Source organism: Thiomonas delicata, from assembly GCF_900088825.1.
Lineage (GTDB): Bacteria > Pseudomonadota > Gammaproteobacteria > Burkholderiales > Burkholderiaceae_C > Thiomonas_A > Thiomonas_A delicata.
On record NZ_LT592170.1, the window covers coordinates 1,202,001 to 1,256,293 of the forward strand.

The 54,293-nt window shown below is 63.1% G+C and carries 60 protein-coding genes and 1 pseudogene (2 of these 61 cut by a window edge); 36 read left to right on the forward strand and 25 right to left on the reverse strand.

The features are described from left to right. The 6 genes from THIARS_RS05695 to THIARS_RS05720 form a co-directional block, all read right to left on the reverse strand. Positions 1-71: the 5' portion of a helix-turn-helix transcriptional regulator gene (locus THIARS_RS05695; RefSeq protein ID WP_245845549.1), read on the reverse strand. Its footprint begins 301 nt before the window's first position; 71 of the gene's 372 nt are visible here — the first part of the coding sequence; its start codon is at positions 69-71; its stop codon lies beyond the left edge, outside the window. A gap of 260 nt (positions 72-331) precedes the next feature. Further along, positions 332-1,111, reverse strand: coding sequence for an IS21-like element helper ATPase IstB (istB, locus tag THIARS_RS05700; RefSeq protein WP_094158947.1), 780 nt, complete (start codon positions 1,109-1,111; stop codon positions 332-334). A 26-nt stretch (positions 1,112-1,137) separates the two neighbouring features. Beyond that, positions 1,138-2,682 carry an IS21 family transposase gene (gene istA / locus THIARS_RS05705; protein ID WP_094158946.1) on the reverse strand — a complete coding sequence of 515 codons (1,545 nt, stop codon included), beginning with the start codon at positions 2,680-2,682 and terminating at the stop codon, positions 1,138-1,140. Between the two features lie 147 nt (positions 2,683-2,829). Next, positions 2,830-3,417 (reverse strand): AraC family transcriptional regulator ligand-binding domain-containing protein, encoded by a 588-nt coding sequence (locus tag THIARS_RS05710; RefSeq protein WP_222423033.1) that lies wholly within the window; start codon positions 3,415-3,417, stop codon positions 2,830-2,832. 57 nt (positions 3,418-3,474) lie between these two features. Further along, on the reverse strand, positions 3,475-4,299 hold the full coding sequence (locus THIARS_RS05715) for an SDR family oxidoreductase (RefSeq protein ID WP_094160648.1): 825 nt from the start codon (positions 4,297-4,299) through the stop codon (positions 3,475-3,477). A 380-nt stretch (positions 4,300-4,679) separates the two neighbouring features. Next, on the reverse strand, positions 4,680-5,414 hold the full coding sequence (locus THIARS_RS05720; protein WP_094159823.1) for an SDR family oxidoreductase: 735 nt from the start codon (positions 5,412-5,414) through the stop codon (positions 4,680-4,682). A gap of 142 nt (positions 5,415-5,556) precedes the next feature. Here THIARS_RS05720 and THIARS_RS05725 point away from each other — a divergent pair, with 142 nt between their 5' ends. After that, positions 5,557-6,123 (forward strand): TetR/AcrR family transcriptional regulator, encoded by a 567-nt coding sequence (locus THIARS_RS05725; RefSeq protein ID WP_245845550.1) that lies wholly within the window; start codon positions 5,557-5,559, stop codon positions 6,121-6,123. 297 nt (positions 6,124-6,420) lie between these two features. Here THIARS_RS05725 and THIARS_RS05730 read toward each other — a convergent pair whose 3' ends face one another. Next, positions 6,421-7,302, reverse strand: coding sequence for an aldo/keto reductase family oxidoreductase (locus THIARS_RS05730; RefSeq protein WP_094159825.1), 882 nt, complete (start codon positions 7,300-7,302; stop codon positions 6,421-6,423). Positions 7,303-7,414: 112 nt separating this feature from the next. On the opposite strand from THIARS_RS05730, the gene THIARS_RS05735 reads away from it, so the two are divergent. Next, positions 7,415-8,323 (forward strand): LysR family transcriptional regulator, encoded by a 909-nt coding sequence (locus tag THIARS_RS05735; protein ID WP_094159826.1) that lies wholly within the window; start codon positions 7,415-7,417, stop codon positions 8,321-8,323. 280 nt (positions 8,324-8,603) lie between these two features. On the opposite strand, the gene THIARS_RS05740 is transcribed toward THIARS_RS05735, so the two are convergent. Next, on the reverse strand, positions 8,604-8,987 hold the full coding sequence (locus THIARS_RS05740) for a nuclear transport factor 2 family protein (protein ID WP_094159827.1): 384 nt from the start codon (positions 8,985-8,987) through the stop codon (positions 8,604-8,606). Positions 8,988-9,357: 370 nt separating this feature from the next. Between THIARS_RS05740 and THIARS_RS05750 the strand changes: the two genes are divergently transcribed. Further along, positions 9,358-10,395 (forward strand): IS630 family transposase, encoded by a 1,038-nt coding sequence (locus tag THIARS_RS05750; RefSeq protein WP_094159828.1) that lies wholly within the window; start codon positions 9,358-9,360, stop codon positions 10,393-10,395. On the opposite strand, the gene THIARS_RS05755 is transcribed toward THIARS_RS05750, so the two are convergent. The 4 genes from THIARS_RS05755 to THIARS_RS05770 form a co-directional block, all read right to left on the reverse strand. Continuing rightward, on the reverse strand, positions 10,379-10,705 hold the full coding sequence (locus THIARS_RS05755) for a GFA family protein (protein ID WP_342747734.1): 327 nt from the start codon (positions 10,703-10,705) through the stop codon (positions 10,379-10,381). The two genes, THIARS_RS05750 and THIARS_RS05755, sit on opposite strands and share 17 nt — an antisense overlap. A 68-nt stretch (positions 10,706-10,773) precedes the next feature. Further along, positions 10,774-11,241 carry a DsrE family protein gene (locus THIARS_RS05760; RefSeq protein WP_094159829.1) on the reverse strand — a complete coding sequence of 156 codons (468 nt, stop codon included), beginning with the start codon at positions 11,239-11,241 and terminating at the stop codon, positions 10,774-10,776. An 84-nt stretch (positions 11,242-11,325) separates the two neighbouring features. Then, complete coding sequence (locus THIARS_RS05765) at positions 11,326-12,303, reverse strand: sulfurtransferase (protein WP_094159830.1); 978 nt, start codon at positions 12,301-12,303, stop codon at positions 11,326-11,328. A 147-nt stretch (positions 12,304-12,450) separates the two neighbouring features. After that, positions 12,451-12,924, reverse strand: a complete 474-nt coding sequence (locus THIARS_RS05770) for a DsrE family protein (RefSeq protein WP_094159831.1) — start codon at positions 12,922-12,924, stop codon at positions 12,451-12,453. Between the two features lie 182 nt (positions 12,925-13,106). Between THIARS_RS05770 and THIARS_RS05775 the strand changes: the two genes are divergently transcribed. After that, complete coding sequence (locus THIARS_RS05775; protein ID WP_094159832.1) at positions 13,107-14,036, forward strand: LysR family transcriptional regulator; 930 nt, start codon at positions 13,107-13,109, stop codon at positions 14,034-14,036. Between the two features lie 178 nt (positions 14,037-14,214). Here THIARS_RS05775 and THIARS_RS05780 read toward each other — a convergent pair whose 3' ends face one another. Further along, entirely contained in the window at positions 14,215-14,844 is a 630-nt protein-coding gene (locus tag THIARS_RS05780; RefSeq protein WP_094160649.1) for a tyrosine-type recombinase/integrase, read from the reverse strand. Positions 14,845-15,249: 405 nt separating this feature from the next. On the opposite strand from THIARS_RS05780, the gene THIARS_RS05785 reads away from it, so the two are divergent. After that, positions 15,250-15,681: a GtrA family protein gene (locus THIARS_RS05785; protein ID WP_094159833.1), complete on the forward strand. Its 432-nt coding sequence runs from the start codon at positions 15,250-15,252 to the stop codon at positions 15,679-15,681. A gap of 373 nt (positions 15,682-16,054) precedes the next feature. On the opposite strand, the gene THIARS_RS05790 is transcribed toward THIARS_RS05785, so the two are convergent. The 3 genes from THIARS_RS05790 to THIARS_RS05800 all read right to left on the reverse strand — a co-directional run bounded on the left by THIARS_RS05790 (position 16,055) and on the right by THIARS_RS05800 (position 19,436). Further along, positions 16,055-16,699, reverse strand: coding sequence for an ABC transporter ATP-binding protein (locus THIARS_RS05790; protein WP_094159834.1), 645 nt, complete (start codon positions 16,697-16,699; stop codon positions 16,055-16,057). 9 nt (positions 16,700-16,708) lie between these two features. Further along, on the reverse strand, positions 16,709-17,917 hold the full coding sequence (locus THIARS_RS05795) for a hypothetical protein (RefSeq protein ID WP_094159835.1): 1,209 nt from the start codon (positions 17,915-17,917) through the stop codon (positions 16,709-16,711). Positions 17,918-18,110: 193 nt separating this feature from the next. After that, a complete protein-coding gene (locus THIARS_RS05800) occupies positions 18,111-19,436 on the reverse strand; it encodes an aminotransferase-like domain-containing protein (protein ID WP_094159836.1) in 1,326 nt (441 codons plus the stop codon). Positions 19,437-19,520: 84 nt separating this feature from the next. Between THIARS_RS05800 and THIARS_RS05805 the strand changes: the two genes are divergently transcribed. The 3 genes from THIARS_RS05805 (at position 19,521) to trbB (ending at position 21,730) form a co-directional block, all read left to right on the forward strand. Continuing rightward, on the forward strand, positions 19,521-20,153 hold the full coding sequence (locus THIARS_RS05805; protein ID WP_094159837.1) for a LysE family translocator: 633 nt from the start codon (positions 19,521-19,523) through the stop codon (positions 20,151-20,153). 390 nt (positions 20,154-20,543) lie between these two features. Beyond that, on the forward strand, positions 20,544-20,783 hold the full coding sequence (locus THIARS_RS05810) for a hypothetical protein (RefSeq protein ID WP_094159838.1): 240 nt from the start codon (positions 20,544-20,546) through the stop codon (positions 20,781-20,783). Beyond that, a complete protein-coding gene (gene trbB / locus THIARS_RS05815; RefSeq protein WP_094159839.1) occupies positions 20,780-21,730 on the forward strand; it encodes a P-type conjugative transfer ATPase TrbB in 951 nt (316 codons plus the stop codon). The genes THIARS_RS05810 and trbB overlap by 4 nt, the downstream gene beginning before the upstream one ends. A gap of 4 nt (positions 21,731-21,734) precedes the next feature. Here trbB and THIARS_RS05820 read toward each other — a convergent pair whose 3' ends face one another. Beyond that, complete coding sequence (locus THIARS_RS05820) at positions 21,735-22,424, reverse strand: TetR/AcrR family transcriptional regulator (protein ID WP_245845552.1); 690 nt, start codon at positions 22,422-22,424, stop codon at positions 21,735-21,737. Positions 22,425-22,550: 126 nt separating this feature from the next. Here THIARS_RS05820 and THIARS_RS19255 point away from each other — a divergent pair. Together THIARS_RS19255 and THIARS_RS05825 are read left to right on the forward strand one after the other, a co-directional pair. Continuing rightward, a pseudogene (locus THIARS_RS19255) lies at positions 22,551-22,640 on the forward strand (hypothetical protein); the annotation flags it as partial. 2 nt (positions 22,641-22,642) lie between these two features. Continuing rightward, positions 22,643-23,602 (forward strand): DMT family transporter, encoded by a 960-nt coding sequence (locus THIARS_RS05825; protein WP_013123572.1) that lies wholly within the window; start codon positions 22,643-22,645, stop codon positions 23,600-23,602. Positions 23,603-23,656: 54 nt separating this feature from the next. Here THIARS_RS05825 and soxR read toward each other — a convergent pair whose 3' ends face one another. Next, the gene (soxR, locus tag THIARS_RS05830; RefSeq protein WP_094159840.1) at positions 23,657-24,142 is read right to left on the reverse strand and encodes a redox-sensitive transcriptional activator SoxR; all 486 of its coding nucleotides are present in this window, start codon (positions 24,140-24,142) and stop codon (positions 23,657-23,659) included. A 96-nt stretch (positions 24,143-24,238) separates the two neighbouring features. On the opposite strand from soxR, the gene THIARS_RS05835 reads away from it, so the two are divergent. Then, positions 24,239-25,426, forward strand: a complete 1,188-nt coding sequence (locus THIARS_RS05835; RefSeq protein WP_013123570.1) for an MFS transporter — start codon at positions 24,239-24,241, stop codon at positions 25,424-25,426. 80 nt (positions 25,427-25,506) lie between these two features. On the opposite strand, the gene THIARS_RS05840 is transcribed toward THIARS_RS05835, so the two are convergent. Then, positions 25,507-25,815 (reverse strand): ATP-binding protein, encoded by a 309-nt coding sequence (locus THIARS_RS05840; RefSeq protein WP_041608432.1) that lies wholly within the window; start codon positions 25,813-25,815, stop codon positions 25,507-25,509. Between the two features lie 88 nt (positions 25,816-25,903). On the opposite strand from THIARS_RS05840, the gene THIARS_RS05845 reads away from it, so the two are divergent. The 18 genes from THIARS_RS05845 (at position 25,904) to THIARS_RS05925 (ending at position 45,771) form a co-directional block, all read left to right on the forward strand. After that, complete coding sequence (locus THIARS_RS05845; RefSeq protein WP_196794180.1) at positions 25,904-27,094, forward strand: M55 family metallopeptidase; 1,191 nt, start codon at positions 25,904-25,906, stop codon at positions 27,092-27,094. A gap of 51 nt (positions 27,095-27,145) precedes the next feature. Beyond that, on the forward strand, positions 27,146-28,141 hold the full coding sequence (locus THIARS_RS05850; protein WP_013123568.1) for a threo-3-hydroxy-L-aspartate ammonia-lyase: 996 nt from the start codon (positions 27,146-27,148) through the stop codon (positions 28,139-28,141). Positions 28,142-28,523: 382 nt separating this feature from the next. After that, entirely contained in the window at positions 28,524-31,064 is a 2,541-nt protein-coding gene (locus THIARS_RS05855) for an LPD7 domain-containing protein (RefSeq protein WP_094159841.1), read from the forward strand. A 77-nt stretch (positions 31,065-31,141) separates the two neighbouring features. Then, the gene (locus THIARS_RS18555) at positions 31,142-31,312 is read left to right on the forward strand and encodes a hypothetical protein (RefSeq protein WP_186436578.1); all 171 of its coding nucleotides are present in this window, start codon (positions 31,142-31,144) and stop codon (positions 31,310-31,312) included. Beyond that, complete coding sequence (locus THIARS_RS18890) at positions 31,305-33,929, forward strand: ArdC family protein (RefSeq protein ID WP_013123564.1); 2,625 nt, start codon at positions 31,305-31,307, stop codon at positions 33,927-33,929. The genes THIARS_RS18555 and THIARS_RS18890 overlap by 8 nt, the downstream gene beginning before the upstream one ends. Before the next feature lie 145 nt (positions 33,930-34,074). Then, the gene (locus THIARS_RS05865; protein ID WP_013123563.1) at positions 34,075-36,006 is read left to right on the forward strand and encodes a type IV secretory system conjugative DNA transfer family protein; all 1,932 of its coding nucleotides are present in this window, start codon (positions 34,075-34,077) and stop codon (positions 36,004-36,006) included. Between the two features lie 49 nt (positions 36,007-36,055). Continuing rightward, entirely contained in the window at positions 36,056-36,343 is a 288-nt protein-coding gene (locus THIARS_RS05870; RefSeq protein ID WP_232054279.1) for a helix-turn-helix transcriptional regulator, read from the forward strand. Beyond that, the gene (locus THIARS_RS05875) at positions 36,321-37,679 is read left to right on the forward strand and encodes a type II toxin-antitoxin system HipA family toxin (RefSeq protein ID WP_013123561.1); all 1,359 of its coding nucleotides are present in this window, start codon (positions 36,321-36,323) and stop codon (positions 37,677-37,679) included. The genes THIARS_RS05870 and THIARS_RS05875 overlap by 23 nt, the downstream gene beginning before the upstream one ends. Positions 37,680-37,745: 66 nt before the next feature. Further along, positions 37,746-38,327: a S26 family signal peptidase gene (locus THIARS_RS05880; RefSeq protein WP_094159842.1), complete on the forward strand. Its 582-nt coding sequence runs from the start codon at positions 37,746-37,748 to the stop codon at positions 38,325-38,327. A gap of 80 nt (positions 38,328-38,407) precedes the next feature. Beyond that, complete coding sequence (locus THIARS_RS05885) at positions 38,408-38,761, forward strand: TrbC/VirB2 family type IV secretion system protein (protein ID WP_013123559.1); 354 nt, start codon at positions 38,408-38,410, stop codon at positions 38,759-38,761. A gap of 2 nt (positions 38,762-38,763) precedes the next feature. Next, positions 38,764-38,958 (forward strand): hypothetical protein, encoded by a 195-nt coding sequence (locus THIARS_RS05890; RefSeq protein ID WP_013123558.1) that lies wholly within the window; start codon positions 38,764-38,766, stop codon positions 38,956-38,958. Then, on the forward strand, positions 38,955-39,254 hold the full coding sequence (gene trbD / locus THIARS_RS05895) for a conjugal transfer protein TrbD (RefSeq protein WP_094159843.1): 300 nt from the start codon (positions 38,955-38,957) through the stop codon (positions 39,252-39,254). Before THIARS_RS05890 ends, trbD begins: the two co-directional genes overlap by 4 nt. After that, entirely contained in the window at positions 39,251-41,701 is a 2,451-nt protein-coding gene (locus THIARS_RS05900; protein WP_094159844.1) for a VirB4 family type IV secretion/conjugal transfer ATPase, read from the forward strand. The genes trbD and THIARS_RS05900 overlap by 4 nt, the downstream gene beginning before the upstream one ends. Beyond that, a complete protein-coding gene (locus THIARS_RS05905) occupies positions 41,698-42,756 on the forward strand; it encodes a hypothetical protein (RefSeq protein WP_094159845.1) in 1,059 nt (352 codons plus the stop codon). The genes THIARS_RS05900 and THIARS_RS05905 overlap by 4 nt, the downstream gene beginning before the upstream one ends. Then, positions 42,744-43,076, forward strand: a complete 333-nt coding sequence (locus THIARS_RS05910) for a hypothetical protein (protein ID WP_094159846.1) — start codon at positions 42,744-42,746, stop codon at positions 43,074-43,076. The genes THIARS_RS05905 and THIARS_RS05910 overlap by 13 nt, the downstream gene beginning before the upstream one ends. A gap of 21 nt (positions 43,077-43,097) precedes the next feature. Further along, complete coding sequence (gene trbJ, locus THIARS_RS05915) at positions 43,098-43,799, forward strand: P-type conjugative transfer protein TrbJ (protein WP_186436579.1); 702 nt, start codon at positions 43,098-43,100, stop codon at positions 43,797-43,799. A gap of 165 nt (positions 43,800-43,964) precedes the next feature. Continuing rightward, a complete protein-coding gene (gene trbL / locus THIARS_RS05920) occupies positions 43,965-45,527 on the forward strand; it encodes a P-type conjugative transfer protein TrbL (protein WP_186436580.1) in 1,563 nt (520 codons plus the stop codon). Between the two features lies 1 nt (position 45,528). Next, positions 45,529-45,771 (forward strand): hypothetical protein, encoded by a 243-nt coding sequence (locus THIARS_RS05925; protein WP_013123552.1) that lies wholly within the window; start codon positions 45,529-45,531, stop codon positions 45,769-45,771. A 41-nt stretch (positions 45,772-45,812) separates the two neighbouring features. Here the strand turns inward: THIARS_RS05925 and THIARS_RS05930 are convergent, their stop codons facing one another. The 5 genes from THIARS_RS05930 to THIARS_RS05945 all read right to left on the reverse strand — a co-directional run bounded on the left by THIARS_RS05930 (position 45,813) and on the right by THIARS_RS05945 (position 47,213). Then, a complete protein-coding gene (locus THIARS_RS05930) occupies positions 45,813-46,148 on the reverse strand; it encodes a BrnA antitoxin family protein (protein WP_013123551.1) in 336 nt (111 codons plus the stop codon). Further along, positions 46,135-46,401: a BrnT family toxin gene (locus tag THIARS_RS05935; protein WP_013123550.1), complete on the reverse strand. Its 267-nt coding sequence runs from the start codon at positions 46,399-46,401 to the stop codon at positions 46,135-46,137. Before THIARS_RS05935 ends, THIARS_RS05930 begins: the two co-directional genes overlap by 14 nt. A 188-nt stretch (positions 46,402-46,589) precedes the next feature. Beyond that, positions 46,590-46,958 carry a helix-turn-helix domain-containing protein gene (locus THIARS_RS05940; protein WP_094159849.1) on the reverse strand — a complete coding sequence of 123 codons (369 nt, stop codon included), beginning with the start codon at positions 46,956-46,958 and terminating at the stop codon, positions 46,590-46,592. Then, a complete protein-coding gene (locus tag THIARS_RS18895; RefSeq protein ID WP_245845762.1) occupies positions 46,955-47,032 on the reverse strand; it encodes a hypothetical protein in 78 nt (25 codons plus the stop codon). The genes THIARS_RS05940 and THIARS_RS18895 overlap by 4 nt, the downstream gene beginning before the upstream one ends. Continuing rightward, positions 47,013-47,213, reverse strand: coding sequence for a type II toxin-antitoxin system RelE family toxin (locus tag THIARS_RS05945; protein ID WP_013123548.1), 201 nt, complete (start codon positions 47,211-47,213; stop codon positions 47,013-47,015). Before THIARS_RS05945 ends, THIARS_RS18895 begins: the two co-directional genes overlap by 20 nt. 257 nt (positions 47,214-47,470) lie before the next feature. Here THIARS_RS05945 and THIARS_RS05950 point away from each other — a divergent pair, with 257 nt between their 5' ends. The 4 genes from THIARS_RS05950 to THIARS_RS05965 are packed head-to-tail and all read left to right on the forward strand — an operon-like array spanning position 47,471 to position 50,764. After that, a complete protein-coding gene (locus THIARS_RS05950; RefSeq protein ID WP_013123547.1) occupies positions 47,471-48,121 on the forward strand; it encodes a VirB8/TrbF family protein in 651 nt (216 codons plus the stop codon). Then, positions 48,118-48,390 carry a hypothetical protein gene (locus THIARS_RS05955; protein ID WP_013123546.1) on the forward strand — a complete coding sequence of 91 codons (273 nt, stop codon included), beginning with the start codon at positions 48,118-48,120 and terminating at the stop codon, positions 48,388-48,390. The genes THIARS_RS05950 and THIARS_RS05955 overlap by 4 nt, the downstream gene beginning before the upstream one ends. Next, positions 48,387-49,370 carry a TrbG/VirB9 family P-type conjugative transfer protein gene (locus tag THIARS_RS05960; protein ID WP_094159850.1) on the forward strand — a complete coding sequence of 328 codons (984 nt, stop codon included), beginning with the start codon at positions 48,387-48,389 and terminating at the stop codon, positions 49,368-49,370. The genes THIARS_RS05955 and THIARS_RS05960 overlap by 4 nt, the downstream gene beginning before the upstream one ends. 11 nt (positions 49,371-49,381) lie before the next feature. Beyond that, positions 49,382-50,764 (forward strand): TraB/TrbI/VirB10 family type IV secretion system protein, encoded by a 1,383-nt coding sequence (locus THIARS_RS05965; protein WP_013123544.1) that lies wholly within the window; start codon positions 49,382-49,384, stop codon positions 50,762-50,764. A gap of 187 nt (positions 50,765-50,951) precedes the next feature. Here THIARS_RS05965 and THIARS_RS05970 read toward each other — a convergent pair whose 3' ends face one another. Continuing rightward, the gene (locus THIARS_RS05970; protein WP_013123543.1) at positions 50,952-51,773 is read right to left on the reverse strand and encodes a TrmB family transcriptional regulator; all 822 of its coding nucleotides are present in this window, start codon (positions 51,771-51,773) and stop codon (positions 50,952-50,954) included. Positions 51,774-51,903: 130 nt separating this feature from the next. On the opposite strand from THIARS_RS05970, the gene THIARS_RS05975 reads away from it, so the two are divergent. From THIARS_RS05975 to istA (THIARS_RS05985), 3 genes are all read left to right on the forward strand, one after another. After that, positions 51,904-52,269: a RidA family protein gene (locus tag THIARS_RS05975; protein WP_013123542.1), complete on the forward strand. Its 366-nt coding sequence runs from the start codon at positions 51,904-51,906 to the stop codon at positions 52,267-52,269. A 150-nt stretch (positions 52,270-52,419) separates the two neighbouring features. After that, a complete protein-coding gene (locus THIARS_RS05980) occupies positions 52,420-53,598 on the forward strand; it encodes an MFS transporter (protein WP_094159851.1) in 1,179 nt (392 codons plus the stop codon). 110 nt (positions 53,599-53,708) lie between these two features. Beyond that, positions 53,709-54,293, forward strand: partial view of an IS21 family transposase gene (gene istA / locus THIARS_RS05985; RefSeq protein ID WP_094158946.1) — the 5' portion only. Its footprint extends 960 nt past the window's final position; the window shows 585 of its 1,545 coding nt (coding positions 1-585); the start codon lies at positions 53,709-53,711; the stop codon falls past the right edge of the window.

The window sequence follows — 54,293 nt, forward strand, 5'->3', positions numbered from 1 at the left end:
TGCACCCTGGCGGCGGTCGTCACCGCAGCGCCCAAGTCGGCCAGGCGCAGACGCAGCTCTGGCTCAAACACGGCCCATATGGCGGCATTCGAGGTCAGAAACGGCCTGTGGGCATCTGAGGTGCGTATTCCGGCGAACGTGACCGCTGATTCCGGTCATCGTGACCGATGGTGGTGTTGCGCGGCTTGATTTTAGGTTTGGCTTGCTTTGAGGGTTGGCTTTCCTTTCTCAAATTGTTGTTGAAACGGTTTCGTCAGGCCCCCGCCAGGCCGCCGGAGGCACCCCCCGATCGGGCATGTATGCATGATCCCGCTCGACAGGCATCAGAGAATCAATCGGTATCTTTGCTTGCGGGCGCCTGCGAGCCCGCCTTGCCTTTGGCCGGCACCTTCTTGCGCAACGACTCTCCGGTGAGCGTGAGTCGGTGATGGCTTTGCATCAGCCGATCCAGCATCGCGTCGGCCATCGTGGCGTCACCAATCCATTCGTGCCAATGCTCAATGGGCAACTGGCTGGTGATGATCGTGGCGCGGCTGGCCGCCCGGTCATCAATGATCTCCAGCAAATCGGCCCGCGTTTGCGCATCCATGGCCGTCATCCCCCAGTCATCGAGCAGCAACACGTCCGTGTTCTTGAGCGTGTCCAACCAACGCGTGAAGGTGCCATTGGCGTGCCGTATGCGCAGCTCCTCGCCCAGGCGGGGCACGCGTTGGTAGATGGCGCTGTGGCCACGCCTGCAAGCGTGCTGCGCCAAGGCGCACCCCAACCACGATTTGCCCGCCCCGGTGGGGCCGGTAATCAGCACCGCATGCCCGGCCTGCACCCAATCGCCCAGGGCCAGGCTCATCACCGCGCTGCGCTCAATGCCGCGCGTGCTGCGGCTGTCCAAGTCCTCAATGGCGGCCTGTGGGTATTTGAGCTTGGCCAACTTGAGCAGGCGCGCGCAGCGCCGGTCCTGCCGGCCATGCACTTCGCGGTCCACCAGCAGGGCGAGCCGCTCCTCAAAGCTCATGGCGGCCATGCCGCCGGTGCGCAGTTGCTGCTCCAGGGCCTGGGCCATGGTCTCCAGCCGCAAGCCGCGCAGCTGATTCAGGGTCGTGTTCATCATCATGGTCGTCTCGTTCTCGTGTGGGATGTTCATTGGTAGTAATCCGCGCCGCGCACATGCGCGTGCGACGGGCTCGTCCACTCGGGCGTGGTGCTGGCTTGCAGCAGGTCGCGCCGGTTCACCAAGATGTCGCGGATGTGCGTGTACTTGGAGGTGCCCAACGCGCACGCCAACACGCAGGCCGCCTCCAGGCGTGCGTCGCCGTAGCGTTTGCTCAAGGACAACAACCCCAGGCACGCTCGGTACGCGTGCTCGGGATGCCGCTGCCGCTCCAGCATCCGGCGCACCGTGAGGGCGCAGGCCACGCCGACACGCTCGCCCCAATGGATGAGCCGCTCGGGCGTCCACTGGGCCTGGGCTTGGTGCCGATCGGGCAGGTGTTCAGCCACGGTGGTGAAGCCCCCCGGGTGCGCACAGCGCCTGTGGCTGGCCACGCGTTGCCCGCGGTGCACCACCTCCACGGCACTGGCCGTGATGCGCAGCTCCAGCGCCATGCCCACCAGGGCGTGGGGCACGCTGTAGCGGTGGGCTTCGAACTCGATGTGGCTGTCGATATGCACGCGCACGGTTTTGAAGACCGCCCATTCCCAGGCTTGCAGCGGCAGCGCCATCAGCGCCGGGGCATCGATTTCCTTGAACACGCTGGCCCGGCAGCCGGGCAGCTTCTGGAAGGCGCGCTGGTTGAGGTATTCCAGCAGCGGGGCCATGGCGTCGTTGACGTCGTCGATGGTGGCGAACTGGATCTTGCGCAGGCGCGCCAAGATCCAGCGCTCCACCAGTTGCACGCTGAGCTCGACCTTGGCTTTGTCCTGTGGGTGATAAGCCCGCGCGGGCAGCACCGAGCAGCCGTAGTGGCGGGCAAAGTCGAGCACGGTGTCGTTCAACTGTGGCTCGTAGCGGTTGGCGCTTTTGACCAAGGCGCGTGGGTTGTCTGGGACGATGAGTTGCGGCACGCCGCCAAAGAAGGTCAGCGCGCGCGCCGTGGCGCCGAGCCAGTCGCAGGCCGTTTGCGCCGGCGTGGCCAGCGCGAAGCAGTAGCCCGAGGCGCCCATGGCGGCGACAAAGATGTTGGCGCGCTGGCCATTGGTCAAAGCCACCGTGGGTCCGGCGTAGTCGATGAACAGCTTCTCGCCGGCGCGGTGGACTTGGCGCATTGAGCGCTTCAGACGATTGGCAAACTGGCGGTAGTTCTCGCAGAACTGCGAGTAGCGCCAGGGTTTGACGGGATGCTCGGGGTCGTGTTCGTCGCCGGTCTGGGCGCAGTATTCCTCCCACAGCAGTGCCAGCGTCATGCCTTTGCGGCGCAGCTCCTGGTGAATGCGGCCGTAGTCGGCCTGGGCGTAGATATCGCTGGGCCGCGGTGCGGAAAGAAGCTGCCGCTCCAGGGCTGCTTCGTCCATCGCTGCCACGGTGGGCCAGTCCAGGCCGGCGGCCACGGCCAAGCCGACGTACTTGGTGACCACACCTTTGGAGATGCCCAGAGCGGTGGCTATTTGCTGGTGGGATTGCCCACCTTCGAGTTTGAGACGCAAGGCGTCTTTGAGTTTGCGCATGTTGATCCTTGGGGCGGCCATGGGGCTCCTGCAAATGCAGTGAAGCTACTTGGTCCGCCAGGTTGATTCATGCGCAACACCATTCCGGTGTCGTAGTCCAACGGCCCGGTCACGATGACCGGATTCGCCGGTCACGTTCCCGGAATCGCCCGGTCACGATGACCGGAATCAGCGGTCACGTTGGTCCGGAATACGCACTGAGGCACTGAAGGTGACTCGATGGGTTCCGCCACGCCGAATCGGCAGGCCCAGATACTGTTCATAGGGATCGCTGGGCGCAGGAGGGCGCGTCGTCAGCACTTCGATTGGACGGATCTCCTCTCGGGTGCCCATGCGCGCCAGGGCAACCACGAACAACAGCTCCATGACCACCAGTGACGCGGGTGGAGGCGGCCCGTCGGGCCAGGTGAATTCGATGGCCACGGTCCCCCGCTCCTCGATGACGGCCAAGTCCATGGGCGCGACCAAGGCCTTGAATTTCGCGATGCGCTGCGCGGCCACGAACAGGTCCGGACTGCACAGCGCCGCGAACAAGGGCGGCAGGAAGGACTCGCTGCGGATGGTGCGCGCAAGCCGCAGCGGGAAACATGCGTCGCCGGTCTCCGCCTCAATGGCTTCCCAGAACCGGAAGTAGCTGTCGGGCGGCAAGCGGACAGAGGCTTGCTGCAGCAAGTCCTCCGGCAGGTTCGCTCGACGCAGCGCGTTCTGCGGCGAGATGCCGAGATCGCTGAGCAGCGTGCGCCATGTCGCATCCAAGGCGTAGGTCTGGGTTTGCATGACCCGCTGTGTCCTCTCCTGCGATCTGTTCCGCTGTCAGCCGTGAATGCCGAACTGTGTTCGCATGCCGGCCATGAATGCTTCCTCGCCCACTTGATTACGCTGAGCGAGCATCTGCGCTGCATCGGCACCCGCCACGTGGTGGAGCCGAGGGCTTGGATCGCCGACCGCAGCATAGACGACCGCCGCCGCATCTTCCGGTTCCGCGCCCTGCGCCAGCATCGGGCCCAGCACGCCAAGGGTGGTTTGAACCAGTGGCTGATAGGTCTCGATGGCGGGATCGTTGCTGAAGTCCAGGGAGCGGGTGCCGAAGTCCGTCTTCATGCCGCCAGGCGCCACCACCTTGACGCGAACACCAAGCGGCACCAACTCGTAGTGAAGTGATTCCGACAGGCCTTCCACCGCGAACTTGGACCCGTGGTAGAGCGTGCCCAGCGGAAAGGCAAGGCGTCCGCCCACCGAGGAGATGTTGACGATGGTGCCACTGCGCTGTGCTCTGAAGTGCGGCAGAACGGCCTTGATCGTGGCAAGGAGACCCAGCACGTTCACATCGAACTGTCGGCGAACCTTTGCCATGGATGTGGCCTCCAGCGGCCCATAGGCGCCATATCCGGCATTGTTCACGAGCGCATCGATGCGGCCAAAACGCTGAAGGCCCAAAGCCACGGCATGTTGAATGCTCTCTTCATCCTGGACATCGAGTCGGGTGACCAGGACACCGGAGAGTTGCGTCAGTTCCCTTTCTTGATTGGGATCGCGCATCGTCGCAACGACATTCCAGCCATGGGCATGGAAGTATTTTGCGGTAGCACGCCCCAGGCCCGAAGAGGCGCCAGTGATGAGAACGGTGAGATGGGTCACAGTGTGGCTCCAGAGTTGTTGGTGGAGCCAGTGTTCCAAAAAGACGCTGATCAGGCAGCATCCGATTGCGCCAAGTCGCTATCTGATCGCGTCGCTGGCACGCCAAGCGCTCGCGCCTTCCGGGCGGCAATCTTTAATGCCGGTAGCCGCATTGCCGACGTTGCCCTCGATAAGATCGGTGTCCGCACAGGCCGAGTTACTGTCACTGGCCGGTCCTCGGCCTTTGCGGTCGTTCACATTGCTGCATCAACGGACCGCTGTTCGGCCATTAGGGGTCGTTCATGAACGCCGCCTTGGAAGCATCGATTCCCATAACGTTCTTGCTACGCAATCCGGCAGGTGAGTTCGCGCCGATGCGGAGTAGCCCGGCAATCGCGAGTTCACCAAGCAAGCGGTGCGTCTGCACTGAAGAATCCGCCGGAAGCGCCGTCGTTGCCGATCAGCGCGTAATGCAGCGCGGCCGCTGCACCTTCGGCGAGGGTCTGCGTCCCTTGATGGTGATTCAGGTCAGTGGCGGTGAAGCCGGGATTCACTGCGTTCACCTTGATGCCCGCTTCCTGCAGCTCTGCCGCGAGCTGAACCGTGAGCATGTTCAAGGCCGCCTTCGATGCGCTGTAGCCCAGGAACTTGTACGCGGCGTACTTCCACTGCGGGTCTGAGTTCATCGTCAATGAGCCGAGTTCGCTCGACACATTGACGATTCGGCCGGCCGACGAGCGGCGCAGCAAAGGCAGCATCGCCTGCGTCACGGCCAGCGTGCCGAAGAAGTTGGTGTCGAAGATGCGACGGACAGCTTCGATGCTGGCCTCTGACGGTGCTGCGTCGCGTGCGTCGCTGATGCCGGCGTTGTTGACCAGCACGTCGAGACGGGCAAACTCGGCATCGATCCGCTCCGCGGCTGCGGTCAGCGTGGATGGCCCGCCCAGGTCGATTTCGATGAACCGGGCGTCGAGCCCTAGCGATTGCAGCGCCGCTGCGGCTGCCTCGCCCAGCGCCGCATCGCGCGCACCCAGCAGCACGGTCAGCCCGCGTTGCGCCAGCTCACGCGCCACTTCGTTCCCGATACCTTTGTTGGCACCGGTGACGAGGGCGACCCGTTTGTCGGTCGTTGGCATTGCAATTCTCTCCTCGTAAAGTCGGCTGAGATACTGGAGTTTATGAAGAATCCTTCAGATATAGAATTCGCATATGCTGCCGCCATCGTCCGTCGCCCTCGGGCCTCGCAAACAGCCGCGCCAGGCGCGATCGCAGGTCACTGTGGACGCCGTCTTCGAGACGACCATTCAGGTTTTGCTGAGCGATGGGCCGCGGCGCCTGACGACCACGCGCGTGGCCGACCGCGCCGGCGTCTCGGTCGGCACGCTGTACCAGTACTACCCGAACAAGCAGGCGCTGCTCTATGCCGTGCTGCAGCGTCATCTGACCCGCGTCGGAGACACCGTCGAGGCGGCCGCTCGAGCAATGCATCACGCCCGGCTGAGCGTCATGGTCGCTGCGGTTGTCGAGGCCTTCGTGCGCGCCAAGACCGAGCGCATCGACGAAGCATGCGCGCTCTACGGAGTAGCCGGCGAGCTTGATTCGACGGAACTTGTGAAGGCAGTGGGAAGACGGAACCGTGCCGCGATCTCGGCCATGCTGGCGACCGCGTCCGACGCACGCTTCGACGACTTGGCACTGACATCGTTCATGTTCTCCGCGGCGATGGCCGGCCCCACCCGCGCGATGCTCGAAGGTGGTGCGCCGCCGAAAATGCTGCGCGCATTGCGTGGGCAGCTGGAGTCGCTTTGTCTGGGCTATCTCCAGCACGAGGCGTTGCGTCCATGAACGCGATTTAGTGCCCCCGCGCGGGTGTTCCATGGCGAGAGATCAGTACAGCTTGCTCGCGGACGTCTGGTTCCGACCATCGAGTTTCGGTGTCTGCAGGACCGGAACGGGGCGCTCGCAACCGAAGGGCGCCGTCCAGCGACAGACCGCTCAGACCGAGTTACTGTCACTGGCCGGTCCTCGGCCTGAACAGCTGTTCAGCATAGCTTGAGGCAACGTCCGCATTGGCGCGGTCAGCGGCCACATTGATCTGTGGCTGCGTCGAAGGGCGTCCAGCCATGGACGCGCATTCTCAACTCAGTGCGACGCAGCGCTCGCGGCCATAGTGTCCAATATGGCAATTGCCTCATCGGGCAGTTTCAGTTCAGCTGCCGCCAGATTCTGTCGCAGATGCTCGACCAACGAAGTGCCGGGAATCAGCACGAGATTGGGTGAGCGCTGCAACAGCCAGGCAAGTGCCACCTGCATGGACGTCGCGCAGAGTTCTGTCGCCACTGCCGAAAGCGCATTCGACTGCAGCGGCGAAAAACCACCGAGCGGGAAAAACGGCGCGTAGGCGATGCCATCGCTCGCCAGTTGTTGAATCAGTTCATCGTCATGGCGGTGAGCCAGGTTGTAGTGATTCTGAACGCAGACGATGTCGCACATCCGGCGCCCATCCGCGACCTGGCGGGCCGTTACGTTGCTCAGCCCAATATGACGGATCAGCCCTTGCCGCTGCAGTTCGGTGAGGGCTGACAGCGGCTCTTCCAGCGAGCCTTCCGCCGGCCCGTGGATACCCAACATGCTGCGCAGGTTCACCACATCCAGCACGTCCACACCGAGGTGGCGCAGATTGTCGTGAACGGCCTGAGTCAGCTCCTCGCGCGACATGGCAGGGATCCACGATGCATCCGACCCGCGCTTGGCGCCGACCTTTGTGACGATGACCAAATCGTCCCGGTATGGGTGCAGCGCCTCACGGATGATCTGGTTGGTGATGTAGGGGCCATAGAAATCGCTGGTGTCGATGTGGTTGACGCCACTTTCCACCGCCATGCGGAGCACGGCCAATGCAGCCGCCCTGTCCCTGGGCGGACCGAAGACGCCGGGCCCGGCGAGTTGCATGGCGCCGTAGCCCATGCGTCTGACATCACGACTGCCGAGGCGAAAGCGACCGGCCTTATCAAGTGCGTTCATTTGGGATTCCCATTCAAGACGAAGGACACAATGTAGGCAGATAGGACGCGTACGATAAGTAGGCACAGTTGGCACAGGCTGTGCGATAAAGCAAACAGTGCAAGAGGTATCGATGGCAGCACAACTCAGCGATCTGGCGGCATTCCTGGCTGTCGCACGCGCTGGCGGGTTCCGTGAAGCGGCAAGGTCTGGCGGCGTCAGTCCGTCAAGCCTGAGCGAGGCGTTGCGACGGCTGGAGGCGCGGCTGGGCGTTCGCCTGCTCCACCGCAGCACGCGCAGCGTGATGCCCACCGAGGCCGGCGTGCGACTGCTGGAGCGGCTGGGGCCGGCGCTCGGGGAGGTGGAGGCCGCGCTCGACGTGGTCAACGGCTTTCGCGATCGTCCGGTCGGCACGCTGCGACTCAACGTGCCGGCGAGCGCCGCGCGGCTGGTCCTGCCGAGCCTGTTACCGCCCTTCTTGGCGGCGTACCCGGACATCGTCCTGGATGTGGTGGTTGAAGAAGGCTTTGTCGACATCCTCGCAGCAGGATGCGACGCTGGCATCCGTTACGAGGAGCGCTTGGCTCAGGACATGATCGCCATCCCCATTGGGCCCCGTCGGCAGCGCATGGCCACCGCGGCAGCTCCCGCCTATCTCGAAGCACGCGGGCGTCCAGCTCATCCGCGCGACCTACTGAACCATGCTTGCCTGCGTGGCCGCTTCGCCAGCGGTGCGATGCCGGCCTGGGAATTTCAGCGCAGTGCCGAGGTGGTGACTGTGGAACCCAGCGGACCATTGATCGTGCGCGTGAGCGGGGGCGTGGACCTCGCGGTCGATGCAGCCGTCGCGGGCTGCGGCATCATCCATCTGTTCGAAGAATGGCTGAGACCCTACCTTGAAAGCGGTGCCCTGGAGCCGGTGTTGGAGTCATGGTGGCGGCCCTTCACCGGACCGTTCCTGTACTACCCGGGCCGACGCTACCTTCCCGCACCGCTGCGGGCCTTCGTAGATTTCGTGCAGGCACAGCAGGTTCAGGTTTGAGGACCAATGCCAAGACTGAGGTCCGCCTCGGGAGGCGACTGGGCAGGCCTGGTCCCGGCCAGGAACAGTCCGACCCGTTCTCCGACGCCGACTTACGAGAGACCGATGAGCCCTCAAAGCAGCCCCAGGGCCAACGCGTGCTTGTCGGCCTGAGCCGTCTTCAGGCTGACCGCTTCAGATGACTGGTATTCACAACTTATCGGTCAACGACGTTTGAATTCACCGGCCTGCGCAGCTTTTCGCGCAGGTCCGGTGGAATGATGGGTTGGGCCGCACATTGCTATTTGGGTTGCACGACGGTGGCCTGACCAGCGACGACTTGCCAAGAATTCTTTTGGGATCGTTGCCACACGCGAGAGAACCGAACGTCCTCTTGAAACGGTGAACCGCTAAAAGCACCCGACAAGCGCATCCGAACGGAGACATAACCTAGGCCATTAAGAATCAACACCTTTCGCTCTGACGGCTCAATAGCCTGGAACTTCAGTGCGCCAGAACGGTGAATCTCCAGATCATCTTGCTTGGAAATTGAGCTTCCGAAATGGGTGGTAAAGATAAGACTCGGCGAGATCAAGGCATCAAGCGACTCAACGTCAGATGCGAGCATGGCAAGCCTTAGCTCTTCCTCTACTGCGTCAATTTGGTGTTCGATACTTTCGAGCATTGAAGAGATTCCTTGGGTGAGGTTTTGCCGCCTAGGTCGTTCGCATCCTGAGCGGTAACTCCCGCGCTGGCAAGGCTCCGCGGCCTTGCGACCGCCCAACGCCAGGGCGGAGCGTCGCGCAACGGGGCAGTGAGCGGCCGAGGCTAGCTCTCGATGATTCAGAATCTTCTGCGGTTATGTCCCACTTTTTGAAGGTTGAGGGGGCTGATGCTCAAACATCTCCAAGTTGGGATCGAAGCATGCCCAAGCTGGCGCACTGGCAACCCAGATGTTTGCGGCTGGGCGGACGGAGGATGGATTGTCCAGCGTGCCTATAGATGCAGCCCATAAATAGTCTGAACTTTTGGCTATTGTCGTGGTCAGATAGGGCATGGATAGTGAAGATGCCCGCCGGCTCAGTCCGGCCGAACAACACGAACGTCGCCGTCAGGTCATTCGGGCGTACCAGCGCAAGGTCAACAAGCGGCAGATCGCGCGCGATGTGGGGCTGAGCTATTCAGCGACCTGCAAGATCATCGACCGCTTCGCCGCCGAAGGCATGGCGGGCCTGGCGCCACGTCGGCGCGGTCGCCGGGTCGGAGACCAGCGGGTGCTCACGGCCGAGCAGGAGGCGCACATCCGCCAGACGATCTGCGACAAGCGCCCCGAGCAGCTGAAGATGGAATTCGCCCTGTGGAGCCGTGTGGCCGTCATGGAACTCATCGAGCGCGAGTGCCAGGTCCGCTTGCACGTGCGTTCGGTGGGGAAGTATCTGGCGCGCTGGGGCTTCACGCCGCAACAGCCGATCAAGCGGGCGTACGAGCAGTCGCCCGCTGCGGTGCGCACGTGGCTGCACGAGACCTATCCGGGCATTGCTGCGCGCGCGAAGGCGGAGGATGCGGAGATCCACTGGGGCGACGAGACCGCCTTGGTGAACACCGATGTGCGCGGCCGCAGCTTCGCGCCCAAGGGCAAGACCCCGGTGGTGATGGCCGTCGGCGGCACGCGCCAGAAGCTGTCGATGCTGGCCAGCGTCACCAACCAAGGCAAGGCGCGCTGGATGATCATCGACGGCGCGTTCAATCACGAGCGGCTGATCGAATTCTTCGAGGCGTTGGTCGCCGACGCCGGGCGCAAGGTGTTCCTGATCCTGGACAACCTTGGCGTGCACCACTGCAAACCGGTCAAGGCGTGGCTGGCTGCGCACACCGATCGGATGGAGGTGTTCTATCTGCCCAGCTACAGCCCGGAGCTCAACCCCGAGGAGCGTTTGAATGCCGACCTCAAGCACGTCATCCGGCGCAAGGTGCCGACACGGACCAAGGCCAAGCTGCGTGCCGCCACCGAGGAACACATGGCCGTGATCGGCAGCGAACCTGAACGCGTCAAAGCCTACTTCCGCGACCCTCGCGTCAAGTATGCCGCTTGATACTGTTTGTGGGCCTGATCAATAGGCGAACCACTGTCACGCCAGGACGGGTCGAAGAATCCGCGAAGAGATGAGAGCCGCAATGTGGGCAAAATTTGCGGTTGATGACATTTCCGCTGTCGCTCTCGCTGGTGAATACGCTCATCTCGCCGGACACTTCCATGCCATCCGTCGGGAAAATTGCGTTGGCAGTTCCGTTGCCTGAGAAGTGTTGGCATGTCCGGCACCAACAAACTCTGGAAACAACAGGATCCATTACGAGCTTGTAGCGCACCTTTCCGCAGAGGCATCCGCCTTCACGCTGCGTCATGATGGTCTTCGGTATTCGGCTTGCATTGAAAACACGCTGTGCGATTGGCGGGAGTTGCCTCGACAGGCTCAGGGCTTGATGTAGTACCAACCTTCGGATTGCAGCTTGACCAATTCATACACACCAGTCTGGACGAACGTGGCTTCGAGGACGACGCGCTTCTTCGGAATTCTAAGAAATGTCAGCGTATTGACGCAGGCTTTGAACTGCACGCCCTGGTTGGCCAAGCTGCCAATTAAGCCTTCGAACAGCGCGCCTTGCGGAGTTTTGGTGCCATTCAGCAAAAAGTGAATGGCCTTGCCGTAGCCCACGACGATGAAGCGCATCTTGGGGTCGAGTTGCAGCACGTTCTGGATGTTGATCAGGCCTTCATAGGCCTGCTCCAGACCGTCGCTCAACTGCATGGCGACTTTCCAGGGCTCGGAGGATATGGGCTTGGCGGACACAGGTCCCTGGCTCTGCGCCTGTGCCACGCCGGCAACGCCGAGCCCCGCCAGACCAACGCCGAGCAGTTTGATGCGATCACGTGGGTTCATGAGCGTCTCCTAGTCAGTGTGTTCGTCCAAGCGCGAAGGTTTGACCACAGGAACTCTGATCGGACAGCCTGCTAGTCGCCAAACTCAGCCCGGCAGTCCGACCGTGGGGTTGCCCAAGTTGGTCCACTCGTTCATCGAACCGGCGTACATTCTGGAATCCTGGTTGCCCATGATTTCGTGCACCACGAACCAAGCGCCCGAAGCAAGATGACCCGTGTTGCAGTAGGTGGTGGTGGGCGCGCTGTCGCTAATGTTGGTGACGTGGAAGATTTGCTTGTAGTCCGCAGCGTTCATGAACATCGTCGCGCCACGGTCATCCTTCACAATGGCATCGATCGGGAACGACTTCGCACCAGGCAGATGACCAGCGGTCTTGTCGATAGGCTTCTTGGCAATACCCAGGAACTGTGCCGTCGGGCGCGCATCGATGTACTGCTCGGTGCCGCGCCTCAAACCTTCCTTGACTTCCGACGTCGTGGCCAGTAGCGCCTTGTTCTCGTCCATCGCTTTCCAGTCGCCTTTAGAGATTGGCGCGGGCTTTGTGCTCACGGGGAAGCCCGCGTTCAACCAGGCGTTGGTGCCGCCGTTGAGAATGGCGACCTGGCCATGGGGCACGCCAAAGTAGCGCATCTGAAAATACAAGCGGGCGCCGTAATCCATCGTGAACACGGTGGCGCCAGTGGGCACGATGATGATGGGCTTACCGCTGTTCAAGCCGACTCCATCCATCACCCTGGTGAAGTACTCCGCGGTTGGCATCATGGCCTTGAGCTTGATGCCGTCCACCGTGCGAGCCTCACGAATATTGTTGAAATTGACTTGCAAGGCACCTGCAATATGCCCACCGCTCTTTGTCACCATGTTGTTGGTCATCACCGGCTTTTCGTCGAACGATTTAAGGCCGTCGCCATCGCGAATATCCAGCACAACGACGTCAGCCAAGTGGGCTTTGAGCCATTGCGGTGTGACCAGCGGACCGGGCACACCCATGGCCATGGCGCCTTGCGCGGTAGTGAAGCCCAAGCCCAGAACGGTGGCGCACATCAGATATTTGAATTTCATCGCAACTCCTCCTTGGTATATATCGATCGGGCTGCACCCTGCATTGCAGAGCCGCTTCAAAGTCGCGACCTGACAAGTTAATGGCTGGCAGGCGCCGCCTGACGACCACGAGTCGTGGTCGTTGAACATGGGGGTTGAAACTTGCTGTTAGGGTTTGATGTAGGAATAGCCCAGCGCTTGTTTCTTCACCAGATATACAACGCCAGATTTTGTATAGTTCAGGTCCGGCAACATGTCTTGTTTCGTCAGCTTGTCTTTTCTCATGGTGTTTTCGCATGCGATTAGCTTGACTCCCCGCGCAATTGCATTTGATATTCTATTGGCCGCAACGGATTGCATTTCTAACATAGGCAAGCCTGGGCCATACGCGACAATTGAAATGTCCACGTTGCCTTTGCCGAGATCTTCCTGAACATTTTCTGCATTATTCAAAGCGAGATTCCATCGCTTTGGATTGTTATCGCTCACTTGAATAACAACCTTTGTAATCTTACTTGCGACGCTATCTTGACTGGACTCATTGCCTGCCGTTGTCGCCAACGCATTATGGCTCAACAAAAAGGCAGCAAGCACTAAAATGGCAATAGATGGAGCGGCCGAGAAAATGGTGTTTGCTTTCATTTGCTATCTCCTTTAGTGAAAATAAAGCATCTAATATAAATGGCTTAGTGGTCTTAGTGGTCTTTGCAATTTTCCAGATGGATACGAGGAGTCAGCGCAAAGCCACAACGCATTCTGTCAGTGATCACTTGTTTGTTAAATGGCTTATTTCGCACTAGACTGCTCCAAATAGTGGAGCAATCATGGACAAACTCAAAGCCATGCAAACCGTGGTCAGCATTGCAGATGAAGGCAGTCTGACGGCGGCCGCCATAGCGCTCGATTCGTCGCTTCCTGCGGTGGTGCGCACACTGGCACAGTTGGAGGCGCACCTAGGCATCCGTCTGTTCAACCGCACGACGCGACGGATTTCACTGACAGAGGAAGGTCAGCACTACATCGATAGCAGCCGCCAGTTGCTGACGGCGATCGAGGAAGCGGAATCGGCCTTGACCACGGATGCGGTCGAGCCCAGAGGCCAACTGACGATCACGGCTCCAGTGCTTTACGGGCAAATGCATGTCGCGCCTTCAGTGACGCGGTTCGTTCGGCGCTACGACAAGGTGCGTGTCAATCTCCTGCTGTCCGATCGCAGGGCCAACTTGCTAGAAGAGCATATCGATGTGGGAATTCGCATTGGCGCTCTGGACGATTCATCGCTGATTGCACAGGCTTTGGGCAGTGTGCGCCGCATTGTCGTCGCCAGCCCTGAATATCTCGCATGTCATGGAGTGCCCAACCATCCGTCGGATCTGCTCAAGACCAATTGCGTGCGATTCTCTAACGGAGCGGGTCCGTGGTGGACGTTTTATGAAAACAACAAACCATTCAAGGTCGCTGTGAGCGGTAATCTAATGTTCAACCTCACCGCCCCAGCCATCGAAGCTTGCACGGCCGGTTTGGGTTTCGGCATGTTTTTTTTATATCAAGTAGCGCATCAACTCGCGCATAATGATCTTCGCGTCGTTTTGGCATCGTTCGAGCCACCTGCGAAACCGATCAATCTTGTTTACCCGCATGCGCGACTACTGCCAGCTCGAATTAAGTTTTTTACCGAGTGGATGAAGCGGGAGCTATCTGAAGGGCACCTCGAAAAAACCTCCCCCTGTGCCGACAACACAGGCATGATGTGAGATTGTGTGAGGTGAAGGGGTGGAGATAACCAATGTCAGGGCACCTCAATCCTGACAATGGGGCTGACACGGTCAAGTTTCTGTGTTCAGCGGTCACAGGGGTGACGACTTGGGTGGGCATGCGAAGGACAGATCTTGGCCGACTCCTGCCGTCGCAGGAATCGGTCCGAAAAGACCTTCAGATTTCGGTCTGTTCAGCGATATCGAGCGCATCTTCTACTTCGATGCCCAAGTAGCGGACTGTGCTCTCCAACTTGGTGTGGCCCAGCAAAAGCTGGACGGCGCGCAGGTTCTTGGTCTTTCGGTAGATGAGCGTTGCCTTGGTGCGCCGCATGGAGTGCGTGCCATAGGCGTGGCCCTCAAGGCCAATTTCCTCGACCCAACCGTGAACAATACGGGCGTATTGCCGAGTTCCGAGGTGCGGGGATGTGCGCGTTCGACTTTTGAAGAGATAGTCGTCGCCTCGCAGCCCGGCCATTTTGATCCAGGCCCCGACCGCGTCGCGCGCAGCAGCAGTGATCTCGAACTGCACAGGGTTGCCAGTCTTGTGCTGGACTACGATCGCCCGACTGGCGATTGCGTCGCCATGGCATACGTCACGGACGCGTAGGGCGACGAGATCACAGCCTCGGAGCTTGCTGTCCAAGCCTAGGTTGAGCAAGGCCAACTCGCGCGTGCGGTGCTGCATTTGCAGACGGACGCGGATGGCCCAGATGTCTTTTAGCTTGAGCGGTGCCTTCTGCCCGACGACCTTGCCCTTATTCCATGGGGCGGTTGTGTTCTGCCGACCCGAATCGTGTGTGTTCATGGCGATCCCCTGAGAGAACATCGCCGGCAACATGCCAGCGACGCGACCAACGACGGTCGCGCGCCAACTTTGCGCCAGAACCTCGAAGGCAGGAGTCGGCCAGGAGCAGTCCAACGCGACGTTTGCGAAGTTGCGCTTTGAAGGGCTGCCTCACTCTGAAACCTGCCGGACGGTGAACGCGCGCTCCTCGGCCGAAGCGGGCACTGGCTGCAACCCGCGCCGACAGCAGCAATGCGCCAGGCAGCGGTCGCCGCGATCAACGGCCCCCTGGCCTGTGCGGCTGCCATCCTGGCCTGTCAACCCAACCGGCTTCCGCTGAACCCGGGGCGGTTCAAACCGAGACAAGCGGGGCGCCTCGGATATGAGCGGCCGAGCGCATCGGACCGTGCGGTGTAAGCTATCCGCATGAAGATTTCGACTGTGTCACTGCTCGCCGTTGGTGGCCGTTTCGTTCGCTTCGCGGTTGTCGGAGCGTCTGGCACAGCGATCCAATACATTGTCCTGGGCTTGGGTGTTGAGTGGTTGCATTGGTCTCCAGTCGATGCCTCTGCTGCAGGATATATCCTGGGTTCAATTTCAAACTATGGACTGAACCATGCATTCACATTTCGAAGTGCGAGACGTCATAGCTCCGCAGCACCGCGTTACTTCATGGTCTTGGGAATCGGTTGGTTAATAAATACGGGATCAATGGCGATTTTAGTCAACGCAGTCCATGTAAATTATTGGATCGCTCAGATTTTCGTAACAGGCTTCGGATTAATCTGGAATTTTCTTGGCAGTCACTTTTGGGCGTTCCGGGAGGTGGCAAATCCCGCTGCGGAAATAATCGACTGAGGCCGTCGCTACCTTCGCCGACTGTGCATTACCTAGGGCTCGATGGCCGAGGGACAAAGGACGCGTGGAGCACAGGACCGCTTGAGTTCATGGTGCTCCTCCTTTCGATGATCGGAGCCGAATGCCTCGGTCACCAACATAGTGATTGCCATTCTTCCGAAGCCGCGCAGCCCTCCCCGGAGCGCTTGCCGCGAAGGCTGCTTAGGTCATGGCCGAGGTGCCGACGTTGGACGGGTGACCGGAGGTCGGCCAAAACGGGCGTCGGGCATGGCAGATGGCGGTGGCAGCAATGCGGAGGTCAGCGGTCGCTGGTGGCGTCGGACGGGTAGGAGCTCCGAGGCGATTCGGATTGCAGACCGGGCACCACCAAAGTTTAGCCGGCCCTCCTGTCTCGACTCGGTCGGCCCGCAACCTCATCGATGTCGACCACCGTCGCGCCGCATGCCTCGACAAACGCGGCATCATGGCTGGCAAACAGGGTCAACGCATGTTGCGATCTGTCGGCAATTCGACGCGCCAACGCAGTGCGGGCGGCATGATCCAGGCCATTGCTCGGCTCATCGAGCAAGAGCACCGGCGCGTCGCCGATCCAGGCAGCGCAAAGCAGATACTTTTTTTGCGTGCCCAGCGACATAGCCGAGAAACGAGCGGCCAGATAGGGCGTCAAACCCAGTTCGTCAATCATCTCCTCCATTGATCCGCAGCCATCGTACTTCCGAGTCTGCACAACAAAATCGAGGAAGTCGCGGCCGGTGATGAACGGGTAAATCGAGCTCGTATCTGGCGCATATCCCAGACGCTTGCGTGCTTCTACAGGAGCGGCTTGCAAGCTCAAGCCTTCGATCCAGACCTCTCCCGCATCCGGCGCGATAGCCCCCGCAAACAAGGCCAGTAGCGTGGACTTTCCTACACCATTCGGACCTTGCAGGGCGTATGCACCGAGCCCGAGTTGGCCAGTGATCGCGTCAATGACTCGCCGGCCGGCGTATGCCTTGGACAGTCCCTCGAAGCGCAGCATGGCGTCCCCCTAGTGAATCGTTGCCGCAACCGCGGCGGCGGACCAGGCACCCGCCGTCAGGGCGGCGAGCAACGTGGCCTGCCGTCCACCGCGTAGCAGGGGCCAGCGCAACGCCACGATGAGCCCCCAATAAGCCAGGAGCAGCGGTAGTGCGGGGGCCCGTGCATCCGATGCCCGCAGGTACAGCGGCACCAGCACGACGGTTGCGGGAACGGTGCCCAGAATCACAAGAAAACGCGTGTCCCGTACGAACCAGGAATGCCTGGGCAGAGGCAAGGCATTCAGGTATGTCGACACGCGAGCATGGGCATCCCGCAGGGTGCGGTACCACCCCGCGGAAATCAGCGCGAGGACGGCAAGTGCCAAGGCGATGGTCGGCAAGGCTCGGCTGTCAAAACCGAAAGCGACACAAAGGGCGTTGGCGCCCACTACGATCCCCAGTTGGCTCGCAACGCGCAGCAGTGTCACGGGTTGCGCCAAGAGGGCCTTGCATTGGATGCGTACGTCCGGCGGCAATACGCGCAACAACTGTGGAGCCAGCGGTCGCTTGTTCGTGCGCCATCGGGTGGAATGACGCGGGAAAGGGGCAAGGGTCGATAGGCCGAGACCGAGCGCACCAAGGAACATGATCCCTTGCTGTGGTGGTGTGGACACTTCCAGTGCCTGGCTCAACAAGAGCGTTGCCATCAGGACGGGAATCACCCCAAACCAACGCCGCTCGACGACCGTGAGCTGGAGCAGCAGTGCCAAGGCCGTGGTAACCAGGACCGCGGCAAGATCGCGACCGCCATCCGTCTGCGCTCTGGCGGACGTCACCAGCAACGTTGCCACAATCGGAGCAATCAGCACGGTATTGGCAGGAATCAGGACGGCCAAATCCACGATGCGAAGTACTGTCTTGGTCAGCGGCAGTGTTTGCAGGTAGCGACGACCTTCACCACCGGAAAGCGCTTGGCGTTGCACCAAGGCCCAAAGTGCAGCGACAACGAGGAGCGCACCCAATCGCACGATATGCCAAAGGAAGTCGTGCCCCGGTTGGAACGTCTGAAGCAAGGGATAGGACAGGGCGAAGAGCAAGCCGCGCAGTGGCGTGTCCATCGGTACGAGAATCCCGGCCAAGACGAACCACTGCCAATGGCGCTGCATGGCACGTGTGGTGACCGTGCCCCACCAGCGAAGGCGCCAAGCAATCAACTGGCGAATGATCAAGTAAGGCATGACATCATGCGGCGGAACGCAAGAGCGGGTTGCCGGACATTGTGCAACAGAGACATGATGGCGGGTGGCCCTGCAAGCGGTCAGTGAGTTGCTGGATCCCAGCGACAGCAACCGCTGCAATGCGGTCGTCGGGTTGGGGCTCGGGAATGACCGGTCAGGCCGATGAGCGACCGTCAGACCGAAAGGTCATGGGTCAGATCAATGCGCGGCGGACTTTATGCAGAGCATCGCTGAGCTCGTCCAGTGAAAGGGAGCCGATCGCCAATCGAAGCGCATGAGGAGTACTCGGAGTCGTCGAGAACGGTTCAGCCGTTGTCACAAGCACGCCCTCACACTCCAAATCAACCGCGACACGGTCGGCGCGCAGCTCGTCGGGTAACTCGAGCCACAGGTAGTAGGACGAACGATGAGCGACGATGGTTGTGCCGCGCAGGATACGGCGCGCCAGAAGCTGCCGACGCCGCGCGTCCTCGCGTTTTCGGTCCTCAAGCGCATCGACGGTCCCATCGACGATCCATTGGCACGCCAGCGCCACGGTCAGCGACGGCGTATTCCACGTCGACACGCGAATCGCCCTCTCGAGCGCCGGCACTAGGCGCCGCGGCGCGGCCACGAATCCCAGCCTCAGCCCGGATGCCACGCTTTTCGACAGCCCGGAAACGTAGACAGTTCGCTCAGGCGCGTGCGTGAACACGGGTTTTGGCGCGGGTTCGGCCAGGAAGGCGTAGGCGCCGTCCTCGATCACCAGGAAGTCGTGTCGTTCGGCGAGCTCAGCCAGACGCAGGCGGTCGGACTCGCCCATCACCCAGCCCAGCGGGTTATGCAGTGTGGGCATCGTGTAGAGGGCGCGTACCGGGCGCCTGCGGCAGAGAGCTGCGAGGTGATCCAGGTCCGGACCGCACCCTGCGTGAGACGGCAGCGGCGCAAGGTCTAAATTGTGCTGCTCGGCGAGCGCCTTCATGCCGGGATAGGTCAGCGAGTCAATGGCGAGAATGTCTCCAGGTTGCAGAAGCCCCATCACGGTCACGGCCAGACCCTGTTGCGCACCGTTGACGATCAGGACTTGCTCGCCGGGAACCCGGATGTCCCGGTTGCGTAGGTGCCTGGCCACGATCTGCCGTTCATGCGCGCGGCCGCCCTGTGGCGCGGAGTGGAGCAGCGCATCGATGTCGCCAGCCGCGGAGAGGTTACGCAGGCCGGCGCGCAGCAACTCGTCTTGCCCCGGAAGCGACGGGTAGTTGAACGTCAAGTCGATGGCGGCCCCTTGCGCCGGGTGTTGTTCGAGTCCCAGCCCGCGCGGCAGCGAGGTATCGCGCACGAACGTACCTCTTCCCACCTCCCCGACCACCAATCCGGTGGCCGCCAGTTCCGCATAGACGCGCGAGGCGGTCGCCAGGGCGATGCCGTGCTGTCTCATCAGCGAGCGCACCGTGGGCAGCTGTGTACCGGGCGGAAGCGCTCCGGCACGAATGCTGCAGACCAGTTCATCGACGATAGATTTATACCGCAGCTCGCGCATCGGGTGTATCTAGAACAATAGTTTGTTTGTATCAGTTGTGAAGGCTAAGCTCGGTTCCGCGTTTATGCAACAGCCCCCGCCACCATGATCGAGACTCCCACTCTGTTGATCTTCGCGACCGCGGTTCTTGCGCTCATGCTGTCGCCGGGGCCGAACATGGCTTTCGTGATGACGCACGGCGTGACGCATGGATTCATGGGGGGTGCAGCAGCGGGGCTCGGCATCGGCCTGGCCGACCTGATCCTTACCGTGCTGACAGCAAGCGGGGTGGCGGCGGCGGTCACTGCATGGCCTCCTTCTTTCGATTTAATCCGCTATGGCGGTGTGGCCTATTTGCTAAGGCTGGCCTACAAGACCGTGCCTCGTGCAGGTACGCGGCATCAGCCGGAGCCCTCGCGAGCGACGCTGCGTGAGGTCTTCCTGCGCGCCATGCTGAACAGTCTTCTGAATCCGAAGGCCTTGCTGTTCTTCCTGGTCTTTCTGCCGCAATTCGTCGTTCCGGGTGGAGCGCCAATGTGGCAACAGTTGCTCGTGCTCGGCTGCGTTTTGACCATGCTCAGCACTCTGTTCCATACCTTGCTTGGTGCTGTCGCCGGCTCGACGAGGGGCTTTCTCGGGCGCCACGCAAGAGCCGTCAAGTGGCACTCCCTCGGGCTCGCATTCTTACTCGTCGTGCTGGCGATACGGCTGGCGGTAATGTCCCGCGGCACGCTCTGATGCTTGCACTCATCGTTGGAGATGGCCGGTACTCAGCATCCCGCCCTGACGAGTGACAGCAGTTGGGTTCATTGCCGACGTTCTGCTCGGCAATTCGAACGGCAACAAAGGCCGAGGACCGGTCTCCCGGTCGGGCGGATCGGCCCCAAGTCCAGCGTGCCGCGTAGGCCGATCGATACACTGGTGCCAGTGGCGGCTTTGGATCAGAACGACTGGCGGGTTTGATCAGACTACGCAGTCTGGAGGAAAAGTCTTCCTGAGCTGCTCCACCCTGGCTGGGAGGCGACCTTGCAGGGACTCGCAACACGCGCGCTGGTTCACCCCTTCCGTCCCCACCCCGCAGAGTCAGGGCAGGGCGCCAACGTCTGGCGCCGCAACCCTGGAGCAGTCATGGCAATCCCCGGAAAACTCTACGTCGTCGGCTTTGGCGGAAAAGACTATCTCGTGCGCGCATTCACCCTGCGCGGCGCGGCCAAAGGCCTGATCCGATCCCTCACCGAGTCCACCCTTGAACACACCCGCCCGGCCAGCCAGGACGACATCCTGGGGCTGGCCGGCAACGGCGTGCGCCCCATCGACGTGACGGCTACCGAACCCGAAGATCAGCCCGGTGCCGAGGAGCAGGAGTGAGCGCGCAGCAGCTCACCCACGCCCGCCAGTCCGAAGCCCTGCGCCGGGCCATGGGCGCGGACATCCTCACCCCGCTCGAAGATCCCCAGGTCGTCGAAATCATGCTCAACCCCGACGGCACGCTCTGGGTGGATCGACTGGGAGAGGGCATGCAGCAGACCGGCCGTATCGACGCCGTGCTGGCGCTGACCATCGTCAACACCGTGGCGGCCATGCTCGATACCGTGGTGACGCCGCAGCAACCCATCCTCGAATGTGAGCTGCCGCTGGACGGCAGCCGCTTCGAAGCCCTCATCCCCCCGCTGGTCGAGCGCGCCAGCTTCGCCCTGCGCAAGAAGGCGACACTGATCTTCACCCTGGGCGACTACGTGGACAAGGGCATCATGACCCCGGCGCAGAAGCAGGCCATCGAGCAGGCTGTGGCCAGCCGGCACAACCTGCTGGTCTGCGGCGGCACCGGAACCGGAAAAACGACCCTTGCTAACGCCATCCTCGATGCCGTGGCCCGGCTTGATGGTGAGCATCGCATCGTGGTCATCGAAGACACGCGTGAACTGCAGGTCAATGCCGAGAACGTGGTATTCCTGCGCACATCCGACAACACCGACATGACGCGCCTACTGCGCGCCACCATGCGCCTGCGTCCGGACAGAATCGTGGTCGGCGAAGTGCGCGACGGCAGCGCCCTGGCCCTGCTCAAGGCCTGGAACACCGGCCACCCTGGCGGTGTGGGCACCGTGCATGCGAACGACGCCAGCGCGGCGCTGATCCGCATCGGCCAGCTCATTCAGGAGGCAGGAGTCCCGCCCAACCCCGAACTCATCGCCGAAGCGGTGAATGTGGTCGTGTCCATCAAGCGCACCGCCGATGGCCGCAAAGTCGAGGAGGTTGCGGCTGTGCGCGGCTGCTCGGCCAGCGGCGGGTTCCACGTCGAGCGCATAGCTTGACGCTTTACAAATTCCGAAGCGAACCGAGCCGATGTTCAGATCGACAGTTGCCATCGACACCGATGTATTGATCGGCTGACGCTGCGCGCTGGCGATGAGCGCGGCCTCCACCCCCGGCGCCTGCAGGCCGAACAAGAAGCGTGATCTGAAGCGCCGCCAAATCGCGCAGCCGCATTGGTTCATGATAGATGCGCTCCATGACGGCAAGCCCGCGCGTAAACGCAATGATGGCCTGAGCGGCTTTGTCAGGCGGCACAGCCAGTGATGCCCGCAATGCGTCGCGGGATAACGCCTCGGCGATGACCGCCTCCAACTGTTCCAGCAGGTCACGCACGCGGTTCTGCATCGACTCCCCGATCACGTCACTCTCCACGGCTGTCTTGGTCGTGAAGCAGCCCCGAGGCGGCACATCGGCCGTCATGCTGGTGATAGACACGTCGAAGAAACGCTCCAGCGCGAGACGCGCGGAGGGCGCATCCAGCGCCTGCCGAGACTCGGCAAGAACGCGCTCCGCATATCGATCGAACGCCAACTGAAAAAGGTGCTCCTTGCTGCCGTACGCGTGGTACAGGGAGCCGCGCTGAACATCGGTGGCCTCGGCCAAATCGGCCATGGAGGTTGCCTGCCAACCCTTTGCCCAGAACAGATCCAGCACCTTGCTGAGCACGGCTTCCTCATCGAATTGCCTGACCATGACCATCGGATTTGGGCCCTCAACTCTCTCTATTTTGACGATAATGTCAACGTTGACTACTATGGCAATTCTAGCGCGGTTGCCCGAAGACTCTTCTGAACTGTCCGGCCACAAGAATCTGCGGGTGAACAGTTGGATTTCGTCGTGGTCGTCCTCTTCGGCCCACGCGAAGACGTCGAACCACTGACCAAGCGATTTTCACTCTTCAAGGGATAACCATGGACAGAATTCAACGTCCCGCCAACACGGAGGTCGCCAGCGGAAAATCTGCTCGTGATGGCTGGGCCGCCGTGCTCACCGCCGCCACGCTGTGGGGGACAACGGGCATCGTGTTCCACGCGCTGGGCACGTCGGGTGGCGCCAACGCGGTCTCGATCAGTTTTCTGCGGCTTGCGCTGTCCGTACCGTTCCTGCTGGTCATGGCCCGCATCCGTATGGGAATTTGGCTCGCACCGCTGACGGTGCGCGGCTTCTTCCTGCTGGTCTGGCTTGGACTCGCGATGGCTTCCTATCAGCTCACTTATGTGTTGGCCATCGATCGCGTTGGTGTCGCCATCTCCGTACTGATCAGCATCTGCCTTGCCCCGATCTTCGTGGCGTTGATCTCGGTGGTGTGGCTGGGTGAGCGCCTGCAACCGCGGACCCTGGTCGCGTTGGTGACAGCCATCGTGGGGACGGTGTTGCTGGTGGGCTTGCCCACCGAGGTCAACCAGAACACCGATGGCTTCTGGATCGGCGTGGCAATTGCCGTTGTATGCGCGGTCTGCCAGGCGTTCTACGTGCTTGCAGCTCGCGCCTCGAGCGGAGTCTGCGGGCCCATGCACGCCGGAGGAATCGGCTTCGCCATCGGAGCACTTGCGTTGCTCCCCTTCGGCTTGGTCGAGGGCTTGCAACTGAGCTATTCGCCTAGCGGTTGGGCAATGCTTTTGTATGTGGCAGCAGTGCCGACGGCGATTGCACAGACCTTGTTCCTTACCGGGCTCAAAGGCACAGGCGCCATCGGCGGTGCGATCGCGAGCCTGCTTGAGCCGCTGGTAGCGACCGTGCTTGCTGTCATCCTGCTGCATGAGCGCATGACGTGGGTTGGGGTGCTCGGCGCTGTCGTCCTGCTGAGCGGGATCGTGATCATCCAGTGGACGCCTAAGAAACAAGTCCCCGTCGTGGCGACGCCCCTCTGAGTAAGCCGACCCACACAACGACAAAGCGCATAAGCTCATACCTTCATACCAATATCAACGCTGAGCCACGCTTGCTTGCGCAAGCTGGGTTGAGAGCCTGCGTGGCCCGGCGCCTTCGACGCCCAGCACATCCTCCGGATTGCGCAGCGGGCAATCCGTGATAGACAGACAACCACAACCAATGCAGGCAGAGAGTTCGTCGCGCAACTGCATCAGCTGCGCAATCCGAACGTCCAGGTCGGACGCCCAACGGGCGGAGAGGTGGGCCCAATCCCTTGCCGTCGGCGTCCGCCGTTCGGGCAGGGTATCCAGGGCGCGGGCGATCTCCTGCAAGGGAATGCCTGCACGTTGAGCAATGCGGATGACGGCCACCCGCCGCAAGACGTCTCGGCGGTAGCGCCGATGGTTTCCTGCATTGCGCACCGCCCGCAGCAGCCCCTTGGCCTCGTAGAAATGAAGCGTGGAAACCGATACGCCACATCGCGCGGCGACCTCGCCGACGGACAGAAACCGAGACACAGTGGACGGCAGAGCAGGCATGGTGCTTGACCTCAAGTTAAGTGGAGCTTTTAGCATGCTCCGCAGGTCGTGCCAAGAACCTTTCGGTGTTCGCATGACGTCCAAAGGAGAAGGTTGATGCAGAACGTGGAATCAGCGGCGCATCGTGCGGCACTTGCGGGGGTGATCGCCAGCAATGGCGTCGCGGCGATGGCCTACGGCCTGCTGCAGCCGGTGCTGACCATCCGCTTGGCCCACGCCGACCACAGCGATCTCGTGATCGGAGCTGTGGCCAGCGCCTGGGCCTTGGGGATCGTCGCAGGCAGCCCCTTCTATGCCCGGATCATCCGGCGTTTCGGGCGCAAACCGTCGCTCCTCTTTGGCCTTTTTAGCGCCGGAATGTTGATGCTGCTCTTCACGACCACCAGCCAAGTCATGGTGTGGGGTCTCTTGCAATGCATCCAGGGCCTGGCGTTCGGTCACTTCTGGGTGTTGAGCGAATCCCTGATCAATACCTGGGTCGCCCCCTCCGTGCGTGGTCGCGTGGCAAGTCTGTATGTGACCGTGCTGGGAGTGTGCGGTGCGCTGGGGCCGTTGTGGATAAACGTGATTGGAACGGGCGGTGTCTTGCCGTTTGTCACCTGTGCGGCTCTACTTGGAGTGGCAGCGACGCCGCTGCTCTGGATGCAGGACTCAGAGACAAGAACGGAGGAAGCCCAACAGCCGCCCCGGCATGCCGCCGCGATACTTATGGCCTTCCCGGGTTTGATCGTACTGGGTTTCGCAGCGGGCTTTGCGGATCACGGCCCTCAGAGTCTGCTCCCGCCTTTTGCCCTCGACATGGGGGCCACAGTCCACGCGGTGTCGCTGATGCTGTTTGCCATGGCGCTGGGACGGGCGCTGTTCGTGGTGCCGATCGGCATTCTGGCGGACCGGAGCTCTCTAGAGCGCGTTCTGGCCGCGTGTGCGGCGACGACGGCTGTTCTGGTCGTCGGCGTTTATCTGCTCTGGTCGCATGTGTGGGTCGCACTGATCCTTTGGTTCATTCTGGGCGCCTTGTTCGATGCCTTCTATGCCTTGGGCATGACCTGGATCGGGCATTTTGTTCCCGCACCCGATCTTCCGGTGGCGAACACCGCATTCGTGGTGCTACACAGTCTGGGTGGGTTTGGCGGGACGACGCTGCTTGGCGCTGTCATGGATTGGTGGGGGCCGGTGGGATACCCGCTCGCGATCAGTGGGTTCGCGGTTCCTGTGGCGTTGCTATGGATGCAGGCCGCTGGCCGTACGCGTCAAAGGATTCGCGAAACAGACGGAGTCGTTTGACGCGCCGATGGGTTGGGGGATGAAGTGTGCCTTGCTGAAGGCAATACACACAGGCCCCCGCATCTCAATAGGGATCCTGATCATGGATCCTGATCATCTGCCAGGATCAACCCGATGTCTTCATCTTGCTGCGTGAATGGCAGATGTGTCGTCGCCGTCAATCCACCGCCCTTGCGTTCAAGCAAAGTTGGGTGGCCACCATGCAGACGGGCGATGCGGTCGACAATTGCCAGGCCAAGACCACTGCTGGCGCTGAGGTCGACACGGATGAATGGCCGGATGAGTTCGTCGCGCTGCACTGCGGGAATGCCCGGGCCCTGGTCGAGAACTGCCAATTCCACCGCCTTGTCGAGCCGGTGCAGGCGGACCTCGATTTGGCCCCCCGGCATACTTGGCAGCGTTGTCCAGCAGGTTCATGATCGCGCGTCGAAGTGTCACGGGTCGGCCCCTGATGTGGCAACTGTCCAGCACGTCCAGATGCAGCTGCTCGGGCGGCAACATGTCAATCGCGACCTGGCGTGTCAGGACTGCCAAGTCGAGACGCTCGGACACCTCCTCGGCGCCCACGCGCGCAAAGTCGATGAACTGCCCAACGATGGTGTCGGCGGTGGCAATGCTCCGCTTCATCGTGGCGACGAGTTCGGCATCGGCGCCCACAGGTTACCCATCCCATGCCCCCGGAAATCGCCCAACTGCAATCCGTCCGGGCCAGAGCAGGTCGACAACGCGCGATTTATCTCCGCGCCAGGGCAGGAGGTGACCGCACGCTCGGTACCGTCGGCGGCGGAGGGGGCATCAAGCTACTGTGGAGGAACCGATATATTCGCAACCATCGCCCCTGTGGGTGATCCCAGCGCGGACGCCAGAACCATGAAAATTTTCATCAGCGCAGACATCGAGGGCATCGCCGGCATCTCACATTGGGACGAGGCCAGCCTCCACAAACCTGACTTCTCCATTTTCCAGGAACAGATGACCGCAGAAGTCACCGCGGCCTGCGAAGGAGCGCTGGAGGCGGGGGCAACCGAGATCTGGGTCAAGGACGGGCATGGCACCGGACGCAATCTCCTGGCGTCCCGACTGCCGCCCCCGACCCGGCTGATCCGCGGCTGGAGCGGCCACCCCTATCAGATGCTCCAGGAACTTGACGAGACCTTCTCCGCAGTCGTCATGATCGGGTATCACGCCGCGGCTGGCGCCGCAGGCAATCCGCTCAGTCATGCTTTGACGAAAGGCCTGGCCGAGCTTCGTATCAATGGGCGGCATGCCTCTGAGTTTTTGCTGAACGCCTACACGGCTGCGCTGCTTAAGGTGCCGGTCGCTCTGGTGTCGGGTGATCAAGCACTGTGCGATGACGTCGTCGCCGTCAATCCATCGATCCAGACGGTGCCTGTGAAGGCGGGCGTCGGCGATTCCACCGTCAGCCTGCATCCGGGTGAGGCTGTCCGACGGATTCGCGAGCAAATTGCCCACGCTTTGCGGACCGATCTGACGTCCTGTGGCCTGGACCTCCCTGAGCATTTCCGCGTTGAACTGCGCTACAAGGAACACACCGATGCCTATCGGAATGCGTTCTATCCCGGGGCAAAGCTGAAAGACGCCTGCATCATCGTCTTTGAAACGCCGGACTATTTCGAGGTGCTCCGCTTTCTCTTGTTCACGGCGTGAATGTCAACAGTCCATCCAGGTGCTCCGAAGGTGCACGCGCAACGAACCCAAATGCATCCCATCAACCTACCCACCTACTCCGACGTGATTGCCGCGTCTGAACGCATTGCTGACCACGCCCACCGAACCCCGGTGCTGACGTCACGCACTGCGGATAACCATCTCGGCTGCGAGTTATTCTTCAAAGCAGAGAACTTTCAGCGCATGGGGGCCTTCAAGTTTCGTGGCGCGTTCAATGCTTTGTCACGATTCGACGCGGCCCAGCGTCGCCAAGGCGTCGTGGCGTTTTCTTCGGGAAATCATGCGCAGGCGATCGCGCTTTCGGCCAAGCTGCTGGGCATTCCCGCAACGATCGTCATGCCCCGCGATGCACCGGTCATGAAGGTCGAGGCGACCAAGAGCTACGGCGCTCAGGTGGTGACCTACAACCGCTACGAAGAAGACCGTGAGCAGATCAGCCGCACACTCGCAGAACAGCAGGGCATGACCCTGATTCCGCCGTATGACCATGCTGACGTGATCGCTGGACAAGGCACCGTTGTAAAGGAGTTGATCGAAGAGGTTGGACCCCTTGATGCCCTGTTCGTCCCTCTTGGCGGCGGCGGATTGTTGTCGGGGTCCGCCTTGTCCGCGCGGGCGCTGTCTCCGCTCTGCCAGATCTACGGGGTGGAACCTGAGGCAGGAAACGATGGCCAGCAGTCCTTTCAGACGGGGAGCATCGTGCACATCGACACGCCAAACAGCATCGCTGACGGCGCACAGACGCAGCATCTCGGTCAACTGACCTTCGCCATCATCCGGGAGAGGGTCGCTGATATTTTGACCGTCAGCGACGACGATTTGGTGCACGAGATGCGGTTCTTCGCCACCCGGATGAAAATCCTCGTCGAGCCGACGGGTTGCCTCGGCTTTGCTGGAGCGAGAGTGAGTTCCGAGGGCCTCCGTGGAAAGCGTGTCGGCGTTGTCATCAGCGGAGGCAATGTCGACCTAAGCAGGTTCTGCGCGCTGACGAGCAAGGGAGGCCGCTCGCCGACGGATCCGATCTAACGCAGCATCTCCCGGAGCAACCATGATTATCAACATGGCGTGTTGAAGCCGGCGCCAATTCAAGCCTGACGCCGCGCGCAGCTCGTTTGCCGTAGCCCAGTCGCCGATCGGCATGTGACTCAAATTGGCACCGGCGCCAATACGAATGACGCAAATGTGGTCCTGAGCGGACATGTTGGTGCAATGGTCTGATAGACGGCAATGGCCGGGACCCGCCTCCAAATGATGATGATCGGTTCCAACGCCAGGCCGCTGCGGTAGCCAATCAACATGTCGGTGCCGTTGACAGCCTTCGATCGGGGTCGATTACTGGTTGAAGCGACGAAGACGGCGGGCCTGATCAGACGACGCACCATCTGTCCCCACCCTGCAGAGTCAGGGCATGGACACGACGCACCTCACCCCGTTTCTCGATTTCGCCCGCCTGCACGATGTGCACATCGACCCGCAGCGTCTGCAGGTCGATGGCCGCATCCACCGCGCCGATGTCGGCGACCGCCCCAATGGCAGGAACGATGCCGCCTACCTGCTGCGCGAGGACGGCACCGGCTGGGTGACGAACTTCAAGGCCGATGGCAAACCCATCGCCTTCCGCCCGGAACTGGCGCGAGAGCGCACGCCCGAAGAACAACAAAAGGCCCAAGCCGAGCGCGCCGCCTGGTTGCAGCAGCAGGCCGAGCGTCAAAAGGCCGCCCTCACCGGCAGCCTGTCGCGCTGGGAAGCCAGCCATGAGCCGCGCAACTTCCCCTACCTGCAAAACCCCGCACTGCCCACGGCGGGACTGCGGCAGCACAGCGCGCAGCTGCTCGTGCCCATGCTCAAACTCACCGACGGCGAGCCCGAATGGGTCGGCATGCAGCGCATCGCCTGGGCGGCGCCGGGCCAGTCCGCCGACAAGCGCTTCGTCGCCGGCACGCCCACACAGGGCGCCTTTGCCGTCATCCCCATCGACGGCCAGGACGCTGAAGCCCCGCTTCGCGCCTTCGAGACCGCCAAAACCGCCCCCCATATCGTGATGTGCGAGGGCATCGGCACGGCGCTGGCCCTCCATCAGGCCACAGGACTGCCCGTCATCGCCGCCCTCTCGGCGCAGAACCTGCCCGAGGTGGCCCGCACCCTGCACGAGCAGGTGCAGGGCCGCGTGACCCTCTACGCCGACAACGACGGCGAGCGCGCCGCACGCAAAGGGCAAATCAATGCCCTCAAAGCCGCCCGCATCCTTGGCAGCGCGCACACAACCATCGCCCTCCCAGAAAAACCCAACGGCGTCACGCCCCCCGGCTACGACGCGCGCGACCAACTCCGCGACAGCGGGCCGGAATCGATCCGCAACACCCTGGATCGCGCCGTCCCGCCGTGGACCTTCCAGCGCAGCCATCCCAGCCTCGCGCCACCCACTGGGCAAGGGCGACAGCCCAAGCCCCCCATTCCCCATCTCAAGCAGGAGCAATCGATGGAACCACAAGCCGAAACCGAACCGACGCCGCACATCCCCTCCGATGAACCCGTCCCCGTCCAGCAAGCCGTGACCGCGCAGCGAACGGAGTTCGCCGATCTCAACGCCGCTCTGGAGCGAGTCGAGTCCGAACAGGAGCCGAAGCCACAACCACAGCAAAAGGAGACGGAGGTCAGCGACGCACAAAAAGAAGAAGCCGCGTTGCTGAATGCCTGGCGCGAATCCGCCCAGCCCGCTCGCGAACAGCGCGCCAAGGCCTGGCAGGACTTGAACGCCCAGCAGCAAGCCGCGCGGGAGTCTCTGTTCTCCACCCTGGCCCAGCAACGCGCCGAAACCCTCAAGAGCGGCGGCGACCTCGATGTGCATGCGTTTGAATCCGCCAAGCAGATCGAGCATTTGCAAAAAACCCAGGCGGCGCAGCGCAAAACCCTGGCCAGCAGCCTGCCTCTACCGCCGACCCTGCGTGAGTTCCTGGAACCGCGCGCCGAGCACGACCCCATCGCCGCCCGTCTGCTCGAACAAGAAAAAACCCGCGACCCTTCGCCGGAAAGCATCCGCGGCCGCCGCGTGGCCGACGTGGAGCCCGAAGTGCTCGACGGCCTGACCCACGACATCGAGGACGGCCCGCCCAAAGCCGTGCACTACGCCCGCGATGGCGAGAAGGTGATGACCGACCGGGGCGAGCGCGTCGATCTCTATCAGGTCGATGACCGCGAGATCGAGTCGGCGCTGCGTCTGGCCGAGCAGAAGTACGACATGGACAAAGGCCTGCAGCTCACCGGCAGCCGCGAATTCCAGGAGCGCGCCGCCGAAATCGCCGGGCGCATGGGTCTCAAAGTCCAGAACCCCGAACTGCAGCAGGCCTGGCAGCTCGGCCGCCTGCAAACCCTGCAGAGCGAAGAGCTGGGTGCCGACACCCATCTCACCGCCCCGGCGCTCGGACAGGGCGCCATCGAGTCCGCGCACCCCGAACGGAGCGGCGACGGCCGCACCTACGCCGTGGACACGCAAGCCCTGCAGGCCGAAGCCCTGCTCGCCAAGCTCGACATCCACGGCTTCGACGCCCTCGACCGCGCGTCACGTTACCAGCCCCTCACACCGGATCAGCGCATGGCGTTGCAGGGTCACGATGAACAGACCCGCCTGATCGACGACCAGGATCGCCTCACCCCGCTGGGCAAACAGGTGACCGAGCGCATGTGGGCCAAGATCGAGACCGAACGCGAGCAGCTTCAGCAGCAACTGCGCACCCGCAACATCGACGAGGAACTGAAAAAACGCGAAGCGCAGGAAGAGAAGAGAGAGCACGTCGAAGAAGAGGCGCAGGACAAGGCCGTCGAACGCGAGATCGTCGCCCACGAGCGGGCCGAAGAGCGCGCCGAAGAACGCGAAGTCGAAGCCTCGCAGCGCCCCCCCGTCAGGCCACGCCCCCGGCAACCCAGCCGCGACATGGGGCTGGGCGGCTGAACCTCCTGTCCCCACCCCGCAGAGTCAGGGCAGGGCGTCGCATTGACGCCCTATCCGATCCCTCACAGGAGTCCGTCATGCAAACCCAGCAAACCCCGCAAACCCCGCAAAACCTCGAAACCCCAACCGTCCCCCCGGATGGTGACACCGCCGAATTCGAGTCCCTCTCCGTCCCCGACCGCGCCACGGCCGAAGCCCTCGGTGCCGATTTCGAAGACGACACGCCAACGGAGGCCGATCATGGCTGAGACCGTCAAACCCGACCAGGCCAAACCGCCGCGCGACCTGCGCCAGGAACTCACCGACAAACTCGTCCAGACCCTGGAGCAGGGCCAGATTCCCTGGAACAAGCCCTGGGCCGCGCTGCGAACCGGCTTGCCGCGCAATATGGAAACCGGCAGGGAATACCGCGGCGGCAACCGCCTCATGCTGATGCTGGAACAGGCCGACCGCGGCTACGCCGATCCGCGCTATGGCACCGTCAAGCAGATCAACGCCCTGGGCGGCCGCGTCAAGAAGGGCGAATACGGCCTGCCCGTCGAACTGTGGAAAGAACAGCCCTTCTATCAGCGCAAGGACATCAGCATCACGCTCAACGGCATGCGCGTGAAGGTGTTCGGCGAGAAGAACGGCAGGGCAGAGGTCGGCATGCCGACCGACAAGGAAGCCACCCTGCACGTCAAGACCGCCGATTTGCGCGTACAGCGTCACACCGAGCAGGGTGCGCAACACCTGAGCTGGGGCAAGGCGCGCGAGCTCGACACCTGGACCTCCCGCGTGCACACCGTGTTCAACGTCGCGCAGTGCGAGGGGCTGAAGCTGGAGCCTCTGGCCCCCGCGCCCGACTTCGACCCGGTGGCGCGAGGCGAGTCCCTCAAGGCCGCCATGGCGCGCGATGGTCTCAGTTACGGCGAGCATCCCGAGCACGCCTTCTATTCGCCCAAGCGCGACCAGGTGGTGCTTCCTCCGCGTGGCGCCTTCAATTCCGAGCTGGGCAACGAGCAGGGCGCGGCGCGCTACTACGGCACCTTGTTGCATGAGATCGGCCATGCCACCGGCGCCGCACACCGTCTGAATCGCGAAGGCATCACTGGCGGACACCGCTTCGGCTCCGAAGGCTACGCCAAGGAAGAACTGCGCGCGGAGATGTTCAGCCTGTTCGCCGCCGCCCAGACCGGCATCCCGTATGACCCCGAACGCCACGCCGCCTACGTTCAGGATTGGGCCAAGGCGCTCAAGAACGACAAGAACGAAATCTTCCGGGCCGCAGCCGAAGCGGGCAAGGCCGTGGACTATGTGCTGGACAAGGAGCAGGCGCTGCAGGTCACGCAGGAACGCCAGGCTTCGGTCGATGCGGCGATGCGCGCGGCTGAGCCGTCCGCCCTTGGAGCAGGGCTGACACTCATCAACCCCGACCAGATCAGACCGGGGATCGATCTGGTGGACTTGGAGAAAAATCGCATGTCGCGTGTGCTGACCGTGGAGCGCAATCCCGCCGGGACGACGACCACCACGGAACAGAACCTGGACACGGGAACCCGCCGTCACATGACCTATTGGGAGGGTGACGAAATTGTGGCGACCGCGCTGTCGCTGAGTCTCAAAGACCCGGAGCAGGCCGTCAGTGCCGAACTGCAGCAAGGTAAGCCCAAGGCGCCGGAAAAGACCTTGCAGGCCGAGAGCGGGGTTGACCCCGTGAAAGCCGCGAAGCAACCTAACTTGCGCGAGGCGATGGCGGCCGATGGATGGGAGAGGAAACCGTCCGGCTCTTATGAAAAGACCTTCCTGCTGGACAAGGATAGAAACAAGGGCGGCGAGTTCACCCACGGGAAACCCGTCGCCGAAAAAATCATTTCTGTCCAAACTCGGCCCGGCGGATTCGTGATGGCGCACGGCTGGGATGACGTTTCTGTTCCTGTAATGGCTGGCCTCCCTCCGGCGCAAGCGGTGGCCGAACTCGACAAGGCGGCCAAAGAGATGCTGATGGCCGAGCACGGCAAGAGTCTTGGGGTGACCTCGATTCGTGGCAAGGGCGAGCCGGAGGCCCAGCCCGCGTCGGCGATGCCGAACAGGATGCAGGACGCCCTCCGCCGTGAAGATGAACTGCTGTCGAAACAGCCTCACGAAATGACGTTTGACGAGTTCACTCAGGTCGCCACAGTGCAGAAGCTCGGCCCCGATCATGGGCGGCAGTGGGAAGTCTTCAACGGCAGCGTCCAACGTGGCGAATCGCTGGGCTTCGCCGACGGGCCTACTGCAGAGGGCGCGCTGCGTCAGGCGCACAAGCGCGAGGTCAACAACGCGCTCTACGACCACATGCCTGACGCGGTTCACCCGCCTGGTATGGAACCCAAGAGCATGCCGCCTCAGCATGTGCTCGACGAATACCCCGATCTCCAGAAGAAGTTCGCGCCGGTGATCGAGGAAAACCGTAAGGCGACCGAGTACCAGGTGATGACTGAATCCAGCCCCTACGAAAAAGCCGTCCAGACCTTTGTGAACGGCGGCGGCAATGAGAAGGATGCTCGCCGCATTCTGGACGATGTGCTACTGAGCGAATTCAGTGACAAGAACCTGCCAAAAGCGCTCGAATTCCATGGCTTCGCCAAGCCGCACGAGGCCGAGAAGCTCGCCGCCGACATCATCACCGAAGAAAACCGCAAGGTGAGCGCGAAGGAAGACCGCAAGTCATCTGAGTATCAGATGACAAAGCAGGCGGAGCAGGCGCCAGGCCAGGACAAGGCAAGCGCCGCCGACCCTGCTGCCGACAAATCCCCCGAACCGCCCGAGGCCGACAAACCCGAACGCCCGGCCCGCCCGCGCCTGCGTCAGACCCACCGCAAGGCCGCGGCGATGGAACGCTGAATCCAGCACGCCCAGCGGCAGGTGGCGCAAAACAGCCGCAGCGCGCGACCGGATTCCTTCCCCCTGTTGGCGATCCTTGCCGGGGGGGCGCGCGCCGACTGGCCCACGTCACGGGCCGCCCCCGATCCCCTGAGACCCCACGACCATGACCGCCGCCTCCGAAGCCATCTACCACATCCCCAAAGCGCAGAAAGACATCACCCGCTTCGTCTGGACGGGCCTGGGCCTGTTCATCCTGATCGTGCTGCTGTCCACCTGGGCCGCCACCGAATACGCCGCCTGGGCCTTCGGCTTCACCCCGGCGCTGGGCCAGCCCATGATCCCGCCCTGGCTGTACGCCCCCTACGACATCCTGATCTGGACCTTCAAATACAACCGCATCGAGTACGGCCAAGCCGTGCTGGACATCCTGGAACGTGCCCACCTCATCATGGGCGTGGGCGGTTTCCTCTCCCTGGTGCTGCCCGTGGGCATCGCCTATCGCCGTTCACGCAAAGCCGATGCCGAGCGCAACGATCTGCACGGTTCGGCCCACTGGGCCGCTGCCCCGGAAGTCGCCGCCGCCGGCATCCTGCCCGACGACAAGAACAAGGGCGGGGTGCTGTTCGGCGCCTGGAACGACGGACAGCAGGTGCGTTACCTGCGCCACAAGGGGCCGGAACACATGATGGTGTTCGCCCCCACCCGATCCGGCAAGGGGGTGGGCATCGTCATCCCCACCTTGCTGAGCTGGGATCAATCCGTGCTGGTGCACGACATCAAGGGCGAGAACTGGGCGCTGACCAGCGGCTTTCGCGAAAAGGTGCTGGGCCATCGCGCCATCAAGTTCGACCCGACCTCCCCCGATTCCGCCCGGTTCAACCCCCTGCAGGAAATCCGCATGGACGGCAATCTGGTCAAGGACGTGCAGAACATCGCCACCATGATCGTCGATCCCGACGGCAAGGGCCTGAACGACCACTGGGCCAAGACCGGCTTCGACCTCATGACCGGGGTGGTGCTGTTCGTCCTGCTCTACTGGGACGGCAAAGGCCCCGACGCCCGCCTGCGCTGCCTGCATACCGTGCAGGCCATCCTCTCCGACGGCGGCCCGATCCGCGAGATCGCCAAGGAAACCGCCGAGCGCAACCAGGCCGAAGACGCCGAGCCGATGGAAGGCTCGCAGGCGGTGATGGCCTATATCCGCGATGTCGCCCTGGAAAAAGGCGCGCAAAGCAGCGACCCGCACGCCCGCACCGGCTGGGCCGCCGTGGCGCAGGCCAGTCAGTCCTTCCTCAACAAGGCGCCGAACGAAGCCTCGGGCGTGCTGTCCACCGCGCTGTCCTTTCTCTCCCTCTACCGCGACCCCATCGTCGCCGACAACACCCGCGTCTCCGACTTCACCCTGGAAAGCATCATGGGCGGCGCCGACGTGGACGGCAAGCCCGAAACCAGGAAGACGGCGCTGTATCTGGTGGTGCCGCCCAGCGACAAGGATCGCCTCAAGCCGCTGCTGCGCCTGGTCATCAATCAGGCGGTGCGGCGGCTGACCGAAGGCATGGACTTCGACGCCGGCGGCGCGAGCAAGAGCCGCTATCCCCATCGCCTTCTGCTGCTGATCGACGAATTCCCCAGCCTGGGCAAACTCGACATCTTCCAGGAGGCGCTGGCCTTCATCGCTGGCTACGGACTCAAGGCATTGTTGATCGTGCAGGACTTGAGCCAGTTGTATGCGGCCTATACCAAAGACGAATCCATCATGAGCAACTGCCACATCCGCGTGGCCTACGCTCCGAACAAGATCGAGACCGCCGAGCTGCTGAGCAAGATGGCCGGGCAGGCCACCGTCAGCCATACCCAGCGGCAGTACAGCGGCAACCGGCTGGCCGTGGTGCTGCAGAACGTCAACACCAACGAGCAGATCGTGCAACGCCCGCTGCTCACCCCCGACGAGTGCATGCGCCTGCCGCCCGACGACGAACTGGTCTTCGTCGCCGGCCATGCCCCCGTCTACTGCCAGAAGATCAAGTATTACCAGGACGCGGCGCTGGCCGAGCGCATCAAGCTCGGGGCAGCGGCGAGCACGGGCAGGCAATAAAAGTCCAATAAAATGGACAAAATAAAAGAAATACAGCAAAATGTCCAATATGAAGGACATCAAAGACCCTATGCTTCCTGCGCTCAACGCCCAGGAGCTTGGGCATGCCCTGCGCGCAGAGCGCAAGACGCGCGGCCTGAGCCAGGCGGCGCTTGCGCAAACCATCGGCAGAAAGCGCCAGACCATCGTCGCCCTGGAGGCTGGGCGCAACGTCAGCCTCTATACGCTCTTTGCCGCACTGGCCGCCCTGGGCAAGGGGTTGCTGATCCAGGACGCCCGGCTCGACCCGGCTCGGCTGCAGGAGCTGTTCCCCGATGATGAAGATCAAGGAACTTGAAGTCTCCACCCCACAGGGGATGGCGGGGCCACTGCGCCGCGAGTCGCAGTACGTCTTCAACTACGGCCGCGGCGTCGATCCCTCCTGCGAGATTTCTCTGACCATGCCGCTGCGTGCGCAGAGCTATGCCGGGAACGTGTTGCCGCCCATTTTCACGATGAACCGGCCCGAAGGCTGGCTGGCGCAGGAACTCGTGCGCCGCATGGCCAGGCACGGCCCGATGGACGATATGCGCCTGCTGGCCATCACCGGTGAGCATCAGATCGGCAGGCTGAACTTCAAAGAGCCCGGCCAGCCTGACAGCAGGCGCCTGGCCCGGATCGGGCTGCGCGAGATTCTGTCCGCCGGATCGTCTGCGGAAATCTTCGCCTTTCTGGTCGATCAATACATCGATTCCGGGATTTCCGGTGTCCAGCCCAAGATCATGGCTCCCGATGCCGACCGACTGCCGCTCCCGGCCGACCGAACGACCGCCAGCGTGGTCGATCTGATCGTCAAGTCAGGCGGCGCGCAATATCCCGATCTGGCCGTCAACGAATTTCTCTGCATGAGCGCTGCGCGTCACGCCGGCCTGACTGTCCCGGACTTCTGGTTGTCCAACGACCGTCAGCTCTTCGTCATGAAGCGCTTTGACATCACACCAGAGGGCAGCCGACTGGGTTTTGAGGACATGGCCGTGCTCATGGGCAAGTCAGCCGACCCCTATGGCCGCTACAAATACGAGGGCAGTTACGAGAACATCGCCCGCGCGCTGCATCTGTATTGCGCCGCCGAGACGCCCCCGTCCCTGGGTCGGCTGTTCGAGAGCGTGGCCCTGTCCATGATGGTGCGCAACGGCGATGCGCACCTCAAGAACTTCGGCGTGCTGTATGACCATCCGCACGCCCTGCAGCCGCCCCGGCTTGCGCCCGTCTACGACGTGGTGACGACCACGGCCTACAGCTACGCCGATACCCGCACTGGAAGAGAACTGACCGACCGCACCCTGGCGCTCAAACTCGCAGGGTCGAAGTCCTACCCCTCCCGCGAGGAACTGATGAATTTCGGGCGGGTGAGTTGCAACGTCAGTCGCCCTGGTGAAGTCGTCGAGCGCATCGCCGAGGGCATGACGCGGGCGCTTCAAGAGCACGGCGAGCTGCTGTCCCGCCCCATGCGGGACCTCATTCACCGGGAGTGGGATGCAGGAAGGATGAGCTACGCGCCCATCGTGTCCAGGACGGCGCAGTCCCTCTCCCCAATCGAGAGTGGAACCCAAGCAGCACCCGCCGATGACAGTGGTACGAAGGCGCAACCCGCCCACCGCCGAAGGAGCACGCGCCGCGACCTGAACCGCTGAGCTTCCCGGCCCCACCCCGCAGAGTCAGGGCAATCACCGCGCGCATCCGCGCGGCAGGAGCCCTGAATGAGCATCCCCTACGCCATCGAACAGGCGATCACCCGCCAGCGCATGCCGCGTTGGAATCGCCTGCTCATTCCCATCGCGGCGCTGGCCGCGACCGCCCTGACCATCAACGTCCTGTGGTGGTGCGGCTGGCGGGTCAACTGGACTGAGAGCGAGCCGCTTGGCCTCTACCGCCTGCTGCCCGTCACGGCAGACTCGCGCATCGTCCGCGGCGAACGCGCCGAGTTCTGTCCTCCCACCACCGTGACGCCGCAGGCCTTTCCCTTCTACATGAAGGGCGACTGTCCTGGCGGCGGCATGCCAATGTTCAAGCAGATCGTCGGTCTGCCCGGCGACCGCATCACCGTCACCCCACAGGCCGTGACCATCGACGGCAAGGCGCTTGCCCACAGCGGCCAGCTTCCCGGATCGCCGAGCTATCCATGGGTACATCTCCCGTACCAGCGCGGCACATTCACCCTCGGCCCCGATCAGTTCTGGGTGTATGGCAGCGGCGCGCGCCCCGCGCTGGCCGCGCAGAGCTTCGACAGCCGCTACTGGGGGCCGATCACCCGGCAAGACATCCGTCGCATCACCCGCTGAGGCAGTTGTCCCCACCCCGCAGAGTCAGGGTAGGGCGCCAATGTCTGGCGCCCTTCCTTCCCAACCTGAAAGGTCTTCTCATGAAACGTCTCAAACTGCTTTCCATCCATCACCGCCTGCGCGCCGCCGTCGTGCGCCGCCTGGTTCTGGCCTCCGCCGTATTCGCCGCCACCATGGCCGACGCCTTCGCCACCGGCGCCGGCGGCCTGCCGTGGGACAGCGCGGTCAGCACCCTGCAGAACGACCTGACCGGCCCGGTGGCCACGGCCATCAGCGTCATCGCCTTTCTGGCGGCGGGCGCCGCCCTGGTGTTCGGCGAAGAACTCGGCGGCATCGCCAAGAAAGCGCTGTATGTGGTGCTCGGCGTGGCGTTCATCGTCCTGGGCAACAAATTCCTCCAGGTGCTCGGACTGACCGGCGCCCTGGTGTTCTGAACATGATGCACCTCGCCCTCTCACAGGCCGGGCAAGGCGGGGAGGCGACTCCCCGCCCCGCGCTGCCCGAAGTCCTGATCGCCGTCGTGCAGGCTCTGGTCGAGCAGGGCTGGGAGTTGCCGCAGATCGTGGCGGCGCTGCGCCACACGGCCGACCTCACCGAATTCACTGACCGCGTGACCGGAGTTCCGCAATGAACGACACCCAAACCCCCATCCATGATTCGCTCAACCGTCCCATCCTGATGATGGGCGGCGAACGCCAACTGGTGCTGCTGCTGGCCATCGTGGCCGGCATTTTCATCTTCTCGCTGGCCAAGCTCTGGGCCGCCCTCGTCGGCGTCACGCTGTGGATGGTCGGCCAGTGGGCGCTGTCGCGCGCCGCGGCCTACGACCCCATCCTGTCCAAAACCGGCGGCCGACTGCTCAAATATCGCCGCTACTACCCCGCGCAGGCCAGCCCCTTCGCCAAGGATCGGGAGGTGCGGTCATGATGGCGCTCAAGGAGTTCCGCTCGGCCGCCTACGGCCTGCCCGACCTGCTGCCCTGGGCGGCGCTGGTGGACAACGGCATCGTGCTGACCAAGGGCGGGGGCCTGATGGCCGCCTGGGCCTATCACGGCCCCGATCTGGACTCTTCCACCCAGGAAGAACTCGGCGCCATGTCCGCCCGCGTCAACGCCGCCCTCAAACTGGGCGATGGGTGGGTGCTGCACTGCGACGCCGTGCGCGCCCCCGCGCCGGGCTACGCCCCGCCCGGAGCTTTCCCCGACCGCACCACGCGGCTGATCGACGACACCCGCCGCCACAGCCACGAACGCAGCTTCGTCGGCTACCGCAGCCGCTTCATCCTCACTGTCACCTGGTTCCCCATGCCCGACGCCGCGAGCAAGACGGCCGATCTGTTCGTCGAGGGACGCGTCAAGGCCACGGCCCACCGCAATCTGGAGCGCTTCAAGGAACAGATCCGGGAACTGGAATCCCGCCTCTCCACCCTGCTGGACATCCATCGCCTCAAAGACCGCATCGATCTGCGCACCGGCGCCATCGACAGCCCCCTCCTCGCGCACCTGGAACAGTGCATCAGCCTGTTGCCGGATCGCCGTCCCTTCCGCATGGCGCAGGCGCCGATGTATCTGGACGCCGTGCTCGGGCAGCACGACTTCACCACCGGCTTCATCCCCCGCATCGGCCGGCGCAGTATCTCCTGCATCGCCCTGACCAGCCTGCCGCCGGAGAGCTTCCCCGGCATCCTGGACATGCTCTCGCGCCTGCCCGTGTCTTACCGCTGGAGCAGCCGCTTCATCTACCTCGATCCGGGGCAGGCCGAGAAGACGCTGAATAAATACCGCAGCAAGTGGGCGCAAAAGCGCAAGAGCATGATGAACCTGCTGCGCGAGAACGCCGGCGGCCAGGCCACCCACATCAACGCCGACGCCGACCGCATGGCCAGCGACGCCGTGCAGGCGCTGGCCGAAGCGTCCAGCGGCATGGTGCTGTTCGGCTACTACACCAGCGTGCTGCTGCTCTCGCACGAAGACCCGGAAATCCTCGACGAGTCCACCCGCGAGATGGTCAAGCTCACCCTCAACCGCGGCTTCGGCGCCCGCGTGGAGGACGTGAACGCGGTCGAGGCCTATCTGGGCACGCTGCCGGGCAACACCGCCGCCAATGTGCGCCGCCCCATCCTCCACACCCTCAACCTGGCCCACCTGCTGCCGCTGACCGCCGTCTGGGCCGGGCCGGAGCGCAACCCCTGTCCGTTCTATCCCCCGAACAGCCCTCCGCTGCTGCAGGCCAAGACCGACGGCGGCACGCCCTTCACCCTCAGCCTGCACGCGGGCGATCTGGGCCACGCCGCCATCCTCGGCCCGACCGGCGCCGGAAAGAGCACCCTGCTCGCCCTCGTGGCGGCGCAGCAGTTCCGTTATCCCGGTGCGCAGGTCTTCGCCTTCGACAAGGGCTACTCCATGCTGCCGCTGTGCTGGGCGGCGGGCGGCGAGCACTACGACATCGCCGGCGAGCAGGGTGATCTGGCGTTCTGCCCGCTTGGCCGGGTGGATGAACCGAACGAGCGCGTCTGGGCCGCCGAATGGCTGGAGCAGTTGTGCGAGCTGCAGGGCGTCAGGATGCTGCCCCACCACCGCCAGGAGCTGTTCCGCGCGATCACCCAGCTCGGCGCCTCGACCGAGAACATGGCACAGCGCACCCTGACCAACTTTCTCGTGCTGCTGCAGGATCAGAGTCTGCGCGAAGCCCTGCAGGCCTACACCCTGCGCGGCATGGCCGGTCACCTGCTCGACGCCGAAACCGACAGCCTGGGGCAGGACGTGTTCCAGGTCTTCGAGATGGAACACCTGATGAACAAGGGCGACAAGCTCGTGCTGCCCGTGCTGACCTATCTGTTCCACCGCATCGAGCAGCGCTTCAAGGGCCAGCCCACGCTCTTGATCCTCGATGAAGCCTGGATCATGCTCAGCCATCCCGCCTTCAAGGCCAAGATCCGGGAGTGGCTCAAAGTGCTGCGCAAGGCCAACGTCGCCGTGGTGTTCGCCACCCAATCGCTGACCGACTTGACCCGCTCGGGCATCGCCGACGTGATTTTCGAATCCTGCCCGACCAAGATCTTTCTGCCCAACCCCGAGGCCGAGACCGAGAACATCCGGCCGCTATACGAGGCCGTCGGCCTTAACGCCCGGCAAATCAAGATTCTGGCCTTCGCCACCCCGAAGCGCCAGTACTACGTCATGCACCCCGACGGGCGCCGCCTGTTCGACCTCGGCCTGACCGGCCCCGAACTGGCCTTCGTCGGGGCCAGCGGCAAAACCGACATCGCGCGCATCCGTGAACTGCGCGACACCCTTGGCCATGCGTGGCCCGCCCAGTGGCTGCGCGAACGCGGCCAGTTTGAGGCCGCACAACTGTGGGAGAGTTACCAATGAGAGCTTTCAAACCCGTCTTCCTCGCCGTCGCGCTCGCCACGGCAGCCACCTGCCATGCGCAGACGTATCCAGCGCCCGAGCCATCGCCCGATCCTTCGGCACAGCAAAGCCTGAGCGCAGCCGTAAACGCCAACGGCAACGCGACCTACGACGCTGGCATGGCGTACTACAACCAGCAGGCCTACCAGGCCGCGGCCAACACCGCGCAGGACATCTCCAATCAGGATGCGCAATATGCGGGTAGTGGCGGTTTCTGGTACGGCGACGCCTGGCAGCAGGCCGCCGATCAGGCCCAGACCGTCGCCAACGACAACCAGACGCAGGCCGACGACCAGATTCCGGTCCAGAACCAGAACGAGGCGACCCAGGCAAGCAGCCTGAACGCGGCGCAGAATGCCGCGCAGCCCACGGCGCAAGCTAACAGCACGGCGGCGCAGTCCGCCGCGCAGCATGGCGCGAGCCAGTCATTCGCGGACATCGGCCAGCAAACCAGCGTGCAGCAAGGCCAGCCCACGGTGACGAACCACACCGGCGAATACCTGATCGCCGGGGCGGCGACGCAGGCGGCGATGAACGGCCTTTCCGTGAGCGGGTATAGCGCCAACATCGCGGCTTACCAGGCGGCTCAGAACGCCGCAGCGTGCTCGGGATGGAATGCAGGCTGCGCCGCGTTCTGGTGGGCCGTCAACGCGACGGAGCAGGCCCATGCCAATGCGGCCTACGCCGCCAACGTCGCCGCCGCACCCGTGCTCGGCACGGCCCTCAATGTGGCCGCCGCCGCCTCGGCGCTGAACAGCGCCAAAGGCACGCTGAGCCAGATCAGCAGCATGACCGGGGTGGCGCAAGGGCAGACAGCAGGATCGACGAACGCTCAACAGGCCTTGGCGCAAACCACCGCACAGACCGGCGTGCAGCAGGGGCAATCCGCCACAGCCGCCAGCACGGACACGGGCTACACGTCCGCCGCTGCGCCCAGCAGAACGCCCTGGGCGCAGCGGCCCAGCAGAACCAGAACGCCGCCGTCACTGCGGCGCAGGCCGGGTTGGCCGGACTGAGCGCCGAGTATTCGCGCAACGCCGCCAACCAGATCGCCGGTTACGACAACGCACAGGCGCAGTCCACCGGCGACCCCGACTGGTCATCCGCCGCCCAGATCGCGCAGAACGAGGTTGATCAGCAGCAGGGCATCTACACCTATCAGCAGAACATCCAGAACCAGGCTATCGCCACCGGCAACACCACAGCCGCCCAGGCGAATGCCCTGTCACCCGGCATCGCCAACACCCTGAACACCGCAGCGCAAGGCGCGGCAAGGAATCAGGCCAACACCACCCTGCAAAACATCGGCAGCCAGACCGGCGTGCCTCAGCAGTAATCCATTCGGAAAGGAATGACCATGAACATGAACAAGACCCGCATCGCCGCCGTCACCCTCCTCGCGGCGCTCGCCAGCGCACCAGCGCATGCCACTGGCATGATCGCCGGGGCCACGTTTCCCGAACAGATCGTGCAGGAACTGACCCTGGTCGAGCAATACGCGACCCAGGCGCAGCAGCTACAGGCGCAGTTCCAGCAGGTTTTCAATCAGGCCGTGAACATGCAGAACATCCCGGCTCAGCTCTGGCCGAATATCAGCAGCCAGCTCAGCAGTCTGGTCAGCCTGGTCGGCAACGCCAAAGGACTCTCGTATGCCGCCGCGAACACGGTATCGGCCGTGCAGTCGCAGTTCGGCGCCCCCAACACCGTGTTGAGCAACTACAACGCCAGCCTGCAGGCGTGGACGAGCAATCTGGATAGCCAGATCGCTGACGTGCTCAAGCAGTATGGCTTGAATGCGTCCAACTTCCAGACCACCCAGTCGGCCCTGGCGGCCATCCAGGCGCAGAGTCAGTCGGCAGATGGCCGCAAAGCCGTCATGCAGGCCGGCAACCAGATCGCCGGGATGATGGTCAACCAGATGCAAGGCTTGCAGTCCGACATTCAGGCCGGCAATCAGGCCATGTTGAACTACATGGCCATGCAGGCGCATACGCAGGTGAACCAGTCCAACAGCGTGACGCCCATCCTGACGGCGCCCACCGGGCCCGGTGCATTCTGAGGAGCGATGATGCGAACCGTCACCGCCGCAACGTCGCGCCATGCCCTCATGAGAAAACGCAGGGCCGCCCCAAGTTTTCTCATCCCCCTTGGGGGGGCTGACGCGAACGCGGCAGGTCTGGGGGCCCTCCCAACCCGCACGCAATGGGCCGTCGCTGCGGGGTTGATGCTCTTGCTTGCGGTGGCGGCCACCGCCCACGCCGCCCCGGCGCCCACCCTGACGGGCGGCCCAGGGGGGCAGGGCTACCTCGACACCATCAGCTCCCAGTTTCAAGCCGCGACCACCGGCTGGATGACCACGGCTCAGGGCTATGCCTTCAAGATTTTTACGGCGCTGGCCGCCATGGATCTGTCCTGGTGGGGGATCAAGCAGGTGCTCAAGAAGAACGATCTGGCCGATTTCATTGCCGGGGCCACGCTGAAGATCGCCTCCATCGCCTTTTTCTACACCATCGTCAAGTACGCGCCGATGTGGATGCCGCTGATCACATCGAGCTTCATGGACATGGGGCAGGCCATCGGCGGTTCGAGCGCTGCAACAGCCTCGCCTTCTGGCGTGATGTCGATGGCCTTCTCCGTGGTGCATCAGCTCTATGAGGTCTATAACAACGCTCCGGGGGGCATTACCAACATCGGCACCAACCTGTTCCTGGCCATCATCATCGCCGTCACCTCGCTGCTGGCCCTGATCGGCTTTGGCCTGGTCGCCCTGCAACTGTTGATGACGCTGATCGAGACCTATCTGGTCGGCGGCGCTGGCCTGGTGATGCTGGGCTTCACGGGCTCCGGCCTGACCAGCAGCTTCGGCGAGAAATACATCGGCTATCTGGTCAGCGTGGGCATCAAGCTGCTGATGATCTACGCCATCATCGGCCTCGGGCAGAACCTCATCAACAGCGAACTCGCCTACATCGCGCAATACACCGGAGGAAAGTCGCTGCCGCCCACCGATCTGCTGACGGTCGGCGTCAGCATGCTGATCTACGGGGTCATCGGCATGCAGGCGCCGGGCCTGGCGGGCAGCCTGATGAACGGGTCTCCGAATATGTCCCTGGGCAACGTCGCGGGCGGCGCTGCGGCGATCGCTGGCGGCATCGCCGCAGCGGGCGTGGCAGGGGCCGCAGGTTACGCCAGCGCCGCCAAAGGTCTCGACAGAATGGCAGGCCTGGTCGGGGCTGGGGCGGGTGGCGGCTCAGGCGCGGGCGGCGCGATTGCCGGCGCAGAAAAACTCGCCGCCCTCGGCCAGGCCACTGGCGCAGCGGGCAAACCCGCAGGCGACATGATGGGTTCCATCGGCGGCGGCGGGAAAGGGGGCGGTGCTTCCGCGCCCGCACCGTCCTCTGGCACACCTGGTGGATCGCTGGGCGGGGTGAGCGGCGCGGGCGCCAATACCGCCCGTCTGGGCCAAGCGTCGCAGGCCATGATGGAAGGCAAGGGCATCAGCGGCCCTTCGAGCACACCGTTGCCGTCCTCTGCCCCATCCGCATCTGCGCAACCCGCACCCGCACCGAGCGTCCCGCCGAAAGGCCCGCTCGATGCGCTGGGCGCACCCTCCGGCGAGAGCGGGTCTGCCGATCTGAGCAAGGCGGCGAGCAACTCGGATCGAGAGCCGTTCGACGTGCTGAAAGACAACCTCGGCAAGGTGGCCAGCACCAAAGACGATATTGCCCGGCATGAGGGCGGGGGCGGCAGCGGCATTCAGATCCGCCTCGGCCATGTGGAGCACTGAGATGGCCGACGACAAAAACCGCCTGCGCAGACAGGTTGCCGACGAAATCGGTGCGAGTCTCTCACAAGCGATGCAGCGCGACCGCAAGAGTCTGGTGATCCTGCTCCTGCAGGTGGTCAACGCCGTGTGGTTCGCCGTGCTGTGGGAGCGCGGCTTCGAGCCCATCGCGGCAGTCGGCATCTGGGCCGCATTCTTTTCCGCTTCGATCACCGTCTCGATCCTGATCGAGAAACGGCGGTCATAGCTTCGCGGCACTCAGGGCCGCGCCGACAAGACCGATGCCGGTCAGTGGGGGAAGGGATGCTCGTTTAAGTACTGACGCAGTGCGGCATTCACGCGGGTCTGCCAACCCTTCCCGGTGGACTTGAAGGTTTCCAGCAGGTCGGCGTCCAGTCGTATCGCGGTGAATACCTTGGTTTCGTCGGCCTTCGGGCGACCGCGAGGACGCTTGGCGACTAGCGCGGCGTACATTTCCGGCGGTAGCGCCTCGCTAGCTGGCTTTGCCCTGGCAAAGTCCTCTGCTGTCCATTCAGGGTTATCCGGGTCAGCCACAATGCCTGCATTGATGGCCGCGTCCTCTTCCTGCGTGGGGTAGATCGTTCCGGTTTTAAGTTTCGGCATAGCGCTTCACCTCTCTCGTGTTTGCCTTGCGCAGGCTGATGACGCGGACTGCATCGGGTCGCAGGCAATAGACCATCACGTGCAGACGTTCGCCGATGTAACCGGTGGCTTCAAATCTTTGCTCGGCGTACTGCTTGCGCGTGTCCTCACGAACCACCGCTGCTTCCCACTCAAAGCCTTCAGCTTCGGCTAGCGACAAGCCATGCTTGTCGAGGTTGCTTTCGTCTTTGGATAGGTCGAATTCGTAGTCCATGTGAATTATTGTATAAACACAAAATGGCCGTGCAAAGTGTTTTTTGTATAAACATTAAAGCCGTGTTACACCCGCACCTCCTGCAACCTCCAGCGCAATCAGGCGCGCCAGGAGCCGGCGCTACGCGGCGTTGGGTGCATTGGCAGTCGCTGCCATCGCCATCACCGGCGTTCATAGCTTCGCGGCACTCAGGGCTGCAAGTCGTTGAGCGTTACACCCAGCGCCGCTGCGAGGGCTTTGAGAGTCTTGGCCACTCCGATCCGCTTGCCCGTCTCGATCTGGCTGAGATAGGCCTTGCTGATGCCGGCCTTCTCGGCCAAAGCGTCCTGGGTGAATCCGCGATAGTCGCGCCAGGCCTTGACGGGATGGACTCCATCAAGGATCGCATGCGCGACAGCACCCAGCACCCGGAATCCATCGTCTGCAGCTTTCACGGCATCGAACAGGGCAACGTCATCCAGGCTCTCGGCGGCGCGCATGAGCCCCGCAAACAACTCCATCGGAACCACGGCGTATTCCCGCTTCCCGTTGCGTTCGATGAATTGAATCGTGCTCATGGGTACGCACCTCCTCGTGGGGCAACCGCCAGGATCATCACCACCAGGCAGTCATCATGAATCTCGTAAATCACGCGCCAATCGCCGACGCGCAACCGATAGACCGGAGCGTCCCTGCAACTTCTTCACGTTGTTGTTCGGTCCATGGGGCGCAGCCGCCAACTGCTCGATCTTTTCGCGCACTGTCGTTGCAAGATTGCGTGGCATGGCCTTGAGGCTCTTGAACGCTTCGCGGCTGTATTCAATCGAGTACATGGGCCAGTATTAGCGGAATGCAAACCCTCTGCAAACTCTAACGCACAACTGATTCGCTGCGCGAGTTGGCGGGGCACAGCGCACTGGGGCGCTGCCCGCCTCGGCCGGGTGCCGTGCACCGGGCCGTTGGGTTTGCGTCGGTGCAAAGCACGGACGCGGATTCCCTGACAGACGCATCACCCGCTGATGCAGTTGTCCCCACCCCGCAGAGTCAGGGCAGGGCGCCAACGTCTGGCGCCGCAACCCTGGAGAACGGTATGGCCGAAGCCAACCCCTACCTCAACGCCCGGCGCGAGTGGGATGAGCGCTATGGCGACGCGCTCGCCCGCGCAAAGACCTGGCGGCTAGCCGCCTTCGCCAGTCTGACCGTGGCCGCGATCGCCGTCGCCGGCATCACCTACATCGGCGGACAAAGCAAGATTCAGCCCTTCGTCGTCGCCCTCGACAAGATGGGCAACCCGGTCGCCATGGCGCAGCCTGCGGGCGGTAGCGCCGTCAGCCAGCGCATCATCGAGGCGCAAGTCGCCAACTGGGTGTGGACGGCGCGCAGCGTCATCCCCGATCCCACGGCGCAGAAGGCGCTCATCGCCAAGGTCTATGCGATGACCGGAAGCAGCGCCGCGTCCTATCTCAACACCTGGTACGCCGCCCACCCGCCGTTCGGCGACTTCACCGTCAACGTCACCATCACCAGCGTCCTGCCCGTCAGCAAGGACACCTGGCAGGTCGGCTGGGATGAGATGCGCTTTGAGGGAGGTCAGCCCAAGCCGGTCGAACACTGGCGCGCCAACATCACCACCGGCCTCGACCCCAAGCTGGCCGACAACCCCCAGGTCATGCTCGACAACCCGCTGGGCCTGTTCGTCAAGAACGTGACCTGGACGCAGATCGTCGGCGCCGCCAAGTGAGCGATCGACTGGAACAGCGCAAAGCCGCCGCCCGGTGGTCTGGGCGGTACATCGTCTGCGCCTTCCTGGAGACGATCGGGCTGGCCCTGATGCTGTGCGTTCCCCTCGATCTGCTCGTGCTGCTCCCCGTGCTCGATTTATCGGGCTACCGCTTCAACCCTTTCGTCTACGCCTTCTGGCTCGCAGCGGTCGGCCTCGTGCTGCGCCCGCGCATCCTGCGACCCGATTTCGTCAATTCCATCACGCTCTATCAGGAGGATCCAACATGACTCCCACCAAATCCCTGCTCGCCCTGGCCATCCTGGCCGCCGCAGCCACCGCCCACGCCGCGCCACCGGCAGCCTCAGCCTCCCAACCCAAGCCCGACATCAAGCCCACGACATCGATCCCACTGCAAACCAGCCATCAGATCTACGACCTCAAGGCGCCGATCCCGCTGTCCTGGCGGGCGACCACGGCCGCAGCCCAGACCTGGCTGAATACCGGCAGCGCCCCCAGCATGGTCGGCACCAACGGCATGGTGATGTATGCCTATGGCCAGAGCCAGCCCACCATCACCTGCGCCCCGTTGCACATCTGCGTCATCAACCTGCTGCCCGGCGAGCACATCACCAACCTGTCCATCGGCGACAGCGTGCGCTGGCTGGTGCAGACCGCCGATGCCGGAAAGACGCCGGTCGTCGTAGTCAAACCGACCGCCGCGGGCCTGACGACCAATCTGGCCGTCACCACCGATGCGGGCCGGGTGTACTACCTGACGCTGGTCAGCGACCAGCACAACTATGTGCCGCAAATCGGCTTCTACGATCCGCAGCAGTTGGTCATCAACATGGAGCAGCAGGCCGCCCAACAGCGCGCCGCCGAAGCGGCGCAGACCGCCGCCAAGCAGCAGGCCGTCATCGCCCCGCTGGGCCACATCGACCCCTCGACCCTGGACTTCTACTACACCTGCAAACTCGACGACGGGCACTCCGACCTGGAGAACGACGACCTGCTGCCGCTGCGCGTGTTCTCCGGCGGCGGCCACACCTATCTGCAGATGCCGGGCAAGATGCGCTACACCGATGCGCCCGCCGTGTTCAACGTCACCAGCGACACCACCGAACTGCTCAACAGTCGCCTGGTGCACGACTACTTCGTCATCGACGGCCTGCCGCAGAAGTTCAAGCTGGTCGTCGGCGTGGGTAAAGGCTCGCGCAGCGTCACCTGCCATCACCAGCAGATGAACGCCGGCTGGTGGGCCCGCTGATGGAGACGACGATGAACGACTCCAAACAGGGCGACACCCCAGAACCCGACAGCAGCCTGCTCGCGCAGGACGTGGACGGCGCCACCGCCGGGAAGAAGAAAAAAGAGAAAGGCCTGAGCATCAAGGGCACGCCGCGTGAGGGCGGCGCCCGCCTGAGCAAGAACTTCAAGAAAGTCGCCTTTGTCGCAGGAGGCGTCGTCGCTGGCGGCATGATCCTGGGCATCATGACGGCCGGGAACAAGCAGGCAGCTCCCTCCGACGGCGGCGATTCGGGGGAACAGGTCGGCCTGACCAGCCCGGACATCGCGGCCATGCAGCGCGCGGCCCAGGCGAATGCGACACCCGCGCCCGGCGCATCGAACCCGGCGCAAGCCAAGGCCTCAGCCAGCTCGCCAGCTTCTCCCCTGCAAACCCCAGGAACAACCCTGGCCGCGACCCCCAACCCGCAGCAACTCACCCCCGCCCAGAAGTATCACCAATGGCTGGAAGAGCAGCACTACAAGAACCTGGAGGGCGCCGTGCTGGCGGCTCAGAGCGCGCACCTCGCCAAGGTCGAGCTGGCAGCGCCCAGCGCATCAAGATTGGCCGGAAGCGATACCGCCGAACAACTGCGCCGCCTCGCCCTCGGCGCAGCGCCCAAGCCGGGCGAGCAGGAACAAGCCCTGCAGAAGGCGCTCACCGCACTCCAGGGCGCGACAGGGCAGGGCGGTGCAGGCCAGCCATCGCCCCAGCAGCAGAACAAGAGCTTTCTCGATGCCGCACAGACCCCGGGGGACAACGGTTATCTGCCGGCAGCCGTGCAGCCTCCCCTGGCCCGGCATGAGCTATTCGCCGGCAGCGTGATCCCCGCCGTGATGCTGACCGGCATCGACAGCGATCTGCCCGGCACCATCAGCGCCCAGGTGCGGCAGACCGTGTACGACAGCTTGAATCCCAGTGTGGTGCTCATCCCTCAGGGCACCCGCCTGATCGGGCAGTACAGCAGCCAGATCGCCTACGGCCAAAGCCGCGTGCTGGTGGCCTGGAGCAGGCTGATCTTCCCGACCGGCGCCACCATCGACCTGCGCGGCATGGAGGGCACCGACGGCAAGGGCCAGGCCGGATTCCACGACCAGGTGGACAACCACTACTTCCGCGTCTTCGGCAGCGCCATCCTGATGAGTCTGCTCGGCGTCGGTGCGCAGCTCAGCCAGCCGCAGAACTCAGGAGCGCTCAACACCCCGTCCACCAGCCAGCAGGCGGCAGCAGCCATGGCGCAGCAACTCAATAACGTCGGCACCAACCTGCTCAACCGCAACCTGAACATCCAGCCCACACTCGTCATCCGCCCGGGCTATGCGTTCAACGTGCTGGTGAATCGGACGATGATTCTGCCGGCGTATTCGAGCCAGTGAAGATCAGTCCCTGTGCGCAACAAGGATGACGAAGCTGTTTGGTTGGGTCGCATCGGCGCTTGTTGGACGAAAGGTCAAAGCGTGCCGATCGTTTTTTTTGGTGCCACGGTCTTGGCCCGCGCGTCTGTCCGCGTTGCTGCGTTCAGCGGGCTCCAGTACCCGCAATCCCTGGCGTGTCGGTTTGCCGCTATTTGCTCGATGCGGCGATCGGGCGCAAAATGGCCTGAGCATCAGCGGTCCTCAATAGCTTCTTGTAAGCCGCAGGCGTCATGGCGTTGATGAGCAGCCGCCCCAGCACATCCGCCTTGACGTATTCCACCGCGAGTAAAGCCATCACTGGGTTGGTCGTGAGGGTGGCCTGATCCGGCGTGCGATCGCCGAATTCGGCGACGACGGCCTCGCTGTCGTCCGCCACCACGACGGCCAGACGCCGCCCCGCGAGTCTCAGCCGGGCACTCGCACCACATTCCGACAAGTCGTAAGTCGTGGGACCAGACAGGATTCGGGTGCCGTAGATGGCCACATGAGTCTCTATCCCACGGGCTGCCGCCGCTTCCAGCAATGGCCCCAGCGTCTCGAGTTCCTCGTCCCAGACCCCGGCAAAGATGATGGAGGACGCCTTGTCGATCGTTCGCGCAAACGCCTGGACGATGGGCTCTCGCCCACTGAGCGACCAGACCAGTCCCGGCTCGCGCTGCGCGGGCAGTCGGTCGAATGCTGCTGCCGCGGCTTGCACATCGGCCGCCATTCGCGAACGCAGCTCGCCCAGCAGATCGGTATGCGGGACCGCCGCATACCGAACCGGCTCGGAGCGATTCACGAGCACAGCGCCCCGCGCCTCAAGGCGGTTGAGCGTCTCGTAGACCTTCGATAGCGGCATGCCCGCCCGACGTCCGACTTCCGCACCGGTAAGGGGCGGCTGCCCCGCCAGGGCCGTGTACGCCTGGGCCTCGTATTGGGTGAACCCTAGGCGAATCAATGCGCTGATGGGTTCCGAATCCACATCCATTCCATTCCCCTTCTTCTGCTACGGCCAACATGACGTCAATCGCTTGACTAACTACCAGAGTAGTATAAGAATGCTTTTGAGTACTACTACGGTAGTAGTCACTTAACATCAAATGAAAGGATGGCATCAGATGCGAAAGACTGTCAGTACTGGCTCCCCTTGGGAGCCCAAAGTCGGGTATTCGCGGGCCGTAGTGGTGAACGACACCATCTACCTATCTGGCACAGCTGGACAAGGACCAGACGTCTATGCGCAGACCCGAGACGCGTTGGCTATCGTCGAGAAAGTGCTGCGTGACAATGGCTTCGCCATGTCCGACGTCGTGCAGAGTCGACTGGTGGTAGCAGACTTCGAGCACTGGGAGGATGCCGCCCGTGCCCATGGCGAGGTCTATCACCAGATCCGTCCAGCCTTCTCCCTGGTGCATGCCCTGCCGTTCGTCGATTCGTCGATCTTGGTCGAAGTTGAGGCCATTGCGGTCAGGACATCCGAATGACCGAGACGCTTGGCCAGCGCGACTAGCGCGGCCGACTGGCCTAAGCCAGCGGAGGGAAGTCGGCAGCGTCCACGCCGGTACAGACGCTGCCCCTCTCGATTCCCGAGATTCCGGCTGTGATCGAACCAGCCTTGATCTGGATGCCGCTTGATGCCAGTTCATTCCGACAGTTATGGACACATGGAACACGAGACAAAGAACTCCGAACGCCTGACGATCTTCATCGCTGCTGCAGCAGGCATGGCCATATCCAACAACTATGCGCTGCAACCCGTGCTGCCGATCGTGGCCAGAGATCTGAGCGTCTCGCAAGAGACAACCGGCCTGATCGTGGGTAGCCTGCAGATTGGCTATATGGCAGGAATTCTGCTGCTCGTGCCACTGGGCGACAAACTGAAGCCGGCCACCTTGGTCGCTTGGCAGTTCCTGCTCCTTGGGCTGGCGCTGTTTCTTGGCGCAGCCGCCCCGTCCCTCGATGCCCTGTTGGCGGCGGCTTGCCTCGTGGGCGCGATGGCGACCAACGCCGTGCACCTGTCGGGCGTGGCGTTTCGCGTGTCGCCTCCGCAGACGCGGGGCCGTGCGGTTGGCACCGTGGCGATGGGCATTTCAGCCGGCATCCTGCTCAGCCGTTTCGTGGGGGGACTGATCGCCCAAATGTCGGATTGGCGCGTCATGCTGGCAAGCTTCGGCGTCGTCGCAGTCGTGTTCGGCGGGCTGTGTTGGCGGCTGCTGCCACGGCATGCCAGCCAGCAGAGCCAGGAGCCCTACCTGCGTTTGCTGATCAGCCTGACGGATCTGCCGCGCCAGCACCCGTTGCTTCGCGAGGGCATTGCCGTGGGTGCTTGCTGGTTCTTCATCTTCAGCGCGCTCTGGGTCTGTCTTGCCCTGGGGCTGGCCGAACCGCCGTTGCGCTTAACGCCGGCGCAGGTGGGTCTGTTCGGATTTGCAGGACTGCTCGGCCTGTTCGCGACTCGGCCCGCGGGCCAGTTCGCAGACCGTTGGGGCCACCGCCCCGTCATCCTTGGCGGATTCCTGCTTGTGGTGATCGGGTGCCTATTCCTCTACGTCTCCTCCGCTTCGATCATCGGGACGGCGATCGGCGTGGCATTGTTCGACATGGGCTGTTTTGCGGCCCAAGTGGCGAACCAGACGCGGCTGCTTGCGATCGACGCTGCGGCGCGCAGTCGCATCTACAGCGTCTATATGTTCACCTACTATGCGGCTGGCGCTATTGGCTCGGTCGTTGGGCCGATGATCTTCTTGTGCGTATTCCGGACCAACGTGACCGCTGATTCCGGTCATCGTGACCGGGCGATTCCGGGAACGTGACCGGCGAATCCGGTCATCGTGACCGGGCCGTTGGACTACGACACCGGAATGGTGTTGCGCATGAATCAACCTGGCGGACCAAGTAGCTTCACTGCATTTGCAGGAGCCCCATGGCCGCCCCAAGGATCAACATGCGCAAACTCAAAGACGCCTTGCGTCTCAAACTCGAAGGTGGGCAATCCCACCAGCAAATAGCCACCGCTCTGGGCATCTCCAAAGGTGTGGTCACCAAGTACGTCGGCTTGGCCGTGGCCGCCGGCCTGGACTGGCCCACCGTGGCAGCGATGGACGAAGCAGCCCTGGAGCGGCAGCTTCTTTCCGCACCGCGGCCCAGCGATATCTACGCCCAGGCCGACTACGGCCGCATTCACCAGGAGCTGCGCCGCAAAGGCATGACGCTGGCACTGCTGTGGGAGGAATACTGCGCCCAGACCGGCGACGAACACGACCCCGAGCATCCCGTCAAACCCTGGCGCTACTCGCAGTTCTGCGAGAACTACCGCCAGTTTGCCAATCGTCTGAAGCGCTCAATGCGCCAAGTCCACCGCGCCGGCGAGAAGCTGTTCATCGACTACGCCGGACCCACGGTGGCTTTGACCAATGGCCAGCGCGCCAACATCTTTGTCGCCGCCATGGGCGCCTCGGGCTACTGCTTCGCGCTGGCCACGCCGGCGCAAACGGCCTGCGACTGGCTC

Excerpts from the sequence above, each read along its gene's own strand:
- THIARS_RS05930 (WP_013123551.1), bottom strand. The coding sequence starts at position 46,148 with ATGCCGAAACTTAAAACCGGAACGATCTACCCCACGCAGGAAGAGGAC.
- THIARS_RS05885 (WP_013123559.1), top strand. The coding sequence starts at position 38,408 with ATGAAACGTCTCAAACTGCTTTCCATCCATCACCGCCTGCGCGCCGCC.
- THIARS_RS18890 (WP_013123564.1), top strand. The coding sequence starts at position 31,305 with ATGGCTGAGACCGTCAAACCCGACCAGGCCAAACCGCCGCGCGACCTG.
- THIARS_RS05770 (WP_094159831.1), bottom strand. The coding sequence starts at position 12,924 with ATGAAAGCAAACACCATTTTCTCGGCCGCTCCATCTATTGCCATTTTA.
- THIARS_RS05865 (WP_013123563.1), top strand. The coding sequence starts at position 34,075 with ATGACCGCCGCCTCCGAAGCCATCTACCACATCCCCAAAGCGCAGAAA.
- THIARS_RS05820 (WP_245845552.1), bottom strand. The coding sequence starts at position 22,424 with ATGGTCAGGCAATTCGATGAGGAAGCCGTGCTCAGCAAGGTGCTGGAT.
- THIARS_RS05980 (WP_094159851.1), top strand. The coding sequence starts at position 52,420 with ATGCCAGTTCATTCCGACAGTTATGGACACATGGAACACGAGACAAAG.
- THIARS_RS05875 (WP_013123561.1), top strand. The coding sequence starts at position 36,321 with ATGATGAAGATCAAGGAACTTGAAGTCTCCACCCCACAGGGGATGGCG.
- THIARS_RS05760 (WP_094159829.1), bottom strand. The coding sequence starts at position 11,241 with ATGAACCCACGTGATCGCATCAAACTGCTCGGCGTTGGTCTGGCGGGG.
- THIARS_RS05890 (WP_013123558.1), top strand. The coding sequence starts at position 38,764 with ATGATGCACCTCGCCCTCTCACAGGCCGGGCAAGGCGGGGAGGCGACT.
- THIARS_RS05900 (WP_094159844.1), top strand. The coding sequence starts at position 39,251 with ATGATGGCGCTCAAGGAGTTCCGCTCGGCCGCCTACGGCCTGCCCGAC.
- THIARS_RS05720 (WP_094159823.1), bottom strand. The coding sequence starts at position 5,414 with ATGCCAACGACCGACAAACGGGTCGCCCTCGTCACCGGTGCCAACAAA.
- THIARS_RS05850 (WP_013123568.1), top strand. The coding sequence starts at position 27,146 with ATGCATCCCATCAACCTACCCACCTACTCCGACGTGATTGCCGCGTCT.
- THIARS_RS05800 (WP_094159836.1), bottom strand. The coding sequence starts at position 19,436 with ATGCGCGAGCTGCGGTATAAATCTATCGTCGATGAACTGGTCTGCAGC.
- THIARS_RS05750 (WP_094159828.1), top strand. The coding sequence starts at position 9,358 with ATGGATAGTGAAGATGCCCGCCGGCTCAGTCCGGCCGAACAACACGAA.
- THIARS_RS05780 (WP_094160649.1), bottom strand. The coding sequence starts at position 14,844 with ATGAACACACACGATTCGGGTCGGCAGAACACAACCGCCCCATGGAAT.
- THIARS_RS05945 (WP_013123548.1), bottom strand. The coding sequence starts at position 47,213 with ATGTACTCGATTGAATACAGCCGCGAAGCGTTCAAGAGCCTCAAGGCC.
- istB (WP_094158947.1), bottom strand. The coding sequence starts at position 1,111 with ATGATGATGAACACGACCCTGAATCAGCTGCGCGGCTTGCGGCTGGAG.
- THIARS_RS05805 (WP_094159837.1), top strand. The coding sequence starts at position 19,521 with ATGATCGAGACTCCCACTCTGTTGATCTTCGCGACCGCGGTTCTTGCG.
- THIARS_RS05730 (WP_094159825.1), bottom strand. The coding sequence starts at position 7,302 with ATGAACGCACTTGATAAGGCCGGTCGCTTTCGCCTCGGCAGTCGTGAT.
- trbD (WP_094159843.1), top strand. The coding sequence starts at position 38,955 with ATGAACGACACCCAAACCCCCATCCATGATTCGCTCAACCGTCCCATC.
- THIARS_RS05765 (WP_094159830.1), bottom strand. The coding sequence starts at position 12,303 with ATGAAATTCAAATATCTGATGTGCGCCACCGTTCTGGGCTTGGGCTTC.
- trbL (WP_186436580.1), top strand. The coding sequence starts at position 43,965 with ATGCTCTTGCTTGCGGTGGCGGCCACCGCCCACGCCGCCCCGGCGCCC.
- THIARS_RS05925 (WP_013123552.1), top strand. The coding sequence starts at position 45,529 with ATGGCCGACGACAAAAACCGCCTGCGCAGACAGGTTGCCGACGAAATC.
- THIARS_RS05935 (WP_013123550.1), bottom strand. The coding sequence starts at position 46,401 with ATGGACTACGAATTCGACCTATCCAAAGACGAAAGCAACCTCGACAAG.
- THIARS_RS05810 (WP_094159838.1), top strand. The coding sequence starts at position 20,544 with ATGGCAATCCCCGGAAAACTCTACGTCGTCGGCTTTGGCGGAAAAGAC.
- THIARS_RS05835 (WP_013123570.1), top strand. The coding sequence starts at position 24,239 with ATGCAGAACGTGGAATCAGCGGCGCATCGTGCGGCACTTGCGGGGGTG.
- THIARS_RS05960 (WP_094159850.1), top strand. The coding sequence starts at position 48,387 with ATGACTCCCACCAAATCCCTGCTCGCCCTGGCCATCCTGGCCGCCGCA.
- THIARS_RS05905 (WP_094159845.1), top strand. The coding sequence starts at position 41,698 with ATGAGAGCTTTCAAACCCGTCTTCCTCGCCGTCGCGCTCGCCACGGCA.
- THIARS_RS05785 (WP_094159833.1), top strand. The coding sequence starts at position 15,250 with ATGAAGATTTCGACTGTGTCACTGCTCGCCGTTGGTGGCCGTTTCGTT.
- istA (WP_094158946.1), bottom strand. The coding sequence starts at position 2,682 with ATGGCCGCCCCAAGGATCAACATGCGCAAACTCAAAGACGCCTTGCGT.
- THIARS_RS05825 (WP_013123572.1), top strand. The coding sequence starts at position 22,643 with ATGGACAGAATTCAACGTCCCGCCAACACGGAGGTCGCCAGCGGAAAA.
- trbJ (WP_186436579.1), top strand. The coding sequence starts at position 43,098 with ATGAACATGAACAAGACCCGCATCGCCGCCGTCACCCTCCTCGCGGCG.
- THIARS_RS05950 (WP_013123547.1), top strand. The coding sequence starts at position 47,471 with ATGGCCGAAGCCAACCCCTACCTCAACGCCCGGCGCGAGTGGGATGAG.
- THIARS_RS05775 (WP_094159832.1), top strand. The coding sequence starts at position 13,107 with ATGGACAAACTCAAAGCCATGCAAACCGTGGTCAGCATTGCAGATGAA.
- THIARS_RS05880 (WP_094159842.1), top strand. The coding sequence starts at position 37,746 with ATGAGCATCCCCTACGCCATCGAACAGGCGATCACCCGCCAGCGCATG.
- THIARS_RS05975 (WP_013123542.1), top strand. The coding sequence starts at position 51,904 with ATGCGAAAGACTGTCAGTACTGGCTCCCCTTGGGAGCCCAAAGTCGGG.
- THIARS_RS05870 (WP_232054279.1), top strand. The coding sequence starts at position 36,056 with ATGAAGGACATCAAAGACCCTATGCTTCCTGCGCTCAACGCCCAGGAG.
- THIARS_RS05790 (WP_094159834.1), bottom strand. The coding sequence starts at position 16,699 with ATGCTGCGCTTCGAGGGACTGTCCAAGGCATACGCCGGCCGGCGAGTC.
- THIARS_RS05940 (WP_094159849.1), bottom strand. The coding sequence starts at position 46,958 with ATGAGCACGATTCAATTCATCGAACGCAACGGGAAGCGGGAATACGCC.
- THIARS_RS05740 (WP_094159827.1), bottom strand. The coding sequence starts at position 8,987 with ATGCTCGAAAGTATCGAACACCAAATTGACGCAGTAGAGGAAGAGCTA.
- THIARS_RS18555 (WP_186436578.1), top strand. The coding sequence starts at position 31,142 with ATGCAAACCCAGCAAACCCCGCAAACCCCGCAAAACCTCGAAACCCCA.
- THIARS_RS05755 (WP_342747734.1), bottom strand. The coding sequence starts at position 10,705 with ATGACGCAGCGTGAAGGCGGATGCCTCTGCGGAAAGGTGCGCTACAAG.
- THIARS_RS05845 (WP_196794180.1), top strand. The coding sequence starts at position 25,904 with ATGCAGCTGCTCGGGCGGCAACATGTCAATCGCGACCTGGCGTGTCAG.
- THIARS_RS05965 (WP_013123544.1), top strand. The coding sequence starts at position 49,382 with ATGAACGACTCCAAACAGGGCGACACCCCAGAACCCGACAGCAGCCTG.
- THIARS_RS05735 (WP_094159826.1), top strand. The coding sequence starts at position 7,415 with ATGGCAGCACAACTCAGCGATCTGGCGGCATTCCTGGCTGTCGCACGC.
- THIARS_RS05970 (WP_013123543.1), bottom strand. The coding sequence starts at position 51,773 with ATGGATGTGGATTCGGAACCCATCAGCGCATTGATTCGCCTAGGGTTC.
- THIARS_RS05840 (WP_041608432.1), bottom strand. The coding sequence starts at position 25,815 with ATGCCGGGGGGCCAAATCGAGGTCCGCCTGCACCGGCTCGACAAGGCG.
- soxR (WP_094159840.1), bottom strand. The coding sequence starts at position 24,142 with ATGCCTGCTCTGCCGTCCACTGTGTCTCGGTTTCTGTCCGTCGGCGAG.
- THIARS_RS05795 (WP_094159835.1), bottom strand. The coding sequence starts at position 17,917 with ATGCCTTACTTGATCATTCGCCAGTTGATTGCTTGGCGCCTTCGCTGG.
- THIARS_RS05855 (WP_094159841.1), top strand. The coding sequence starts at position 28,524 with ATGGACACGACGCACCTCACCCCGTTTCTCGATTTCGCCCGCCTGCAC.